The following is a 55,140-nucleotide window of genomic DNA, read 5'->3' as shown; positions in this document are numbered from 1 at the left end:
CTTCCCGCCCGTGCGGAAGCCGAGCCGGCTCTCGTAGCGGGCGCGAATCTCGCCGGAATAGCTTGAGCCGACCGTTCCTGGCGTGTGGCCGGCAACGACGGTCCGCACCGGACGCACATCGTCATGCTCGGGCTCGTGTGTGGGGGCGCACGCGCTGAGCAGGTGCGCCGAAATGATAGCCAAGGCTATCGTTCGATGGTTTATTTTCAATTTCAATTCTCCAGTCAAATTCTTTAAGCACCGACCCCTTGGCACTCGCGCAGCTAACGCGGGCAAGTCGCGATTCCGTTACGCCGAGTAGTGCCTTGTCTGGCATTCCGGCATCAGCGGGGCCAGCCGATTCGGGCCAACTTCCGTCTTACGAATCTGGAATATACCTCATATTGACTAAAATGTCATCATGACAAATGAGTTATTATTAAGCGATGAAACCTTGGGTACGGCTCGCGCTTCACCACTGGAGGGGGTTATGAACCTGGAAGGATTGACGCGTAGCCCACAGAGAGAAACCCTGGAAGCGCCCAGGGAGCTGCGGCGGCAACGACTGATACATCACCGAAATGCAGTGATGAGCGAGCCAGCCAGAGAGTTCAGTAGCCCAGGCCTATGGGTGATCGCACTTTTAAGCCTGGCATATAGATCGCCATGATGGATAAATCATTTTCAAGAAACACAATGCAAGACTCGCCAGACAACAAAACCAACTCACCTGCGATTGCGGATCACCGCTCACGGGTCGCCGCCCAACGGCGTGAGCGCATGCGCTCGCGATTGTTGCGCAGCGCCATGCGCCTGGTGTCGGAAAAGGGGCCTGCGTCGACCTCTATTGAAGACGTTATCTCGGCGGCACAGGTATCTCGCGGAACGTTCTACAAGTACTTCCCGTCGTCAGACGCGCTTGTCCGGGAGCTGGCGACGGAAATTGCCAATGAATTGATCCGTATTGCCGAGCCGATAGTGCGTAACCACGAGGACTCGGCAGAGCAGGTAGCACGGGGGATTCGGCTGGGGGCGCGGCTCGCCATTCACTATCCGGCCTTTGCGGGATTCCTCCTCCGGCTCGGGTGGCCAAGTGAGAAAGGTCCCAATATGCTGGAGTTCGTCCGCCGGGACATCGAGCAAGGATTCCGGCAAGGGCGCTTCAAGCGCATGCCGATGGCGCTAGCGCTCAACATCGTTGCCGGCGCTGTGCTGGGTGCGATACACGGAACGATGGAATCTGACCGCAAGGAAGACTTTTCCGGGCAAGCCGCAGCCGTCGCGTTGCGCGCCCTGGGTGTTGAGGCCGCGGCCGCCGAGATCATCTCCGGCACTCCGCTGGATGCGGACGAGAGTCAGTTCGTGAGTTTGCTCGCCAAAACGCTCATCGATGTGCGCCCCTAGTGCTTCATGGCGAAATTCGTTTCTCGCAATGCCTGCACGTCATGCACCGCGCCCGGGCAGCGGCTTCGGTTTTGAAATCCGCTCCAGGCTCACGGGCACCACGTCACCCAGCGGCTATTGTCTTCGCCTCAAGCCGCGCCTGCGCCTGTGCGAGCAAGGACTCCGGCGGGGCACTCAACTTGGGTAAAGGTGTCGCCGTCAAGCGGGCCGCCGTGGCGGTGGTGACGCCGAGCGAACGCAAGATGGCCTGGACTATCCTTTCCGGGTAGTCCTTGGCGATACGGCCATTGGCGATGCGATGGATTGCGGCCAACCCGGTGCCCCTGACCAGGTCCATCGCAATGTCGAGCGGCATCTCGTCGAAGCTCCCCCTCTTCTGGCCCTCCTTGAGATCCGGAGGCAGGTACTCGTATACGGAGCTTTTCTCTCCCCCCAGATGCAGGCCGGCGCTGGCAAGAAAACGAGCAACAACACGATAAGAGCGCGCCAGGTGCAGGTAAGACCGAATGGCTGTCGCGACACGTAAAGCCGGATCTTCGATCTCGCCAACGACGGACTCGATCAGTTGCACCATCTCATTGCTGAGTTCCTCGCCGACTGCTGCCAGCAGTTCCTCGTTGGTGGAAAAGTAGTTGTAAAACGAGCCTTGCGAGACCTCAGCTGCCGCAACGACATCCGGAATGACGCTGGCGCCAACGCCCTTTTGCGCAAACACGATCATTGCGCTTTCGATCAATCGTTTGCGCATGCGGAACCGGCGTTCGGCGGCAACCCGAGTGCGATGGTCTGTGGAAGCAACAGCAGCGGGCATCTTTAATCTTCGGCTATATGGAACCAAATGATGATATCAAGGGGGCATTGGAGTGCCTGGACCGTCATTCGACGGTCACGCTCTTTGCAAGATTGCGGGGTTTGTCCACATCCGTCCCCCGCGCACACGCCGTGTGATACGCCAGCAGCTGCAGCGGCACCACGTGCAGCAGCGGGCTGAGCGCGCCGTAGTGCTCGGGCATGCGGATGACGTGCAGGCCCTCACCGCTTTCGATGTGGCTGTCTGCATCGGCCAGCACATACAGCACGCCGCCACGGGCGCGGACTTCCTGCATGTTGCTCTTGAGCTTTTCCAGCAGGGCGTCGTTGGGTGCGACCGTGACCACGGGCATGGCGCTGGTCACCAGGGCCAGCGGGCCGTGCTTGAGTTCGCCGGCCGGGTAGGCCTCGGCGTGGATGTAGCTGATCTCTTTCAGCTTGAGCGCGCCTTCCAGCGCAATCGGGTAGTGCAGGCCACGGCCGAGAAACAGCGCGTTTTCCATCCTCGCGAAATCTTCTGACCAGCTGATGATCTGCGGCTCCAGTGCCAGCACCGCCTGCAGGGCGGCGGGCAGGTGGCGCATGGCCTTGAGGTGTGCCGCCTCTGCTTCGTCGCTCAGCCGGCCCTTGCTCTGGGCCAGCGCCAGCGTCAGCAGAAACAGGCCGGCGAGCTGGGTGGTGAAGGCCTTGGTGGAAGCCACGCCGATTTCAACACCGGCGCGCGTGATGTAGGCGAGCTTGCACTCGCGCACCATCGCCGAGGTGGCCACGTTGCAGATGGTCAGCGTGTGCTGCATGCCCAGGCTCTGCGCGTGGCGCAGCGCCGCCAGCGTGTCGGCGGTCTCGCCGCTTTGCGTGATGGTGACGACCAGCGACCTGGGGTTGGGCACCGAGGTGCGGTAACGGTACTCGCTGGCCACCTCCACCTGGGTGGGAATGCCGGCGATGGATTCGAGCCAGTACTTGGCCGCGCAGCCGCTGTAATAGCTGGTGCCGCACGCCAGAATCAGCACCGAGTCGATCTCCTTGAACACGCGGTAAGCCCCATCGCCAAAGAGCTCCGGAACAATGCCGTGCACGCCTTCGAGCGTGCCGGCAATGGCGCGCGGCTGCTCGAAAATCTCCTTCTGCATGTAGTGGCGATACGGCCCCAGCTCTGCGGCGCCACTGTGCGCCTGCACGGTTTTGACCTCTCGCTGCACGGCCTTGCCCTGGCGGTCGAACACCCAGTATTTGCCCAGCTGCATGTCGACCATGTCGCCCTCTTCCAGGTACACGATCTGATCGGTCACGCCGGCCAATGCCATCGCATCGCTGGCCAGGAAGTTTTCGGAGTTGCCCTTGCCGACGCCAAGAATCAGCGGCGAGCCCGCGCGCGCGCCCACCACGCGGTGCGGCTCGTCCTTGCAGAAGGCAGCAATCGCATAGGCGCCATGCAGCCGGGCCACGGTCGCCTTCAGCGCTTCAAAGAGGTCGCCGTCATACAGGCTGTCCAGCAGGTGCACGATGACTTCGGTATCGGTCTGGCTGTCGAACACGTAACCCTTGGCCTGCAGCGAGGCGCGCAGTTCGTCATGGTTTTCAATGATGCCGTTGTGCACCAGCGCCACCTTGCCGGGGCGGCCTGCGGGGTTGACGCCGTTGCCGTGGCTGAAATGGGGATGGGCGTTGTGCACCGCGGGCGCCCCGTGCGTGGCCCAGCGGGTGTGGGCAATGCCTGTGTTGCCTTCAAGGTGATCGTGGTCGACCTGGCTCTGCAGCTCGGCCACGCGCGAGGTGCTGCGCGCGCGCTTCAGGCCATCGGCATACACGGCGATGCCGCAGGAGTCATAACCCCGGTATTCCAGCCGCTGCAGGCCCTGCACCAGGATGGGAACAATATTTCTTGTCGAAACCGACGCAACGATGCCGCACATGGAAGTCTCCTGAAAACAATGTGTCGATGCTACGTGCTTGTTGTTTTCTTATGTGATTGATTTTTATCAAAAAATGGAATTTAATTTCTCAATAGTCATGCATTTAAATTTAATTTCATTTACATTAATTTAATGGAACAAATATCTATTGATGAAGTAGACCTGAAGCTACTGGAAAGCCTGCAAACCGATGCATCGCTGAGCAACCAGGCTTTGGCCGAACGCGTTCATATCTCGCCGCCCACCTGTTTGCGCCGCGTCAAGCGCTTGCGCGATGCGGGCCTGATCGAACGGGAAGTGGCCTTGCTCAGCGGCGACAAGCTTGCGGCCCTGCTGGGGCACGGCCTGACCGCCATTGTCGAGATCACGCTCGATCGGCAAGGCGCCGAGCATCTGGACGCATTTGAGTTGCGGGTCGCGCCCGATGCGGCCGTGCAGCAGTGCTACCGGGTGTCGCCGGGGCCGGACTTTGTGCTGATGGTGCATGTGGCCGACATGCCCAGCTACCTGGCACTGGCGCAGCGGCTTTTTACCAGCGACGCCAATGTGCGCAACGTGAAGGCCTTCTTCAGCACCAAGCGGGCCAAGTTCGAACCCAAAGTGCTGCTGGCCTGACAACAGCAGGCGAAACAGCCGTCAAAAGAACCATCCGATAGACAGCGAACGATAGCAAACGGGCACGGCCTCAAGCCTTGCTCTGCTCTTTGGCCAGGTCCCAAAATGCACGTGCCAGCGGCGACAGCCCGGCCACATCCAGACAGGCAAGCCCGACCGTACGCGGCTGCGCGGGCAGCAGGGGTCGGTAAACCACGCCTTTGGGTGCGTCAGGCAGCGCCAGGCGGGCCGCGACCGATACCGCCAGGCCTTGCTGCACAAACTGCAGGATGGAGATGACCTGCGTGAAGTGATACAGCACCTTGGGCAGTGCGATGTTTTTCTGGAGGATGGGCACGATGACCGGGCCGCAACCGGCTTCGGTCAGCACAAAGTCCAGCCCCGTGAGCGCGCTGATCGGCACCGCCTTGTGTTTGGCCAGCGGATGCCTTGCCGGCAGGATGGCGACGAATTCATCCTGCACCAGCGGCAGCACTTCAAAACGTTCGTCGGGCACCACAACAAAGCCCAGCTCCACGCGCTTTTGCAGCAGCCAGTCGTCCACCACCTCGTCGCTTTCTTCTTCGATGCGCACCTGCGCACCCGGGTGACGTTTTTTGAATGCCGCGAGCAGCGGCGGCAACAGGTTCACAGTGGAAGTCGGGCCAAACGAGCCGATGCGCAGTGTGCCGGTTTTCAGCTCCCGGGCGTCGCCCAGCTCCTGTGTCATGGTGGCCGCCAGGGCCGTCATTTCGCGGGCGCGCAGCAGCAGGCGCTCGCCGGCGTCCGTCATGGACACGCCGGAGGCGTCGCGCAGCGCCAGCTTCACGCCGAACTGCGTTTCCAGTGCGCGCAGGGCGTGGCTGACGGCCGATTGCGTCGTGCCCAGACGCATGGCCGCACGCGAGAAACTGCGGCATTCGTCCAGGGTGATCAGCACTTCGAGCTGGGCCAGGGTCATGATTTCATGATTTCATGATTTCATGATTTCATGATTTCATGATTTCATGATGAATAAATGCTCATTTGATAGTGAGCAATTTAACAATTAATCTCATGCATCAATTTACCCCATTTACCCTCTTCACCGCTTTCCACCAACAAAAACCACCATGACGACTGCCACCACGCCACCCACTGTGGCTTCCACCGCTGCCGCCATCGCGCAGCCGGCCGCCACATCCGGCGCGGTGCCTGCCGGCACCAAGCTGCTGGGCATTTACCTCCGTTTGACTTGCGTGCCCATCCTTTGGGGCGGTACTTTTATCGCCGGGCGCGTCATCTCGGCCCACCTGCCCCCGGCCACCGCGGGCTTCGTGCGTTTTGTGTTTGCCACCCTGGCGTTGCTGGTGGCGCTGCACTTCACCCAGGGCCTGCGCGCCATCACGCAGGTCACGCGCGGCCAGCTGCTGGGCACCCTGGCGCTCGGCGCCACCGGGATCTTCATCTACAACCTGCTGTTTTTCACTGCGCTGTCGGTGCTGCCGGCAGGCCGCACATCGCTCATCATTGCGCTCAACCCGGTGGTGACGCTGCTGCTCGCCGCTGCACTGTTGGGCGACCGGCTCTCGGCGGTGCGCTGGCTGGGTGTGGGCCTGGCGCTGCTGGGGGTGTGGGTGGTCGTCACACGGGGAGACCTCCCGCAAATCACGCAATCGTTGGGCAAGGGCGAGTTGTCGATGTTTGGCGCAGTGTGTGCCTGGGCTGTCTACACCTTGTTGGGCCGCAAGCTGCTGCAAGGCTTGTCGCCAGTGCTGGCCACGCTGTGGGCCGCCATCTGGGGCACGCTGCTGTTGGGGCTGCTGGCCTTGCGCGACATCTCCAGCGTGCATGCCGGGTCTTTCACCCCGGAGGTGTGGGCAGGCCTGGTCTTCCTCGGCGTGCTCGGCACGGCTGTGGCTTTTGTCTGGTACTACGAAGGCATACGCCAGCTGGGCGCGGCGCGCACCGTGGTGTTCAACAACCTGGTGCCGGTGTTTGGTGTGCTGCTGGGGTGGTTGATTTTGGGGGAGCCTTTGAGTGCCAGCCTGCTGGCCGGTGGGGGGTTGGCTATTTTTGGGGTGTTTTTGGTGAATCGGGTAAGGGAGTGAGTTTGTTGCTGGCTTTTGGTTTGCTCTGGTGAGTGTGGTCTTTGCTGAGGCTTGCTGGCCGGGGGTAGCCCGGCGGCTACTCACTTTTCTTTTGCTTCGCCAAAATAAAAGTAAGCAAAAGAAAAGGCGACCCTGCTGTCTGCGTCCCTCCGCTGCGCTACGGGCAACCTGCGGTGCTCGGACCAGGCGGGGTCTCGCTCAACTCGCCTGCGGCTCAGACAATCGCGATCCCTGATCCGCCTGGCCCTGTGCTCCTCGGCGCAGACAGAAGGGATGGGGCAAGGAATACCAAACCCGAATACCTGAAACCACGAGGACACGCCATGGCGTGTCCTTGTTTGTATTGGTTTGCTTTGGTATTTTTCTTTGAGTATTCGGTATTGCTATCTGCTCCCCACCCGTGTGGCTGGGCTGAGCAGCGCAGATGGAGGCGGGATCAGGGCCGCAGTTGTTTGAGCGAAGTGCAACGCAGCGAGTTCTGCGGACCCCCGCCGGAGTCGAGCAGCACAGGTTGCCCGTAGCGCAGCGAAGGGACCCAGACTGCGGGTCGCCTTCTCTTTGCTTACTTTTCTCTTGGCGACGCAAGAGAAAGTGAGTCGCCCGCCGGGGCGAGACCCGGCCAGCAACCCTCAGCAAAAACCACATTCACCAAAACAAAACAGCCTCGACAAGCCCAACCCGAACGGAGGAAGAGGAAGAGGAAAGAAGCCCTATCCCTTGCCAACCTTCACAGGCCGCTTCCAGTTGGGCAGGCTGACCTGCTTGCCGCGCGCCACGCTGAGCACGCCGGCCGGTGTGTCCTTGGTGATGGTGGAGCCGCCGCCAACCGTGCCGCCCTGCCCTATCGTCACCGGCGCCACCAGCACGCAATTGCTGCCGATATGCACATCGGCTTCGATCACGGTGCGGTGCTTGTTGGCGCCGTCGTAGTTGGCGGTGATGCTGCCCGCACCGTAGTTGACGCGCTCGCCCACGGTGGCATCGCCCAGGTAGGCCAGGTGGTTGGCCTTGGCGCCTTTGGCCAGGGTGGAATTTTTCACTTCGACGAAGTTGCCGATGTGTACTTCAGCGCCCAGTTGGGCACCCGGCCGCAGGCGGGCAAACGGGCCAATCAGCGCGCCCTCGCCGATCTGCACACCCAGCTTTTCGCCGTCGATGTGGGTGAACGGGTGAATGACCGCCCCGGCGGCAATCGTGGCGTTGGCAATCACGCAGTTGGCACCGATGCGCACGCCCACGCCCAGGCTGACCTGGCCCTGGAACAGGCAATTCACATCGATCTCGACATCCTGGCCGCATTGCAGCGTGCCGCGCACATCGAAGCGGGCCGGGTCGGCCAGCCGCACGCCCTGCTCCATCAGGGCCGTGGCCTGCCTGCGCTGGTAGACGCGCTCCAGCTCGGCCAGCTGCACGGGGCTGTTGACGCCGGCGACCTGCACCGCATCGGTGATCTGGTGCGCCACCACGGCCACGCCATCGGCCACGGCGAACTTCACGATGTCGGTCAGGTAGTACTCTTTTTGCACGTTCTGGTTGTCCAGCCGGCTGAGCCAGCCGCGCAGCAAACGGGTGGGCACGGCCATGATGCCGCTGTAGATTTCATGAATGCCGCGCTGGGCCTCGGTGGCATCCTTGTGCTCGACGATAGCCCGCACCTGGGCGGTGGCCTGCGCCCCGGCACGCACGATGCGCCCGTAACCGGTGGGGTCGGCCATGTTCAGCGTGAGCAGCGCCAGCCGCTGGCCGTCGCACTGGTCCAGCAGCGCCCGCAGCGTGTCGGGCTGCGTCAGCGGCACGTCACCCGACAGCACCAGCGTGACGCCGTCGTCAGCCAGCAGCGGCAGGGCCTGCTGCGCCGCGTGGCCGGTTCCGAGTTGCGGCTCCTGGCGGACAAAGCGCATATCCGGGCTGCCCGCAGCTTTGGCGGCGCCCATCAGGGCCGCCTCCACGCCCGCCGCGCCGTGCCCGGTGATCACCACCACATGACGCGCCTTCAAGCCGGCCGCCGTGTCAATCACGTGTTGCACCAGTGCACGGCCGCCTAATTGGTGTAACACTTTGGGCAAGGCGCTTTTCATCCGCGTGCCTTTGCCCGCGGCCATGATGACGACATCAACTGAGGTTGCCATGAAGTTTCCTGTTAATTTTGGGATGAGGGGGCATTCGGGCCCGGCGGCACAGACCGGGCTGAACCGTTTCATCCGGATTATCGGTGTGCTGGCACTGGCCTGCCTCTTGCCGGCCTGCAGCGCCCTGAAAATTTTCTACAACCAGGCGCCGGACGTTGCCTACTGGTACCTGGATGGTTATATCGACTTCACCGGCGCGCAAAGCCTGCAGGTCAAGGACGATCTCGGCAAACTCCAGGTCTGGCACCGTCAGACCCAGTTGCCGGCCTATATCGACACCCTTCGCAAGCTGCGGCAGCGCATGCCTGCGGACATGGACGCCGCCCAGGTCTGCGCGGTATTTGCCGATGTGCGCAGCAAGCTTGTCGCGGTTTCTCACCGGGCCGAACCGGTGGCTGTGGCACTCGTGGGCACGCTGCAAACCAGCCAGTTGACGCAACTGGAGCGCCAGTGGGCCAAGGGCAATGCAGATTACCGGGAGGCATTCCTGGAGGGCTCACCCAAAAAAGGCCGCGACAAGCGCTACAAGCAGGCGGTCAGCCGCGCCGAGAGGCTCTATGGAACCCTGGAGGAAAAACAGCTCGCCGTGATTGGCCAGCGGATGGACCAGTCGCGCTTTGACGCGGCCTTGTTTTATGCCGAAAAACTGCGGCGCCAGCAGGATGTCCTGCAAACCTTGCGCGCCCTGGTGGCGGAGCGGGCCAGTGTGGAAAAAACACGGCTGGCCGTACGCGGGCTGCTGGAGCGATGGCTCCACTCGCCCATCCCCGCACATCGCGACCATCTGGAAGGGTTGACGCAGGAGAGCTGCCAAACATTTGCGGCGCTGCATAACAGCACCACGCCGGCGCAACGCAACAAGGCGCTCGAGACCCTCGATGCTTATGAGCAGGACCTGAGGACGTTATCAAGCCCCCAGGGCGCCCAAAAATCCTGACTCAACCGGTGCCAGGCCGAGCGGCGCACCGCGCTTGCATCGCTGCTCATGTCGCCACGTCATCCACGCGGGCCCCCGGCTGCCGGCCCTCGCCTACATCGCCTACAACTACAGCAGCGGCACCTTGCCGGGTGGGGTGTCGTAGTAATCGGCAATGCGCTCCAGCGCCCGGGTGTTGAGCAGGCGAAGCCGCCCATTCTGCAGCTCATAAAGACCCAGCTTGCGCAGCCGCCGCAAGGTCCTGTTGGTGTGCACCAGGGACAAACCCAGTATGTCGGCAATGTGTTGCTGGTTGATGGGAAACTCCACCGAACCGTCTTCCGCCAGCCCGATGCGCTCCAGCCGGCGGTAAAGATGCATCAGCAGCATCGCAACGCGCTCGGTCGCATTGCGCCGGCCCGCAGTGAGCAGGTTGTCGTCCACCATGCCCTCCTCGCGCGCCGACAGCCAGGTGATGTCGTACCCCAGGCTGGGATTTTGCCGAAACAGCTCCCAGAGTCCGTCGCGCGGAAATACACACAAGGTCACATCCGTTACCGCCTCGATGCCGTGCATGGGCCCATCGGAAAACTTTTGCTGCAAACCAATGAGGTCGCCCGGCAAAAGAAAATTCAGGATCTGCCGACGGCCATCACTCAGGGTCTTGTAGCGAAATGCCCAACCGGAATAAAGCGTGAAGAGCTTGCCGATGGGCTTTTGCTCATACACGATGGTGCCCCCCGCAGGAACCGCAGATGTTCCGCTGCGAAAGTGCTCGATAAAACTCAACTCCTCCGCGGTGACGGGCGTGAAGGTCCCCGTCTGGCGAAGGCGGCAGGCGATGCAAGCCGGCGGACGGCTTGAAGGGGATAGAGGCGCGGTGGCCATAAGAAGAGGTGGATATCAGGCCAGAAAGTCAGGCAAGCCTGTGTCTTTTGACATTGTCCCTTTCGTTACTGCCCGCTACATTTTCCATCAATGATGCAAAAACTAGCACCCCTCCACGAAGTTCTGTTCGTCAGCACCATCGCGCCCGAAGCGCCCATCAGCATCGTTGCACAGATCGCGGGCAAAGCACGCATTGCCAACCAGGCGCGTGACATCACGGGGCTGCTCATTTTTGACGGCATGCGCTTTTGCGAGCAACTCGAAGGCCATGAAGCAGACATTCTGGCACTGCTGGAGCGGATTCGCCAGGACCCGCGGCACACCAGTGTCAAGTTGCTGCATCATGGCCCCCTGCCCGAGCGCAGATTCAAGTGCTTCAGCATGGGTTACGCGCCTGTGGAGGATGTCGAGATATTGAGCAAGCTTGAACAACTGCAAGGGCTGGCAGCCGTCGGCGCCTTCGTGGATATCCTCTCCACACTGGATCTGGATTCCTGAGCCGGCGCAACACCCGCAAGGCCTGCAAGATCGGCAAGACCTTCGAGCCTCAAGCGCTCAGCCTCGCGGCACAACCCGCCCCGCCGTGATCCATGAACGGCGGGCCAACCAGTGGGTCAGACAAGGAGCCTGGAACGCATCTGACGAGCGCTCCCAACGGCCACGTCAACGACTACCCGCACAACGACTACCGCAACGACCACCTCAGCGACCGCCTCACCCCTGCAACGCAGCCCACATCTCCTTGTCCCGCTCGGCCGTCCAGATGCGCGGGTTCTTGATGCCGCTGGCTTCGTCAAAGGCGCGGCTCACATCAAAAGGCAGGCAGTGTTCGTAGATGAATACGTGGCCAAACACCGGGTCCATGCTCTTGCGGGTGTGGTCCATCGCCGCTTTCAGGTCCATGCCCGCGGCGGCGGCTTCCTTGCCCGCCTGGTACAGGGTCTCGACCCAGCGCTTGGTGTAGTCCAGCGCCTTGTTGACGTTGGCGGCGCCCTTCATGGCCTCGCCGCGGCCCGGCACGATGGCCTCGGCTTGTAGCGCGCGCAGGGCCTCCAGCGTGGTGGGCCATTCCTCCAGCTGCGCATCGCCGGTGTACACGCCCGCTTCGTATTCAACCAGGTCGCCCGAGAACAGCACTTTTTCTTCTTCCACCCAGGCAATCGTGTCGCCGCGCGTGTGGCCCGGGCCCGGGTGCCAGATCTGCACCTTGACGCCGCCCAGGTCAAGCACCAGTTTGCCCGGAACCTCCCCTTTGGCGGGGTTGCCGCCGGCAATGACCATGGTGGGCCAGGTCAGGCCCGGCACGCTTTCGGCGTTGCGAAAGAGGCGCGGAAAGCGCTCCATCTCGCTTTGCATGTCCTGCGCGCCGCGCTCCGCAATCAACTCATAGGTGCCCTGGCTCGCGATGATTTCAGTCGCCCCTTCGGCCAGATAGGCGCTGGCGCCGAGCACGCGGACGGCGTGGTAGTGGGTCAGCAGCACGTACTTGATGGGCTTGTCGCTGACGGTGCGGATGCGCGCGATCAAATCCTGCGCCATCGCGGGCGTGGCCGTGGCGTCGCTCACCATGATGAATTTATCGCCGATGATCACGCCCGAGTTCGGGTCGCCCTCGGCGGTGTAGGCCCAGCAATGTGCGCTGAGCTGCTCAAACGTGATGGTTTTGTCCGTCAGGTCGGACTGCGAGGCGAAGGCTTTGGACATGGGATTCCTGTTTTCCGGAGTGGGGCCGCTCAGTGCACCTCAGTGCAGCTCAATGCCGCTCAGGGCGCTGGGCGCTGCGGTGGCGAATGCACGCCATTTTACTTAACCGTAACTGGTTACGCATTGTTAAACCACCACCCATGTGGCCGCATGGGAAAGCATCGAACGCTCACCCTTTCGTGAAGGTTTCGCCACGGTTGCGCCGGGCTTGCGCTAAGGTTGCGCCATGGCCACTCCCAAAAACGACTTTGCAATCTACTGCTGTGAACTGCTGTCCGGCGTCGGGCCGTGCGTCGCCAGGCGCATGTTTGGCGGCTACGGCATCAGCACCTCGGGCCTGACGCTGGCGCTGGTGGCCGATCTGGGGGGCGGGGAAAAGCTCTGGCTCAAGGCCGATGCAGATACCCGCGGCCGGTTTGAAGCCGCGGGCTGCGAACGCTTTACCTATGACATCACACGCAACGGCGAGCGCGTGGCGCACAGCCTGAACTATTACAGCGCCCCCGAGGAGGCGATGGAGTCCGCTCAGTTGATGCTGCAGTGGGCGCGCTTGTCGCTCGATTGCGCATTGAAGGCGCGCTCCGCCAAATTACCGCGTGCGCGGGTGGCCAAAAAAACCACCGCAAAACCGGTCAGCGCAACCTCGACCGCCGCCGCCACACCGCCGGCCAGGCCGCGAGCCAGCCGGCCCACCGCACCGCCCACCAGGCCGAGCGCCAGGCGCAAGTCAAGCAGGGGCTGAACCACGCCCGCGCGCCAGCCAGTGGCCTTTACCGGCACGGAATTGGCGGCTGCAGCGGGCTCCCAGTTAAAGTAGGCCGACGACGCATGGCCCATGCCAAAGGATTCCATCACCACCGTCTCGCCGGGCGACAGTGACAGGCTTTCGCCGCGGCTGAGGAAGTGATCACCGGCGCGCACGCGCAGGTCGTGGCCGGCGTTGTTGAAGGTCACCCATACCCGGCCATGCGCGATGCGCAGCACGCCGGCCTGGCGGGCATGCAGGGTCAGCGCCCGGTCCGCACCCAGCTTCCAGCAGCCGGGCAGTCCTTCAGCCCGGGCCGTGGCGGCATCGGTCGCCTGGGGCAGGTAGTGGTTGCCTGAGTGATGAGAAATTGCGTGGTCCATGGTGTTCTCCAAAAAAAGACCTGAATTCGTTGATGGGAGTGAATGATCTCGCGGGGGGGGCTTCCCCGTCCAATGAAATCGCGGTACGCTATTCATTCCATAAACGCATCAATCACTCCACCTCCCACCCTACCCCCACCCCACTCCGCATGCTGCATTCGCAAACCCACTTACGCTCCCGGCCGATTTCGGCTGGCCAGCTGCGCGCCTTCGAGGCGGTCGCTCGCCATCTCAATTTCCGCGCCGCTTCCGAAGAGCTGGCGCTCACACAGTCGGCCGTGAGCCGCCAGATCCAGGCGCTGGAAGAAGACGTCGGCGTCAGCCTGTTTCACCGTCACACCCGGGCGGTGGAGCTCACCGGCGCGGGCGGCACCTTGCTGCGGGCGGTCACGCCGTCGCTGGAGCGCATTGACGGCGCGGTGCGGCAGATCCGCCAGAGCGCCGGGCGCAAAAGCGTTGCGCTCACCACTTTTGCATCGTTCGCCTCGATGTGGCTGATTCCCCGGCTCGAGGTTTTTCAGCGGGAGAACCCGGACATCGACATCCGGATTGATGCGTCGGACGTTGCGGTGGACCTCGATGTTTCGGACCTGGACCTGGCCTTGCGCTATGCCCCGGCCAGCCACATGCCGCCGCACGCCATCCGCCTGTTTGGCGAGCAGATCACGCCGGTGATCAGCCCCTGGCTGCTCAAGAGCGGCCCGCGCCTGAAAAAGCCGGATGACCTGGCGCATTTCACCTTGATCGAAGCGGGCGACGCGCACCGCACGCACTTTGAATGGCTGACCTGGCGCCGCTGGATGGATCAACACGCCACACCCAAGCTGGAGGCCAAGCGCTGGCTTTACTTCAACTACGCCTACCAGATGGTGCAGGCGGCGCTGACGGGCCAGGGCGTGGTGCTGGCACGCCTGCCGCTGATTGCCGAAAGCCTGGCCTCGGGCGACCTGGTCGAGCCCCTGCCGCACCTGCGCCTGGAGTCCCCCATGGCGTACTGGCTGATCATCGGCCCGCGCAATGTGGCGCGCCCCGAGGTGCTGGCGTTCTGCGAGTGGCTCAAGGAGCAAGGCGCACAGACCCGGCACGCGATTGGCGATGTGCCCGACGCCGATACGGTAGACAACCTGGACTAGAAGTAGGGCCCCCACGCTCCCCACTTCGTGTGGTTCGCTGCCCCCCGAGGGGGCGCTGCGCCTGCGGCCCGGCAAAGCCGGTTCCGCGGCCCCGGCTGGTATGGGAGGTCCGTGCCGTAGGGCGCGGCGGCCCCACGCTTTTCGCTTCGTGTCATGCGCTGCCTCCCGAGGGGCGCTGCGCCTGCTGTCTGGCAAAGCCAGTCCCGCGGCCCCTGCTGGGGTGGGGAGCCCTTTATTGCGTGCAGGGTTCAGGGTTGCGTCGTATGGCGCTTCAACAGGCGGCCGGCGCGGGCTTGCACCTTGGCATTTGCCGCATCAGCGTTGCCGGCCGCATAGGCCAGTTCGCCATTGACGAAGACTTTCTCAATGCCTTCGGAAAGCGCGATCGGGTCCTCGTAGGTGGCCACGTCGCGCACCCGGGCCGGGTCCAGCACCACCACGTCGGCATGCCAGCCGGGCTGTAGCTGCCCGCGCTGGTGCAGCCGAAAATTGCGTGCCGACAGGCCGGTCATCTTGTAGATGGCGGTTTCCAGCGAAAACAGTTTCTCTTCGCGCCAGTAGCGCGCCAGCACGCGCGGAAACGCGCCCCACAAGCGCGGATGCGGATGCTGGTCATGCGGCAAACCGTCCGAGCCGATCATGGTCAGCGGGTGGGCCACGACGCGCCGCACGTCGTCTTCGTGCATCTGGAAATAGCAGGCGCCTCCGGGCTGCAGGCGGCGGCACACCGCCCTCTGGTCAACGCCCCACTCGGCCGCAATCGAGGCCAGGGTGCGGCCCGTCATTTCGGGGTGCGGCGTGGACCAGCTCACCAGCACGTCGATCACGCCGTCGACCAGGTCTTCACGCAGCACGGTGGAGCCGGCCACATAGGGGTAGACGTCCATGGCCACCGGCTGGCGGCGGGCGAGCGATTCAATCAGCGGCAGGGTCTGCTGCGTGCGGCCCCAGTTGGCGGGCCCGGCGCATTTGTGGTGCGACACGATCAGCGGCACGCCGGCGCTGAAGGCCGTGTCGCCCGCCTCGTGCAGCGCTTCCACGATGGTCGCCATTTCATCGCGCAGGTGGGTGCTGTACACCCCGCCAAAGCGCGACACCACCTGGGCCAGGCGCACCACTTCTTCCGCCGGTGCGGCAAAGGCCGGTTCGTAAAAAAGGCCTGATGACATGCCAGTCGCACCGCTCTCCATGCATTGCGCGAGGAGCGCGCACATGGCGTCGAGCTCGCTGGCGCTGGCCGCACGGGTCAGGTCGCCCATGCAGGCAAAGCGCAGGGTGGTGTGGCCGATCAGCACGGCGACATTCACCGCCGGCTGCGCCTGGGCGATGGCGCGCTCATAGCTCGGGATGGAGTCAAAGCGAAACGAATCGGCGCCGAGCAGATTCAGTGGCGGCTCGGGGTTGTCGACGATGAAAGGCAGCAGTGAAATGCCGCAGTTGCCGGTGATGACGGTGGTGATGCCCTGCGACACCTTGGGCAGCATGTCGGGCTGCTTGAGCACGATCGCATCGTCGTGCGTGTGCACATCGATGAAGCCGGGGGCAATGGCCAGACCGGTGCAATCGATAGGGGCCACCTCTTCCGGCGCAAGGCCTTCGGGCAGCCGGCCGCCCAGATTTTCGCCCAGCGCCGCAATGCGGCCGTCCACCAGCAGGACATCGCCGACCCATCCGCTGGCGCCTGTGCCGTCGATCACCAGGCCGTTCTGAAGCAAGGTTGCGCGCGTCATTTGAGTTTGCTTTCGTTGACGGCAGTGACCGTATCCCAGTCGAGCCGGGGATAGTGCCGCATGTCCACGCCGCGCGTGCTGAGCACGTCGCGCACGCCGCCCAGGCGCTTGACGGCCAGGTCGCCCAGGCGCTGCGCCACCAGCACGGTGACGATTTCAATCACGGTGAGGTGGACCAGGTAGGCCTCGGTGCCCACATGCATGACCGGGTCTTCCGGCACATGGATGCCCAGCACAATGTCGGCCCGCTCGGCCAGCGCGGTCCCCTGCTGGGTCAGGGCAATCACCGTGGCGCCTTGCGAGCGCGCCACGTCCACCGCTTCGAGCAGCGAGGGCATGCCGCCCACGTGCGAGATGGCAAACACCACGCCCAGCTTGCCGATGGTGGCCGCGGACACCAGCTGCAGATGAATGTCGAGGTAGGCGTTGGACACCAGCCCCAGCCGGAACAGCCGGGCCTGCATGTCGGAGGCCATGAAGCTGGAGGTCACGCCGACGCTGTAGCAATCCACCCGGCTGGCGCGCACGATGGCGTCGGCCGCCGCTTCCACCGCAGCCACGCTGAGCTGGGCCTGCACGCCGCTGACGGCCGTGGCCGCACCCTTGATGACCTTGGAGATGACCTCCGCGGCGTCGTCATGCAGCTGCACCCGGCGGTGCAGGGGCGAGCCGCTGATGGCCATTTCCTGCGCCAGCGCAAGCTTGAACTCGCGCAGGCCCGGGTAGCCCAGGTCGCGGCAGGTGCGCATGACCGTGGGCACCGAACTGCCGGCGCGCTGCGCCAGCTGCTCAAAACTTTCATCGAGCACCCGTTGCGGGTCTTGCAGGATCAGCGCCAGCACCTTGCGCCGGGAGGTGGGCGCGCTTGCGATGGCCTCGGCAATTTTGGCAAGCACTTTGGAGGTCATGGCGTGAGGTAGGAAAGGTAGGGGAACATCAAAAGCAGGGGAACATCAAAAAATCAGAAACAGGTCACAAGGGCATCGCACACGGTGTAGTTCTCATCCACCACGGGCATCCAGCGCCATTTGTCAAACGTGGTGCAGGGGTGCGAAATGCCCAGCGCCACCAGGTCGCCCACCTTGAGCGCCGCATGCTCGGGGCCGGTGCCGCGCAAATAGGCATGCTGGTCATTCAGGCCGCCGATCTTCCAGTCGGCGGGTGCACCGGTGACGCCGCGGTCGCCGGGTTTGCAAAAGCCCAGCGGCACGGGCAAATCCAGATCGTAGGAAATGTCGCGCTTGCCCACCGCAAGAATCGCCAGACCCGGCTCGGGGCAGGACTGCACCGCCGCCCAGACTTCCAGCGCGGCCTGCAGGCCATCGGCGCAGCCGAGGCGTGAATTGACCGTGCTCACCATGCGTTTGTAAAAACCGTGGTCATGCGTGACGTAGCAGCCCGAGCGCAGCAGGCCGCGCACCGGGCGCAAGAGTTCGGGCTTGAGCCGGTTGGCCACCAGATCAAAAATCGCCGAGCCACCCGCCGAGACCAGCACTTCCTCATTGTCGAAAAAATTCTGCTGGTCGCAGGCGATGGCAATGTCGCACACGCGCTGCATCAGCGCCCCCGCATAGGCCTCGTCCGGGGCGGACTGCCCAGTCGCGCCCAAGCCTTCGTAACACTCGATGCCGACCAGGCGGCAAGCCGGGCTGGCATGAATGCGTTGGGCCAACGTCAGGGCATCGTGCTGGTTGCGGCAGCCGGTGCGTCCGCCGTCCACGCCGATTTCCAGCAATACTTCAAAAGGCCGCGCCGGCGTCTGCGCATCCTGTTGCGACGCATACCAGGTCTCGATCAGCGCCAGCTGCGCCACCGAATCCACCAGAAAGGCAATGCGCAGGCCTGCGTACTCGCGCTGCATGTCCTGAATGCCGGCAAGGTCTGCGGCGGTGAAGACCTGGTTGGCAATCATGCAGCGGCGCGCGCCCGCCGAGACACCGACGCGCAACTGGGTGACGGTGGCAAAGGTCAGACCCCAGGCGCCCGCATCGAGCTGGCGCTTGAGCAATTGCGGCGACATGGTGGTCTTGCCATGCGGCGCCATGTCGATGCCCCGATCGGTGGCGAAGCGCTGCATCCAGGACAGGTTGTGCTGCAGGGCCTGCTGCTTGACCAGCGCCACGGGCAGCGGCAGGTCGCCGTCGAGCACGCGCCAGTGCTGGGCGGCAATCTGCGAACGGCGCAGCGCAGGGCTGGTGTGCGGAAATCCCTTGAAGGAGCGGTCGATCTGCGGATCGAGGATGTCTTGCAGTGTGGTCATGAATGAGTCTTTGATTATCAGGCGGCCATCAACGAGGTATTGATGACGATGTCGTCGCGGATGCAGGCCTTGAAGCGGCCCTGCCCCATGTCGCGCAACTCGGGGCGGGCGCCCGCGCAAGCCTCGATCGCGTGCGGGCAGCGGGTACGGAACACGCAGCCGGAAGGCGGATTCACGGGGCTGGGAATGTCGCCCTTGAGCGCAACGCGCTCGCTCTTGTGCTCCGGATCGGGCTTGGGCGAGGCGGCCAGCAGTGCCTGCGTGTAGGGATGCAGCGGCCGCGCAAACAGCTCGGCGGTGGGCGCCACCTCCATCACCCGGCCCAGGTACAGCACCACCACGCGGTCGCACAGGTACTCCACCACATCCAGGTCATGCGAGATGAACAGCATGGTCAGCGAGAGCCGGTCACGCAGGTCGCACAGCAGGTTGACCACCTGCGCCTGGATGGACACGTCCAGCGCGGACAGGGGCTCGTCGGCCACGATGAATTCAGGCTCGACGGCCAGGGCGCGCGCCACGCCGATACGCTGGCGCTGGCCGCCGGAAAACTCATGCGGGTAACGGTCGGCGTGTTCGGCGCGCAGGCCGACCAGGGCCAGCAACTCGGCAAGCCGCTGCCCGCGCGCCGCCTTGCCTTTGGCCAGGCCATGCACCTGCAGCGCCTCCCCGAGGATGTCCTTGACGCGCATCTTGGGGTTCAGGCTGGCGTAGGGGTCCTGAAAAATCATCTGCAGCTTGCTGCGCAGCGTGCGCATGCGGCTGCTGGAGGCGGCTCCGAGGTCTTCGCCCCGGTACAGCACCTGACCCGACGTGCTCTCGATCAGGCGCAGCAGGGTGCGGCCTATGGTGCTTTTGCCGGACCCGGACTCGCCGACCAACCCCAGCGTTTCACCGGGCTGGATGGTGAAGGACACGTCGTCCACCGCGCGCACGGGTTTGGCCGACGCACCGAAATAGCGGTGCAGGTTCTTGACTTCGATCAGCGGGGCACTCATGGGGTCTCCACAGGAAGAGCTGGAACAGTTGCGGTCTCGCGGACCAGGATGCAGCGTGCGCTGCGGTGCGGACCGGCACTTTCCAGCGCCGGCATGGCCTCGCGGCAGGCCGCCAGGGCATGGTCACAGCGGGGCTCGAACGCGCAGCCGGGCGGCGGCGCGAGCGGGCTGGAGACCTGGCCCCGGATGGCGTACAAGCGGCGCTTGGCACCCACTTCACCGGCGGCCAGTTCACGCTTGCGCTGCTGCGCCGGCAGGCAGGCCAACAGGCCCTGCGTGTAGGGATGGCGCGGCAAGGCAAACAGCTCGCGCACCGGCGCCGACTCGACAATGCGGCCCGCATACATCACCGCCACGTCATCGGCATGGTGCGCGACGACACCGAGGTTGTGCGTGATGAACAAAATGCTCATGCCGGTCTCGGCCTGCAGGCGGCGCATCAGCTCCAGGATCTGCGCCTGAATGGTCACATCCAGCGCCGTGGTCGGCTCGTCGGCAATCAGCAGCGTGGGGTTGCAGGCCATGGCCAGCGCAATCATCACGCGCTGGCGCATGCCACCCGACAGCTGGTGCGGGTACTCGTGCAGGCGCTGCGCGGCGGCCGGAATCTCCACCAGCTCCAGCATGCGCTGGGCATGGGCCAGCGCGGCGCTGCGGTCCAACCCCATGTGCAGGCGCACCGACTCGGCAATCTGCTCGCCCACCGTGAAGACGGGGTTCAGGCTGGTCATGGGCTCCTGGAAGATCATGGCGATTTCATTGCCGCGGATACGGCGCATGGCCGGCTCGGGCAGGGCCAGCAGGTCCAGCGTCTCGCCGGCACGGTTGGTGAAGAGCGCCTGGCCGCTGACCTGCGTGACGGCGGTGCGTGACAGCAGCCGCATCAGGGTCAGGCTGGTCACCGATTTGCCGGAGCCGGACTCGCCCACCAGCGCCGTGGTCTTGCCGGGGCGAATGCTGAAGCTGACATCGGCCACCGAACGGATCAGGCCCTCGTCGGTGTCGAAAAAGGTGCTCAGATGGCGGACATCGAGCCGCGGGGTGATCGACGCGGTAGACGGAGCAATGGGAGAGGTGAGGGGCGAATTCATGGGGTCTGGCCTCTGATTGTTCACAGCGACTTCTTGAGCCGCGGATCCAGCAGGTCGCGCACACCGTCGCCCAGCAACTGCAGCGACAGCGCGGTCAGGATGATGGCGAGGCCGGGAAATAAAACGATCCAGAGCGCTTCATGCGCATACTGCTGGCTGCCGGCCACCATGGTGCCCCAGGTCGGAATCTCGGGCGGCACACCCACACCGAGGAAGGACAGGGCGGCCTCCGCCAGGATGGCATAGGCGAAGATGAACGAAGCCTGCACCAGGATGGGCGACATCAGGTTGGGCAGGATGTGGCGCCACAAAATGCGGGGCGTCGATACACCCACGGCCCGCGCCGCTTCGACAAACAGCAGTTCACGCACCACCAGGGTCGAGGCGCGCACCACGCGGGCCACGCGCGGCGAGTACACCAGCACCAGAGCCAGCACCACATTGAGCATGGAGGGGCCCAAAATGGCCACCAAGGCAATGGCCAGCAGGATGTCGGGTAAAGACATCATGGCGTCCACGACCCGCATGATGGGCGCGTCCAGCCGCCGGAAAAACCCCGCCACCAGGCCAAACAGCGTGCCGAACACAATGGCGCCCATGGCGGTCAGCGCCGCAATCGTGAGCGAATAGCGGCCGCCAAAGGCAATGCGCGCAAACAGGTCGCGGCCCAGCTCGTCGGTGCCCATCAGATGGCTGACCGTCGGCACCGACAGGCGCTCGCGCACCGCGGTTTCATTGGGGTCGTAGCCGGTGATCACGTTGGCCAGCAGGGCGACCGCCACCACGACCAGCAGGCAGATGCCGGCGGCCAGCACGATGCGGCGGCGGAACAGTTTTTTCAGGGTGAGCGGAATTTTCATGGCGATCAATACGTCACGCGGGGGTCGACCACCATATAGAGCAGGTCGGTCAGGAAATTGATCACCACATAAATCATGGCAATCACCAGCAGCGCGCCCTGGATCACCGGGTAGTCGCGCCGCAGCACGGCGCTCACCACCAGGTTGCCGACGCCGGGCAGGCCGAACACGGTTTCAGTCACCACCGCGCCGCCGATCAGCAGCGCCACGGTCAGGCCCAACACCGTGACGATGGGCACCAGCGCGTTGCGCAGCGCATGCTTGAGCACGACGACTTTTTCAGACAGGCCCTTGGCGCGTGCGGTGCGCACATAGTCTTCACCCAGCACGTCGAGCATGGAAGCGCGCGTGAAGCGGATGATCAGCGCGGAGTTGAGCACGCCCAGCACCACCGAAGGCAGCACCAGGTAGTGGACGCGCGCCATCAAGGTGGCACCCGGGTCGCCGTAGCCGGACACCGGAAACCAGCCCATGGACACCGCAAAAATCTGCATCAGCACCAAGCCGAACCAGAAGCTGGGAATGCTGGCGCCCAGCATGGCAAAACCAGTGAGCAGCTGGTCGATGAACTTGCCGCGAAAGACCGCCGAGACAATGCCGCAAGGCACACCAATCGCCGCGGCAATGAAGAGGGACAGCAGCGCCAGCAGGGTCGTGGGTTCGGCCCGCTCCCACAGCGCCTGCGTGACCGGGCGCTGCAAAAAGATGGACTGGCCCAGGTTGCCCTGCGACAGCTCCTTGAGCCAGTAGCCGAACTGCACCGGCAGCGGTTTGTCCAGGCCATACTCTTTTTGTACGCGGGCAATGTCTTCGGCCGTGGCCTGGTCGCCCAGCAGCACCGTGACGGGGTCACCCGACGCGGCGCGCGTGAGCACAAACACGAGGACCGCCACGAGCGCCATGACGACCAGCATGCCCATCAGGCGTGACAACAAATAGCGTGTCATGACTTTGCTCTATCCAAAAGGGGTGAAAGCTTTTTATCCATTCGAAGGTGTCCCCGTCAACATCACTAAACCCGGCCCAAAACGAAGCGAAACAAAAGCCAGTCAAGCCGCGGAACCGGCCCTGCCGGGCCGCGGGCGGGCGGCCCCGAGGGGCTGGAGCCTGCGGCTCCAAAGCTGCTTGAGCAGCTTTGGACAGGCGACAGAGGCGAAGCGTCTCGCGAGCCGCGGCCTGCAAGGCCTCGCGCAGTACGCGAAGCGACAAGCGTGGGGGCTCAATTTTTCAGGCCGGTATTCCAGAAGAAGGGCCAGGTCGACGGCACATAGCCCTGCAGCGCTGGTGATCTGGCCGACAGGCTGTTGAACTTGCCGACGTTGATGTAAGGCACTTCGTCGTACACCACCTGCTGCACGGCACCCCACAAGGCGCCGCGCTTGGCGGGGTTGGTTTCCTGGTTCAGTGCGGCCAGCGCGGCCTGCTTGGCCGGCGACGACCACCAGCCCGGCGCACCGTCACCGAGTTGCGGCGGCGACAGCATGGGCTCGGGGAACTGGCCCGAATGGGTGATGTAGATGTCCCACAGCTTGGCGTCGTTGCGGCGCTGCACCAGCGTGGCCCAGTCGACCACGTTGAGCTCGGCCTTGAAGCCGGCGCGCTTGAGCTGCTCAGCCATGATCAGCGCCATGTTGTAGTGGAAGTCGTACTGGCGGCTGGTCAGGATGCGGATGGTTTCGCCCTTGTAGCCGGCCTGTGCGGCCTGGCCCTTGGCCTTGGCGGCATCCCGCTCGTTGTAGCTGGCCGAACCGGCGGCAGAATAAAACGGCGTGCCCTTGGGGAAATGGTTGGGTTCGGCCACAAAGAAACGCGTGTCACCAAAACCGGCGGCCAGCATTTCGCCTTCGCCGAAGCTGGTCTGCACGGCCTTGCGCACCGGCAGCGAGGCCATCACGCCTTCCTTGGTGTTGAACACAAAGTAAGGAAAGCCAAACGACGGCGTCAGGATGGGAACGGTCTTGCCGGCCGACTTCTCCAGGCGGTTCAGCGCCTCGGTGGGCAGCAGGTCGGCGAAGTGGTACTGGCCGGCCAGCGAGCCCTCTACACGCGTATTGGCATTGGGCACGGGAATGAAACGCAGCTCGTCGGCAATCGCGGTTTTCTTGCCACCGTAGCCGCTGGGCGCTTCCTTGCGCGCGCTGTACTGGTCAAAGCGCGTGAGCAACACATACTGGTCGGGACGGCGCTCCTTGAATTTGTAGGGGCCGGTGCCGACGAACTCCTTCAGCGGCGTGGCGATCGACTCCTTGGCCATGATGGCGGCCATGCCGGAGGGCAGCGCCAGCTGCGGCAACAGGGGGGCATACGGCGCCTTGAGGGTGATCTCGACACCGTGGCTGCCGTTGGCCGACAGGTCGGCAATTTCCTTGGACAGCGCCTTGCCGCGCGGCGACACGTCCATCCAGCGTTTCAGGCTGGCCACCACGTCGTCGGCATTGAGCTCGCGGCCATTGTGCAGCTGCACGCCCTTGCGCAGCGTGATGCTGTAACGCTTGCCGTCGGCCGACACCTTGGGCAGGCTCTCGGCGAGCATGGGCACCATTTTCCAGTTCGCATCAAAGGTGTAGAGCGGCTCGTAGACATGCTGCATGATGGTGCCCACCAGGTCGGCGGTGGAGGCCATCGGGTCCAGCGTCTGCGGCTCGGCAATCATCGCCAGGTTGAGGGCCGATTTTGAAAGCGCCTGCGCCTGGGCACCCATCGGCAACAAAGCCGAGCCACCCACCACCAGCGCCAAAGCCACCGCCTTGCGACGGCTGATCCAGAATTTTTGCAGCATGCCGATCTCCTTAAAAGTGAAAGTATTTTTCAATTCGCAAAGAATATGCCAGCAATAATTCGCAGAAAATCGGTAAAAACCCTAGGTTAAATCTATAAATATGAAAATATATTTCAGTTTTGGGTTTAAGCTGCATGACCTTGGGGCGCGGCGCCCTCCCCCTTCGCACCAGTCTGGTGTTTTCTGCTGTTTACCCCTATTCACCCCAACCAGGAGCTTTCCACATGTCCGCACTTGAATACTTTGGCAACCCCCCGATGGCCTCCGACCACCAGCCGCGTCCGTTCTCACCCGCCGTGCGCGCCGGGGACTTTGTCTATGTCTCGGGCCAGGTGCCGGCCGATGAAAAAGGCGAAATCGTGCAGGGCGGGATTGAGGTGCAGACGCGCCAGGTCATGAAAAACCTCTCTGCGGCCCTGGCGCTGGCCGGCTGCACGCTGGACGATGTCTGCAAGACCACGGTGTGGCTGCAGGATGCACGTGACTTTGGCAGCTTCAACCGTGTTTACATGGGCTACTTCGGCGATAAAAAGCCGGCGCGCTCTACGACCGAGGCGCGGTTGATGGTGGATGCGCGGGTGGAGATTGATGTGGTGGCTTACAAGCCGCGTGGGTAATCTGCATCACCCTTTTGCTTGTTCGCCCAATGAATACAGTAGCAGTCAGCTATTGAATTCATAGCGCGCTTTCTTTCTTGAGGGCTGCTGACCGGGGGTAGCCCGGCGGCTACTCACTTTTCTTTTGCTTCGCCAAAATAAAAGTAAGCAAAAGAAAAGGCGACCCTGCTGTCTGCGTCCCTCCGCTGCGCTACGGGCAACCTGCGGTGCTCGGACCAGGCGGGGTCTCGCTCAACTCGCCTGCGGCTCAGACAATCGCGATCCCTGATCCGCCTGGCCCTGCGCTCCTCGGCGCAGACAGAAGGGGCTGGGGCAAGCAATACCAAACAGCCAAATACCAGAACCCGAATACTTAAAACCACAAGGACACGCCGTGGCGTGTCCTTGTTTGTCTTGGTTTCTTGTGTATTTGGTTTTGGTATGTCTTCGGTACCCACTCCCCACCCGTGTGGCTGGGCCGAGCAGCGCAGATGGAGGCGGGATCAAGGCCGCAGTTGTTTGAGCGAAGCGAGTTCTGCGGACCCCCGCCGGAGTCGAGCAGCGCAGGTTGCCCGTAGCGCAGCGAAGGGACCCAGACTGCGGGTCGCCTTTCTTTTCCTTAGGTTTCTTTGGCGAAGCAAAGAAAAGTAAGTCGCCCGCCGGGGCGAGTCCCGGCCTGCAAGCCTCAGAAAGGCCAGAAAGCTATCAATTCAATAGCAGTTAAGCCGCCACCAACCCATTCAACCCGCCCAAACCACCCCTTCGTCATTAAGAATCGCATCCAGCGGAATGTCATGCGCCTCAGGCTCCATATCAGGCAGCCACCCGTTGGCATAGCCCAGCCCCACCGTCACGGGCCGGGGCTGCAGTGTCGCCAGCGTGCGGTCATAAAAGCCGCCGCCGTAACCCAGCCGGTAACCCCCCGGGCCGTAGCCCACGCAGGGCACAAACAGCAGTGTGGGCACGATCACTTCCGTGTCTTTGGGCTTGGGAATGCCGTAGGCGTCCTCTTCCATGGGGCAGCCCGGGTACCAGGCATGGAAGGTCAGGGTCTTGTGCAGCTTGTTGACGACCGGCAGGCCGATCTTGCGGGGCGAGCGGCTTGCGATGCTTTCCGTTGCAATCTGTGCCGGCTCCTCAAGGTCCGGGCCCTGGTTTGATTGGGAGTCCCGGCTCAGGATGGCGTCTTCCTGCCAGCGGTACAGCGCGGGCAGCGGATCGAATTCCCCCTTGATGGGCCAATAGGCGCCTATCACCTCATGGGGGGAGCCCACCAGCCAGATGCGCATCACCCGCTGCAGCAAATCGGCTCGCTGCAGGCGGTCGGGCATGTCGAGGCGGGCTTGCACCAGTGCTTTTCGTGTGCTTAATTTGTCCATAATGTCCCGATGCTATACAAAAAAAATTTCAACGCCGCGTTTTTTGCTGCGGCGTGTGCAACCCTCTCGCTCAGTTTGCTGGCCCCAGTCGCCGCCCAAAACACCTCCTCAAACGGTAACGGCAGCAATGGCGACAACCTGATTCTCGAAATGAACAAGGCCTTCAGGCGCGGCGACAAGGGCCGGCTGGCCCAGATGCTGCCCCAGGCCAGAGGCCATGCGCTGGAGCCCTGGGCGGCCTATTGGGAGCTGAAAGCGCGTCTTGGCGAGGCCAGCGCGCAGGAGGTGCAGGACTTTTTCGCCCGCTATGCCGGCACCTACCAGGAAGACCGCCTGCGCAATGACTGGCTGCTGCTGCTGGGCCAGCGCCGCGACTGGGCAGCCTTTGCCGCAGAGTACCCGAACTACCGCATGAACGACGACAAGGAAGTGCGTTGCTATGCCCTGCTGGTGGAACACCTGAAAAATCCGGCGCTGGATGCACGCCTGTCGGACGAGGTGCGGAAAAACTGGTACGCGCAGCGCGACGCCGACGATGGCTGCACCGCCGCCGCCGACCGGCTGGTGGGCGCCAAAAACCTCACGCCGCAGGATGTCTGGCAAAAAGCCCGCATTGCCACCGAGGCCAACCGGCCACGGGCCGCAGCGGGTGCGGTGCAGATCATTGCTCCGGAGGCGATGGACCTGCTGACCGAGCTGAACAGCAGCCCGATCAAATTTCTTGCCGGAAAACACCTGGCCCTGCGGAAGGTGCGCAAGGAAATCATCACGCTGGCACTGATCAAGATGGCCACCACCGACGTGGAAGGAGCCGCTTTCCAGCTGGAGAGCAAGTGGGCCATCCAGCTCAGCGCCGAGGAGCGCAACTGGGTCTGGGGCGTGATCGGCAAACAGGCGGCAACCCGCCTGGGCACGATGCCGGGCAGCGATGCGCTGCAGTACTTTGCCAGGGTCAGCAATGACAGCGACCTGACGGATGACATGCTGGCCTGGAAAGCCCGCGCAGCCCTGCGCGCGGGCACCCAGCCCCAATGGCCAGCCGCGCTGGCGGCCATCAACGCAATGAGCGAGGAGGCCCGCAAGGACCCGACCTGGAGCTACTGGAAAGCGCGTGCGCTGCTGGCCACGGCGCCACCCGACAGGCCCGTCGTGGCCAGCACGCCGCAGGGTGTGACCCAGACCATCAGCATTGCGCCCCAGCGCGCCGAGGCGCTGGCGCTGCTGCAGGCAACGGCATCGGTGCGCGGCTTTTATGAGCAGCTGGCGCTGGAGGAACTGGGCCAGAAGATCACGGTGCCGGTCCCGCCGGCGCCGCTCACAGCGGCTGAAAAGGAAAGCGCGCGGCTCAACCCCGGGCTGAACCGCGCCGCCTATGCCATCACGATAGGTTTGCGGGCGGAGGGCGTGCGCGAATGGAACTACAGCACCAACCTGCACAAGCGTAACGGCGAGGGCGAACGCGCCGGGATGGGCGACCGCGAACTGCTGGCAGCCGCCCAGTTTGCCTGCGACCGGCAGATCTGGGACCGCTGCATCAACACCAGCGAGCGCACCAGAACCGAGACCGATTTCGATCAGCGCTTCCCCGTGCCGTTCCGCGAGGCCGTCGTCAAACGCAGCCGCGACGTCGGCCTCGACCCGGCCTATGTCTATGGCCTGATACGCCAGGAAAGCCGTTTCATCATGGACGCCCGTTCCGGCCCGGGTGCCTCGGGCCTGATGCAGATCATGCCCGCCACTGCGCGCGAAACCGCACGCCGGATTGGGCTGACGGGTTTCACGCCCGACCAGATCAATGACCGCGACACCAACATCACGATTGGCACCGGCTACCTGAAGCTCGCGCTGGACGCCTTTGAGGGTTCGATGGCCATGGCTGCAGCGGCCTACAACGCCGGGCCGGGCCGGCCCCGCGTCTGGCGCGGACAACCCGGCAGCCCGGTGCTCGATGCCGCCATCTGGGCCGAGAACGTGCCCTTCGGCGAGACCCGCGACTATGTCAAGAAAGTGCTTTCGAACACCACCAACTACGCGGCCATCCTGACGGGGCAGCCACAGTCCCTGAAAGCACGGCTGGGCATGGTCGGGCCACGCGATGCGTCGCTGCCCGAGGTGAACAGGGATTTGCCCTGATCGGAAAGTAGGCAGTAGCCAGTAGCCAGTGGGAAGCGGGAAGTAGCAGGCAGGAATCAAGGCAAGGGGCCGCTGGCGGCCCGGGGCTTCAGGTCTCGTCCATGAAGCGGACCTTGACGCTCTTGCCCTTGACGCGGCCACTGGCGAGTTTTTGCTGCGCCTGGCTGGCGATGGCGCGGTCCACCGCCACATAGGTGGAGAACTCGTTGACGTTGATCTTGCCGACCTGTTCGCGGGTAAAACCCACATCCCCGGTCAATGCCCCCAGCACATCGCCGGCGCGGATTTTCTCCTTGCGCCCGCCGACGATCTGCAAAGTGACCATGGGCGGCAACAGCGGCTCCTGGCTGGCGGGCGTGAGTTCAGTCAGCTTGTGCCATTCGGACTCGGCTTTCTGCAACTGCTCGATTTTGCCGACCGAGCCCATCTCGTCCATGCTGGCCAGGCTGATGGCCCAACCCTCTTCATCGGCGCGGCCGGTGCGGCCGATGCGGTGAATGTGCACCTCGGCATCGGGCGTGACATCGACATTGATGACCATCTCCAGCTGCGAAATATCCAGGCCGCGCGCGGCCACGTCGGTGGCCACCAGCACCGAGCAGCTGCGGTTGGAAAACTGCACCAGCACCTGGTCGCGCTCACGCTGCTCGAGTTCGCCGTACAGCGCCAGCGCGCTGAAGCCCTTGCTTTTCAAATAGGCGACCAGCGCGCGGCACTGCGATTTGGTGTTGCAAAAAGCCAGCGTGCTGGCCGGGCGGTAATGGTTGAGCAGCAGCGCCACCGCGTTCAGGCGCGCTTCGTCGTGGTCGCTCTCCGGCACCTCATACCAGCGCTGGCGAATTTTGCTTTTTTCATGCTGAGCCTGCACGGTGATGGTTTGCGGCTCCTTCATGAACTGCTGGCTGAGCTTGGCGATGCCCTCGGGGTAGGTGGCCGAAAACAGCAGGGTTTGCCGCTCGTCGGGGCATTGTTTGGCCACGGTGGCGATGTCGTTGTAAAAGCCCATGTCCAGCATGCGGTCTGCTTCGTCCAGCACCAGGGTGTTCAGCGCATCGACGTCCAGTGTCTCCCGCTCCAGGTGGTCCATGATGCGGCCCGGCGTGCCCACCACGATGTGCGCGCCGTTCTGCAGGCTCGCCACCTGGTTGCGCAGCGGCACGCCGCCGCACAGCGTGACGACCTTGATGTTTTCCTCGGCGCGCGCCAGCCGGCGGATCTCCGTGGCCACCTGGTCGGCCAGCTCGCGCGTCGGGCACAGCACCATGGCCTGCACGGCGAAGCGGCGTGCATTGAGGTTGGCCAGCAGCGCGAGCCCAAACGCCGCGGTCTTGCCGCTGCCGGTTTTGGCCTGTGCAATCAGGTCTTTGCCGAGCAGCGCCACCGGCAGGCTGGCCGCCTGGATCGGCGTCATGCTGAGGTAGCCCAGCTGTTGCAGGTTGGTCAGCACATGGGCCGGAAGGGACAGGGAGCTGAAGTCGGAGGAAGAGGAAGTCATGCACCGATTATCGGCGCGAGGCCCGGCCGGCCGCTCAATAGCCCCACTATTGCCCCACTGTAACCCCACTGTGGCCCCACTGGCCTGCGGCCTCAGCGATGGCAAAACACCGGCTGGCGCTTCTCCACAAAGGCCGCCGTGCCCTCCTTCGCATCAGGCGAGGCCGCGGCGATCATGAACTGCGCGGCTTCGATCGCCAGGCCTTCGTCGATGGAGACGTTCAACCCGCGTGTGACTGCACGCAGCGAGGCCGTGACGGCCACGGCCGAATTGGCGGCGATCAGGTCCGCCATGCGCAGGCAGGCCGGCAACAGGTCGCTGGCCGGCACCACGTGGTTGATGAGCCCGATCAGCAATGCCTCTTCCGCGCTGATGGCCGCCCCCGTCAGGATCATTTCGTTGGCGCGCTTGCGGCCTATGTGGCGCGGCAGGCGTTGTGTTCCGCCGAACGGCGGCGGAAAGCCCAGCCGAATTTCAGGTTTTGCAAAAGTCGCATGTTCCGCCGCAATCGCCAGGCTGCAGGCCTCCATGGTTTCGCAGCCTCCGCCGAAAGCCATGCCATTCACGGCCGCGATGACGGGTTTGGGGTAGTTCTCGACGCGGCGCGTCATGGCCTGGCCGCGCGTGACGAAGCGGCGCGCGGCTGTTTCGGGCGATGCGGCAACATCCGGCGCAAAGCCTGCGATGTCGGCACCGGCGCTGAAGGCCTTGTGGCCCCGCCCGGTCAGCACCAGGCAGCGCACAGTGTCGTCGCGCTCCAGTGCATCGAGCCGGTCCATCAGTTCGTCGATGAGTTCGTAGCTCAGGGCGTTGAGTTTTTCGGGGCGGTTCAGCGTCAGCACCACGTGCTGGCCGCGGCGTTCGGTTTCCAATAGCATGCCGTTGTCTCTTTGAGGGTTTAGATTTGGTTTTAGGGTTGAGAAGCAAAGGCGATGCGGCTGCAGGCGCCGTGGCGCCGCAGCCCGCTCACGTAGTAGTCGGCGGCCCGTTGCGCCACGAAGGCCTGGCCGCGCTCCAGCACGACGTCGCCGGCTATGCCATCGCCGGTTATAGCGTCGCCGGTGATCCAGACGCCGCCCCGGGTGCAGGTCACGGCCTCGCCAGGGTGCAGGTGCAGGGTTTGGGGAATGAGCCCGACCTTCAGCGGGAATTGCGATGCGCTCATGATGATCTCCTTCAAAACTGTGATCTGATCTGTGATCTGATTCTTCTCTTGAACCGGTCTGAGCGGCCGGATGGTTTGTCATCCGGGGTATTCCAAACATTCATGCCATGCTCAACAGCTCTTCATCCCACTCCCTTCGCGCGATGTCACTCGACGCGATACGCGGCTTCGAGTCGGCAGCCCGCCACCTGAGCTTCACCGCTGCGGCCGAGGAGCTTTGCATCACGCAGTCGGCCGTGAGCAAGCAGGTGAAAAGCCTTGAAGACGCGCTTGGCATGGCGCTGTTCCTGCGCGGCGGCAAGGGGCTGAGCCTGACACCCGAGGGCCGGCAGCTCTATGAGGCGGCCCGTGCATCGCTGGCGCAACTGGCCTCGGCCATTGACCGCCTGCTGGCTATGGACCGGGTGTCGGTCTCGGTCACCACCACGCCGTCCTTTGCCGCGCTGTGGCTGGCGCCCAAGCTGGCGAAGTTTCAGGCGCTGGAGCCGGCCATCGATGTGCGCGTCGATGCCTCGGAGGCCAGGCTCAACCTTGAGCGCGAAGGCATGGACCTTGCGGTGCGGCTGAGTCCGCTGCAGGCCGGCGTGGATGGCCCGCCGCCCTTGCTGCAGGAACAGGTGATGCTCGTGGCGGCGCCGGCCATCGCGGCGCGCATCGCCTGCGCCGCGGACATCCTGCACGCGCCGCTGCTCGTCTACTACGACCCGGCGATGCGCTTTTCCTGGATGTCCTGGACTGCATGGTACGAACGCCTGGGCCTGCGGCAGTCGCCGCAGCAGCCCTGTCTGTATTTCTCGCAGTACGAACATGTGCTCAACGCCGCCGTGCAGGGCGCAGGCGTGGCCATGGGGCGCACGCCGCTGGTGCTGCCCCTGCTCAGGAGCGGCCACCTTCAAGTGGTCCTGCCCGGCCAGACGGTCGAGGGCATGGGTTACCGCATCGTCGTCTCGGCCCACAGCGCGGAGCGGCCGGCCGTGCAGAAATTCCGCGAGTGGCTTGAACGCGAACTCACGCTCGAGGTGATCGGCTGATCCCGTTCAGCGGCGGGTTCCTGGAGACTCACACCCAGGCGCCGGTGGCCTCCAGCACGGGTGACAACTCCGCCAGGCCCCAACGCAAGGGCAGCGAGGCCTCCACCCGCTTCATGGACTGCACCTTGAAACGCAGCAGGCGCTGGGCGCCTTCAAAGGCCGCAACTTCAGGGCCATCCCAGATGATGTCTGCCGTGACCGCCAGGTACAGCAGGTCACCGTTGTCAAAGTCAATGAACAGCAGGCCGGCACGCGGATTGACCGCAATATTGCCCAGCGTGTTGAAGAAGAAGTTGCCCATGAAATCCGGCACCGTGAGCGTGCCGTCGGCATCCACCCGCACAAAGCCGGGTTTGCCGCCGCGGTGCGACACATCCACGCCGCCGGCCCGCCCCGCGTCGTCACCGGCACCGTCACCCCTATAGGCCGTCGCGATGAAGAAGGTATCGGCCGCCGCGATCATGGCACGCGCCGCATCGTCGAGCCGGCCCGCCTGATGCACCACGGGTTGCGCACGCACACGGCCCAGGTCATACACCGGCTCGCGGGCCTGGATGTACTTGGGGCAGTTGCCAAAGCTCTGGCTCACCTGCACCGAAAAGCCCGCCGCGCCCAGGCCCTGCACCACGCCATTCATGCGGTTGCGCCGCCGCGTGTGCGGCTCCATGCCCAGCAGGCCGATGGCCACGCCTTCCGCCAGCGTGTCTTCCAGGGGGTCGGCCCGCAGGGGCTGCGCCTGCAGCACCAGCCGCTGTGGATCGGGCGAGTGAATGAAACCGGGTGGCGCCGCGAGCACCGAGGCCCAGGGCTGGCCGGATGCGTCTGCAGTGCCGGCAATCACCAAGGGCAGCTGCTCAAAAAACTCGCGGTGCTGATCGGGCATGAAGTCCCGGATGACGCGCGGGCCGAGCTGCGCCATCCGCTCCCGCACACCCACCCGGGCCTGCACCGCGCGCTCGCCCTCGTGAAACGCGGATTCGCTCATGCTGCCAGCCCGGCGGGCGTTTTGACCATGGGCACAAAGCGCGGCAGGGCTTCGATGCGGGCCAGCCAGGCGCGCAGCCTGGGGTAAGGCTCCAGCGAAACATTGCCCTCGGGCGCATGGGCGGTGTAGCTGTAGTTGGCAATATCGGCCAGCGTGGGCCTGTTGCCGGCGAGAAACGTGGACTGCCCGAGCTGCTGCTCCATCACGGCAAACAGGGCATGCGCGCGGTCTATGGCGGCGTCCGGGCTGTCGGGCCGCTTGAACAGCTGGATGACGCGTGCCGCGGCAGGCCCGAACGCCAGCTGACCGGCGGCGACCGACAACCAGCGCTGCACGGCGGCCGCAGCCACGGGCTCGATCGGCATCCAGGCGTCTGCGTCCTGCGCATAGCGCCGGGCGAGGTACACCAGGATGGCGTTGGAGTCGGCCAGGGTCACGTCGCCATCCTGAATCACGGGTACCTGACCGAAGGCATTCATGGCCAGGAATTCAGGTGTTTTATGGGCCTTGGCCGCCAGGTCAATCTCCACCCGCTCAAATGGCAGGCACAGCAGCGACAGGAACAGCTCCACCCGGTGGGCGTGGCCGGAAATGGCAACGCGGTAAAGCCTGATGGGCTGCGCCGGGAGCGCCTTGAGGCTTGCGTTGGGGGTGGAGGCGGCAACTGCGTTCATGCGGGTCTTTCAAGGGGTTGATGAAATGGAACAAGGAACAAGGGAACTGTGGATTCGAATACGATGGATTCTGTTTGATCCGTTAATTTGAATAAATAGCTCATATAGGATTTAACTAATCCCTAAATCGGATTAATTTCAAGCACGGGGTTACCATGGCGCCATGGACAAGCTCAGGGCCATGCAGGCCTTCATTCATATTGCCGAAGAAGGCAGCCTGACCGCTGCGGCCCGCGTCATGGAGTCGTCGCTGCCGGCCATGGTGCGCACGCTGGCCGGCTTCGAAGCGCAACTGGGCGTGCGCCTGTTCAACCGGACCACGCGACGCATTTCGCTGACCGAGGAAGGCCGGCGGCACCTGGAGAGTTGCCGGCAATTGCTGGCCGCGCTGGATGATGCGGAAGCAGCGCTCACGGCGGAGGCAGGCGAACCGACGGGCCACCTGACCATCACCGCGCCCGTGCTGTTCGGGCAAATGCATGTTGCCCCTGCCGTGACGCGCTTTGTGCAGCAATACGAAAAGATGCGCTGCTCCATGGTGTTGCTGGACCGCGTGGTCAACCTGCTGGAAGAAGGCATTGACGTGGGCATACGCATTGGCGAGCCCGAAGACTCCACGCTGGTCGCGCAGACTGTCGGCCACATCCGGCGCCTGGTGGTAGCCAGCCCCGCCTGGCTGCAGCGCCACGGCGTACCCCGGCATCCCAAAGACCTCCTGAAGGCCAACTGCGTGCGCGTGACCGAGCATGCCCTCACATGGGGGCCGTTCAATGACCAGGGCCGGCCACTGCGCCTGGCCGTCAGTGGTAATCTGGAGTTCAACCAGAATGCGCCGGCCGTTGCGGCTTGCGTGGCCGGCGCGGGCCTGGGCATGTTTCTGTCCTACCAGGTGGCGCCGTTTCTGCAAAGCAAACAACTGTGCACCGTGCTGGAGGATTTTGAGCCGGCGGTTCGCCCGATCAACGTGGTCTACCCACACGCCCGGCTGCTGCCCATGCGCACCCGGGTGTTCATCGAGTGGATCAAGAAGGAACTCAAGGACTTCCAGTCCTGAAGACAGAAAAAGGAAAAAGCGCATGCAAACTTTTGATTTTGACCTTTTCGTCATCGGCGGCGGCAGCGGCGGCGTGCGCTGCGCGCGCATGTCCGCGCAGCGCGGTGCCCGCGTAGCGCTGGCCGAAGTCGCCGCCATGGGCGGCACCTGCGTCAACGTCGGCTGTATCCCGAAAAAACTCTACAGCTACGCCGCCCATTACGGCGACAGTTTTGAAGAGTCGCTCGGGTTTGGCTGGGTCGGCGAGGCCCCCACCTTCGACTGGGACCTCCTCAAGGCCAACCGCGCCCGCGAGATTTCACGGCTCAACGGCGTCTATGTGCAGCTGCTCACGAGCGCCGACGTGACCATCATCGAGGGCTGGGCCCGCCTGCTGGATGCGCACACGGTGGAAGTCGACGGCAGGCGGTTCACGGCCAAAAACATCCTGGTCTCGACCGGCGGCACCCCCACCGTGCCCACAATCCCCGGCCGCGAGCATGTGGTGACATCCGACCAGATGTTCGACCTGAGCCCCTTCCCCAAGCGCCTGCTGGTGGTGGGCGGTGGCTACATCGCCTGCGAGTTTGCATCGATCTTCAACGGCCTGGGATCCCAGGTCACCCAGGTCCACCGCCGTGACAAGCTTCTGACGGGCTTTGACGACGACGTGCGCCGCTTCATTGCCGGGGAAATGAGCAAGACAGGCATCAACCTGCAACTGGGCACGCAAATAAGCACCATCACCAAAACTGACGACGGGCTGCAGGTTGAGGTGAAAGACCTGCAGGACAAGCCAGCCAGTTTCCTGGTGGACAGCGTGCTGTATGCCACCGGCCGCGCGCCCAATGCCAGCGGGATCGGGCTGGAGGCCGTGGGTGTGGCGGTGAACGAGGTGGGCGCGATCCAGGTGAATGCACACTACCAGACCTCGGTGCCCTCGATCTATGCGCTGGGGGACGTGACGGCGCGCCTGCAGCTGACGCCCGTGGCACTGGGCGAGGCGATGGTGGTGGTGGACCACCTGTTCGGCCCCACCGCCGGCAACACGCCGCGCAGCATGAGCTACAACTTCGTGCCCACCGCCGTGTTCACCCATCCCAATATCGGGACGGTCGGGTATTCGGAAGCCGACGCCCGCGAACAATTTGGTGCCATCCGGGTGTACCGCACCGACTTCAAGGCGCTCAGGCACACCCTGAGCGGCAGCACGGAGCGCACGCTGATGAAGCTGCTGGTCGACGACGCCACGGACCGCGTGGTGGGCCTGCACATGGTGGGACCGGACGCGGGCGAGATCGTGCAGGGCTTCGCCGTGGCCATGAAGGCGGGGGCCACCAAGGCCGTGTTTGACAGCACCATTGGCATCCACCCCACGGCCGCCGAAGAGTTTGTGACCATGCGGGAGCCGGTCAAGGCCTGAGAACAGGCTCTGAAGGCGCCCGCTCTGCGGGCGATAGCTCTATGATGGAATGAAATCAAGAATCCCCCGCCATGCCCTACCTGCCTCCCTTCATTGCCCCGACCCGCTACTCCGACCCCGCTGCCGCGCTGGCGCAGGTGTGTGCCATCTACGACCAGCAGATTGCGCACCTGCGCGATGCCATGCAGCGCTATGTCGCCGGAGAAACCCTGCCCGGCCATGTGCGCGCCTGCTACCCCTTTGTGCGCATACACACCGACACGGTGGCGCGCGCCATTCTGGAGACGCCGGACATCGCCCAGCTGAGCTATGGCTTTGTGGCCGGGCCCGGCCGCTTTGAAACCACGCTGACGCGGCCCGACCTCTATGGCGACTACTACCTCGAGCAGTTTCGCCTGCTGATGCAGAACCATTCGGTCGAGCTCGAAGTGGGCACCAGCACCCAGCCCATCCCGGTGCATTTTTCGTTTGCCGAGCATGACCACATCGAGGGCCACCTGAGCGTGAAGCGCCGCATGCTGATGCGCGACGTCTTCGACCTGCCCGACCTGAGCGCCATGGACGACGGCATTGCCAACGGCACCCACGAGCCGCGGCCGGGCGAGCCGCAGCCGCTCTCGCTCTTCACCGCCGCGCGCGTCGACTATTCGCTGCAGCGCCTGCGCCACTACACCGGCACTTCGCCCGAGTGGTTCCAGAACTTTGTGCTGTTCACCAACTACCAGTTCTACATCGACGAATTCGTGCGCCTGGGCCACGAAGCCATGGCCGACCCGGACAGCGAGTACATCGCGTTTATCGAACCCGGCAATGTGGTCACGCGGCGCGCCGGCATGCCGCCCATCACGGGCGACGAGCTGGGCATGGCGCCGCCGCGGCTGCCGCAAATGCCGGCGTACCACCTGCTGCGCGCCGACCGCACCGGCATCACCATGGTCAACATCGGCGTCGGCCCGGCCAACGCCAAGAACATCACCGACCACATCGCCGTGCTGCGGCCCCACGCCTGGATCATGCTCGGCCATTGCGCAGGCCTGCGCAACAGCCAGCAGCTGGGCGACTATGTGCTGGCGCACGGCTATGTGCGCGAAGACCATGTGCTCGACGAAGAGTTGCCGCTGTGGGTGCCTATCCCGGCGCTGGCCGAAATCCAGAAGGCCCTCGAGCAGGCCGTGGAACACGTGACCCACCTGCAGGGCCCGGACCTCAAACGCATCATGCGCACCGGCACGGTGGCCTCCACCGACAACCGCAACTGGGAACTGCTGCCCGGCAACCAGCCGCAGCGCCGCTTCAGCCAGAGCCGGGCCATTGCGCTCGACATGGAAAGCGCCACGATTGCCGCGAACGGTTTCCGCTTTCGCGTCCCCTATGGCACCCTGCTGTGCGTGAGCGACAAGCCGCTGCACGGCGAGATCAAGCTACCCGGCATGGCCAACCACTTTTACCGCGAGCGGGTTGACCAGCACCTGCGCATCGGCATCCGCGCGGTGGAGTTGCTGCGCCGCGAAGGCATCGACCAGCTGCACAGCCGCAAGCTCAGGAGCTTTGCCGAGGTGGCGTTTCAGTAAGCGGCTCAGGACGGCTGGCGGCGCAACAGGGGGCGCATGGCCAGCAGGCCCAGCACCGGCCCGACGCCCAGCCAGGGCAGCAGCGACGCCAGCGCATGGCGCTGTGTCAGACTGGTGAACAGCTCGATGCTAACGATGGAAATCGCAAAGCCTATGCTGTTGGTCAGCGTCAACACGCTGCCCACCGCCTGGCGCGGCGCATTGCTGGCGGTGAGCGCGGAAAACTGGGGCGAGTCGCCGGCCACGGTGATGCCCCATATCAGCAGCCACAGCGCGAACCATACGGCCGACGCGCCAATAAGCCAGGGCGCCAGCAGGCAGCACAGGCCGCTGACCGCCAGTTGCCCGCACGCGACCCGCGCACTGCCGATTTTTTGCGCAACCCATCCGCCACCCATGCAACCGATGGCACCGGCACCCACGACGCCAAACGCAGCCAGCGACAGCGCCGCGCCGTTGAGCCGGCTGGCCAGAATCAGGGGCACCAGCACCCACATGGTGTAGAGCTCCCACATGTGGCCGAAATAGCCCAGGACCGAGGATCGCACGCGCCAGTCGGTCCACAGCGTGGCCAACGCGCGCCATTCCAGCGTGCTGCGCCGCACCGGACCCGCAGGGGGCTCGGGCAACAGGCCGTACAACAGCACACCGCCGGTAGCGGCCAATGCGGCGACACCCAGCATGACGCTGGGCCAAGGCAATTCACCGCTCAGCCCACGCAGCGCATGGGCGCTGGCGGAGCCGAGCACCAGCGCGCCAATGAGCAGGCCCAGCGCCCCACCCAGACCCCGGGTGTACCACTGCGCGGCGATCTTCATCCCCACCGGATAAATGCCCGCCAGAAAAAACCCGGTCGCCGTTCGCCAGACCAGCAGGGCTGTGAACTCGCGCACCATCCACCAGGCACCCACGGTGCACAGGGCACCGGACAGTGAGCACACCAGAAAGACCCGCCGGGCCGGAAAGCGGTCGGCGACGGCCAGCACGGCAAAAACCAGCGTCCCCACAATAAAACCAAGTTGCAGCGACGAGGTCAGCGTGCCGACGGCGGATGCCGGCCATCCGAGTTCACGCTGCAGGTCCGGCATCACCGCATTGACGGCAAACCACAGCGAGGTTCCGGCAAACTGCGCCAGCACCAGCACGGGCAGCACATGACGGGGAACGGCATCGCTCATGGGCTGGACTATATCCCGCATCCCCCGTCCATCCAAACTGCTGCTTCGTTGACGGGCGCTCAGTCTTCGCTGAGCCGCAGCCCGGTCGGCAGGCGTTTTTCCGTCGTCCACTTCAGCAGGGCGGCGCAGCGGTACACCCCATGCGCAAATTTTCCGTACGGCAGGGTGGCAAACAGGGCCATCACCGCGCCGAGATGAACCGCCAGCAGCAGGGCCATGGCCGATGTATCGCGCCAGGCCAGCAAGGCCAGGCCGGTCAGGCTGGTCAGAAACAGCAGGGCGATGAAACCGCGGTCCATCGGTTTCTGCGCCGCATCGCCGTGCTGCGGGTGGCGCCGCAGGTTGAGCCACAACAAACCCGCCGGGCCCAGGAGCAGGCCCACGCCTCCCACCGTCCCCAGCAATACCGGCAGGCTGTTCAGCGCATAAGGCGCCTGCAGGCCCAGCAGGTAGTGGTAAAGCGTGGCCACGCAGGTGGCGGCAAAGCACAACATGAAACCGTAAAACGTGAGGTGGTGAAAGCGCCGGCGCCACAGCGTCCACGCGTCGCTGTCGTTGTTGCAGCCCTCGCCATGTCCGCCGTCGAGGTATTTCAGGCGCAGCGCATCCACGGTGGCCTCGACCGCGGCTTCCCCCGATGCGTCGCCTGGCGACACATCGCGCCAGAACTTGCGCACCCCCAAGCCCAGCGCCAGCGCAGCAAACAGGAAAATCGGCGCGAACATGGAGACCAGCAAGTTGTGCGGGAAGATCGCATAGAAATTTCCCGCCAACGGTGCGTGCAACAACGTGCCCTGCATCATCACGGCCAGCACCAGGAACAGCGCCAGTCCGGCGGCCAGCGCCAGGGCCAGCGTCAGGCCGTTGCGCTTGTACAGCGCGCCCAAGGCGGGCGGCCAGGCGTAGTCGGCATAGGTCTGGCCGCGCACCTGCGCCATGGCCTGCGGCACGTTGACGGCAAACTCGTGCGGCGGCGCGTACTGGCAGGCATGCAGGCAGGCGCCGCAGTTGTGGCAGAGGTTGGCCAGGTAATGGATGTCCGCCTTGCCAAACTCGAGCCGGCGCGTCATCGCCGGGAACACGGCGCAAAAACCTTCGCAGTAGCGGCAGGCATTGCAGATCTGCATTTGCCGGCCGACTTCGGCCTCAAAAGGGGTCAATAGCAGGTCACCGACCGCCAGCGCGCGCGCTTCGCGGGTCAGGGCTTCAAGCTGCTGCATGTTGCGCTCCGTGGTTCAGGGCCGCCCGGGCGGCCTGGGTGCCGGCAATCCGGCCAAACGCCGTACCGATGGTCATGCCGACGCCGGCGGTGTAGCCCTTGCCCAGCACGTTGCCCGCCATGATTTCACCCGCGGCAAACAGGTTGGGACTGGGCTGGCCGCCAAAATGCACGGCAGCCTGGTCATTGACCTTCATGCCCAGGTAGGTGAAGGTGATGCCGGGCTTGAGCGCATAGCCGTAAAACGGGGCCGTATCCAGGGGCCGGGCCCAATGGGTCTTGGCCGGGGACAAGCCTTCGGTATGGCAATCGTCGAGCACGGCATGATCGAAGCTGCCGACGCGGCAGGCCGTGTTGTAGTCATTCACCGTGCGCAAAAACGCCTGCACCTCCAGGCCCAGCTGGCGCGCCAGCTGCTCCAGCGAATCGGCTTTTTCGCCGGGGAACACCGGCGGCATGAAGCGGCCCACGGCCTTGGCATCGATCACCGAATAGGCCAGCTGCCCGGGCTGCATCGCCACCAGCCGGCCCCAGATGGCGTAGCGCTTGGGCCAGAAGTCCTCGCCCTCGTCGTAAAAACGCTGGGCGTGTTTGTTGACCACCACCCCCAGCGAAACACAGTCGACGCGGGTGCAAATGCCGCCGTCGTACAGCGGTGCACGCGCGTCAATGGCGACCGAGTGGCTTTGCGTCGGATCGCCAATGGTGTCCGCCCCCTGGGCCATCAGGTCGCGCAACAGCACGCCCTGGTTAAAGCGTGTGCCGCGGATGGCAAAGTTGTCGGCCGGCCACTCGCCCGCTTCATTCTGGCCCCAGGCTTCGCGCAGCCACTCGCGGTTGGACTCGAAGCCGCCGCTGGCCACCACGCAGGCCCGGGCCTCAATCCGCTCGGCGCCGCAGTGCGCGGCCACGAAGCGGCCATCACGCAGTTCCAGGCGATCGACGGGCGCGTCATAGCGGACCTGCACACCGAGGCGTTCGGCACTGCGGTAATAGGCGTTTATCAGCGCCTTGCCGCCGCCCATGAAAAAAGCATTGGTGCGCGACAGGTGCAGCGTGCCCGACAACGAAGGCTGAAAGCGCACCCCGTGCCGGCGCATCCAGTCGCGGCAGCGCGACGATTCGCGTATCGCCAGGCGCGCCAGCTGCTCATTGGTCTGCCCGCCCGTGACCTTGAGCAGGTCCTGCCAATACTCTTCTTCCGGGTAGGCGTCCGTCAGCACGTCCTGCGGCGACTCATGCATGCAGCGCAGGTTGCGCGTGTGGCTGGAATTGCCGCCACGCCACTCGCGCGGCGCCGACTCCAGCACCAGCACGCTGGCGCCGGCCTCCCGCGCCATCAAGGCGGCACACAGCGCGGCATTGCCACCGCCAATCACCAGGACATCCAGCATCTCTTGCGACTCCCTTTGACGTTTAATCGGCGTGGATGCCGGCGCGCTTGACGATGTCGCTCCAGATCTTCTGCTCGCTCGCGATAAACGCGGCAAATTCGCTGGACGGCCCGCCGCCGCCGACCGCATTGTCCGTGGCGAAGCGGGCGGTGACGGCCGAGGACTTGAGGGCCTTCAGCGACTCTTCCTGCAGATGCTTGACGACGTCCGCGGGCGTGCCGGCCGGCGCCAGGATGCCGTACCACTGCGAGGTCTCAAAGTTCTTGAAGCCCATCTCGGCCACGGTGGGCACATCGGGCAGCCCGGAAATGCGCTGCGCGGTGCCCACCGCGATGGCGCGCAACTTGCCGCTCTTGATGTGCGCGCTCAGGGCCGGCAGGCCGGCTGACGAAGCCTGGGTACGACCCGAAAGCAGATCGGTCAGCTGCGGGCCGGTGCCGCGGTAAGGAATGTGCGTGATGAACATGCCGGTGACCAGCTTCAGATACTCCATGGCCAGATGCCCGGCGCTGGCATTGCCGGCCGAGCCGTAGTTGAGCTGACCCGGGTTTTTCTTCACATAGGCGACAAATTCCTGGAAGTTTTTGGCCGGCACGTCCGGATGGATCACAAAGACATTGGGCACCTTGGCCAGCAGGGTCACCGGGATGAAATCCTTGTTCACGTCATAGGGCTGGTTTTTCAGCATGTAGGGGTTGACGGCGAGCGTGCCCACATGCCCGAGGATGATGGTGTGCCCGTCGGCCGGGGATTTGGCCACCTCCTGCATCGCCACCGTGCCCGCCCCGCCCGGCTTGTTTTCCACGTAGACGCTTTGCCCCAGCTGCTTGCTGAGCTCGGCGGCCACCGAGCGCGCGACGATTTCAGAAGTGCCTCCCGGCGCAAACGGCACCACAAAGCGAACCGGCCGGGACGGCCATGCCGACTGTCCCAGCGCATACGGCAAGGCCAGCGCCGAGGCGCCAAGGCCAGCGGCCTGCAACAGCGCACGCCGGGAAATGGAAGGGCTCATCATGACGGTCTCCTTGTAGTAATTGAAAGCTGAGCTGAAGCGCGGCGAACGGCGCCAGGAAATGACACCTGTGACACTCGATACATCTGAGGCACCCATGACGCCGGGAAGCCGGCGTTGATCACTCGACCGGTTTGTCAGCCACGCTGGAATTTAGCCCCAAAACATCGGCACGCCTAGCGGGTCGGCGGCATGGGGGTATCACCAATCGTGATGGCAATAACCTGAGATGGCCTCAGGCGGCCACCAGCCGGGCACCCAGCCAGCGGCCGGAGCGCACGGCCTCGATCGCGCAATCGGCCAACACCACACGCGCCGCCAGGGCGGCGGGCGACAGTTCGTCGTCCGACAGGCTGCACAGTGAATTGACGCGGCGCGCCAGGGGGTCGGAGATTTGCGCCAGATGAAAGCGCTGCGCCGCATCGGTGAACCGGCTCACCGCGGCCCAGGGCTGCAGCGTGCAGCCGAGGCCGCTGTCAACCGCATCCATCAGCATGGCCAATGAGTCGATTTCGGCCACCAGCGTGGGCTTGCATTTGGCCCGGGCAAAGGCGCTTTCGATCGTGCTGCGCAGGCCATGCGGACCGGTGGGCAATATCAGCGGCAAGCCCGCCAGCTGCGCCACACGGATGCGGTCGGCGGGTTGGCCCGCCAGCGTGCGGCGTGACCGGATCAGGAACAGCTTTTCCTCGAGCAGGGGCATCACGCTCCAGCGGCGCCCCGCCTGGGTGTTGAACAGCATGGCCAGGTCCAGCTGGCGGGCATTGAGCATGGCCGTCAGATGGCCCGACAGGCTTTCCACCATGTGCAGGCGCACATCGGGGTAGCGTTCACGCATGGCCCGGATCAGCGGCAGGCCCAGCACGGCTGCCGTGGTGGGGGCCATGCCCACGCTGACACTGCCCGACAGGCGCGACTGCTGCGCCGCACGCGCCGCCTGCTCGGCGTGGCGCAGCACCAGTTGCGCCTCGCGGAAAAACGCCATGCCGGCCTCGGTCGGGGTCACGCCCTTTGGGCTGCGCTGGAGCAAGCGGGTGGACAGCTCGCTCTCCAGCCGGCTGATCTGCTGGCTCAATGCCGATTGCACGAGGTCCATATCCAGCGCGGCGCGGCTGATGCTGCCCAGCTCGATCACCCGGACCAGGTAACGCAGTTGGCGCAGTTCCATGCAAAATCCTCCGGAGGGTTCAACCTAGAAACGGCAGTTGGATGCGTCTGAGTGCGCCGTGATCGGCGTGCCAGGCAAGGCGTGACAACGCAGTGGGCTACTGCCCACAAGGCGGAGCAACGCCGCATGGTGCGTCGAGCATGGTGCAATCGGACGCATAGCGCTGTCACCCAGAAGGTGAACGCGATCGAAGAGGGGAAAGTCAATGGGCATGCGGCTTTCCTGAAGTTTGTGAGCGGTCAACTGCTGTTTCTAGGTTCAACCATCACCTTTCGTGATGCCCATGATCATCGCACGCGCACCCTGCCTGCCCGCGTTGCCTGACTGCCTTGGGCTGCGGGCCCGCAGGCCTTGGCTCAGCTGGCCAGCCCGCCCGTCGCGTTCTGCCCGGGCTGCGGCGCTTGCGCCAACTCGGCCCGCATGCGGGGCAGGTATTGCGGGTACTCGCGCTGCATGAAATCCACCAGCGCCTCGCGCACCTTGCAGCGCAAATCCCAGTTCAGGCTGGAGTTGGCCGACGTGACCAGCAAGCGCAACTGCATGCTGTGCTCCCCCGCCTCCACCACCTGCAGCAGGCACAGCCGCTTGTCCCATTCAGGGGCCGCTTCGCAGGCCTGCAGTGCGGCGTGACGCAGCGGCTCCATCGGCATGCGGTAATCCACCCACAGCAGCACGGTGCCGATGATTTGCGCGCTGTTGCGCGTCCAGTTCTGGAAGGGATTTTCAATAAACCATTGCAGCGGAACGATCATGCGCCGCTCATCCCAGATCTTCAGCACCACATAGGCGCCGGTGATTTCTTCGACCCGCCCCCACTCGCCCTGGACGATGAGGACGTCGTCGATGCGGATGGGCTGCGCCAGCGCAATCTGCAAACCGGCAATCAGATTGCTGAAGACGGGGCGCGCGGCAATGCCGACCACCAGCCCCGCCACACCGGCCGAAGCCAGCAGGCTGGCCCCAAACTGGCGGGCACCGGGAAAGGTCATCAACATCAGGGCCAGCCCGGCCATCAGCACGACGAACATGAGGGTGCGCGCCAGCATGCGGGTTTGCGTGTGGATGCGGCGGGCGTTGAGGTTGTCAGCCACATCGACGGGGTGCAGGCCGATCACACCCAGCGCTGCCCCGCGTGCCGCGCGCATGCCCGCCCAGGTCAGGGTGGCCAGCAGCAACAGGCCATTGGCATGGCGTATTCCGCCAATCAGCGGGAAGGCATCGGGTGCGCTGTGCCACACGACCTGCAAGGCCATCAATGGCAGCAGGAACTGTGCAGGGGACCGGCATTGCTCCGCCACCTTGGCCAGCACCGGCATGGAACGCGTCACGCGCAGCACGATGGCGGCACCGATGCGGGCCGCCACCAGGGCCAGCACAACGCTGACACCGGCTGCCAACACGATGCGCAGCGACGAGTCGTCCATCCAGGCGACGAGCTCAGACAGGTTCATACCGCAGCCTCATACCGCAGCCCTGTCAACATGCATCAGCCCTTCGCCACCCGGGGCTTGACCCGGGACGCGGCCAGCTTGGCGTTGGCACGTGCCACCTCGACATCGACATCAAAGGCCAGCGCCACGCCCATGCGGCGCTTGACGAAACTCTCGGGCTTGCCGAACAGGCGGATGTCGGTGTTGGGTACACGCAGCGCTTCGGCCACGCCGTCAAACACAATGCCTTGGGCGTCCACGCCGCCGTAAATCACCGCGCTGGCGCCGGGACTCTTGAGCGCGGTGTTGACCGGCAGGCCCAGGATGGCGCGCGCATGCAACTCGAACTCGTTTTGCCATTGCGTGGCCATGGTGACCATGCCGGTGTCGTGGGGGCGCGGGCTGACTTCGCTGAACCACACCTCGTCGCCCTTGACGAACAGCTCGACGCCAAAGAGACCCTGACCGCCCAGGTTGTCGGTGATGGCTTTGGCGATGGCCCGGCTTTTTTGCAGGGCGGCCTCACGCATGGGGTGCGGCTGCCAGCTTTCCACATAGTCGCCACTGACCTGGATGTGGCCAATCGGTTCGCAAAAATGCGTTTCCACCTGGCCGTCAGCGCCGAGGGCGCGCACGGTGAGCTGCGTGATCTCGTAGTCAAAGTCGATGAAGCCCTCGACGATCACCCGGCCGTGGCTGACGCGGCCACCGGCCATGGCGTAGTCCCAGGCGGTTTTCACGTCAGTGGGGCCGGCGATTTTGCTCTGGCCCTTGCCCGAGGAGCTCATGACCGGCTTGACGATGCAGGGGTAGCCGATTTTGCTGTCGATGGCAGCCTGCAGCTCCTGCAGCGAATCGCAAAAGACATAGGGGCTGGTCGGCAGGCCCAGGGTCTCGGCGGCCAGCCGGCGTATGCCTTCGCGGTCCATGGTCAGGCGGGCGGCGCGGGCTGTCGGGATCACGCGCACCGTGCCGGCGGCTTCGAGTTCTTCGAGCATGGCCGTGGCGATGGCCTCGATCTCGGGCACGACCAGGTCGGGCTTTTCCTTTTCAATCAGCGCCTTGAGCTGAGCCGGGTCGCTCATGGTGATGGTGCGCGCATGGTGGGCAACCTGCTGGCCCGGCGCGTTCTCGTAACGGTCGGTGGCAATCGTTTCCACGCCCAGGCGCTGCAAGGCAATCAGCACCTCCTTGCCCAGCTCGCCCGAGCCGAGCAGCATGACTTTGGTGGCATGGGGGGACAAAGGGGTTCCGAAAGTGGTCATAAGCGCTGAAGGTAGAAGTGGGAGAAATGGGAGAAAAGGGGAACGGCGGCCGCAAGGCTGGGCGCCTGGGCACCGCTTGCGCTTACTTTACTGCACAAGCCATGCGGCCCCGGGTAGGACGCCGGCCCGCTTTGCCCCTGCAAAGCACCGGTCATTGCAATCAGATGATAATTATTCTCAATTGGAGCGTTTCTCCGTTTCTCCCTCAAGCAGCGCACGATGCGCCGCTCCTCTGAAAGACACATGTCCACCACACCCACTTCACCCTCCACCCCCGCCGCCGCCCCTGTATCCGAGGCCGCGCCGCGCAAGCGCCGGCCACCGCGCCGCGTGCAGGTCACCCGCGTGCAGACCCTGAGCCCGCTGATGCGCCGCATCACCTTGCAAGGCGCGGAGCTTGAAGGCTTTGAGATGGGCGACCCGGCCAGCTACATGAAGCTGATTTTTCCCGAGCCTGGGCAGACCGAGCCGGAGCGCCCACTGCCCGACGGCCCGAAGCCGAAGTCCATGCGCACTTACACGCCGCTGGCCGTGCGTGCGGACGTGCACGAAGTCGACGTGGACTTTGTGCTGCACGGCGACGGCCCCGCGTCCACCTGGGTCGCGCAGGCGCAGACGGGCCAGGTGCTGTTTTTGATGGGGCCCGGCCCCGGCTACAAACTCGCGCTGGACGCGCCCGTGCACGTGCTGATAGGCGATGACAGCGCCCTGCCCGCGTTTGAAACCATTCTGGCGAGCTTGCCCGCAAGCGCTCAGGCGAAGGTGCTGGTCGAAGTGGTCGATGCCGCCGAAGAGCGCCCGCTGCAGAGCGCCGCGAAAGTGGACGCACGCTGGGTGGCGCGCGGCGCCGACAACACCCAGGCCGGCCAGGCGCTGGAAGCCGCCTTGCGCAAAGCCGGCGCGCCCGCCGCGGATGCCCGCATCTACCTGGCCTGCGAAGCCGCCGCCATGCGCCGCATACGCCAGTTGCTCATCGAAGAACTTGGCGTGGAACGCAGCCGCATCGTGGGCCGCGGCTACTGGAAGCTGGGCACGGTCAATCACCCGGACCACGACTACGGCGAAGATTGAGCCCCCACGCTCCCCCACTTCGTGTGGGTCGCTGCCCCCCGAGGGGGCCGCCCGCCTGCGGTCTGGCAAAGCCAGTCCCGCGGCTCATGCTTGGTTCAAGAGTTCAGTGGCGTAACCCAGTAGGGTATTTCACCAGTGGGGGCCGCGGGTCCGGCTTTGCCGGCCCCAGGCGCCGCCCCCTTGAGGGGGGAACAGGCTACACGCAGTGAGCCTGGACGGGGGTGTGGTTATAGAGTGGGCACAATGGCCGCATGAGCAAGCCCCTGTTTGAAGTCGCCGGCCTGAGCAAGCATTACGGCGACACCATCGTCGTCAACCAGCTGTCTTTCAGCATCGCACCGGGCGAATGCCTGGGGGTCATAGGCCCCAACGGCGCCGGAAAGACCACCACCATACGCATGTGCCTGGGGCTGACCGCCCCCGATGCTGGCAGTGTTTCCTATTATTCCAATGGTCATGCGGCAGGCACGCTGCAGATGCCGCAGGACGCGCTGGCCATCAAGGCGCGCCTGGGCATCGTCAGCCAGTTCGACAGCCTGGACCCGGATTTCAGCTGCGCGGAAAACCTGCTGGTGTTCGGACGCTACTTCGGCCTCAAGGACGCGGTGATCCGGGAGCGGATTCCGCGGCTGCTGGAGTTTGCAGCGCTGACGCACAAGGCCAATGCCAAGCTCAGTGAACTCTCGGGCGGCATGAAGCGGCGCCTGAGCCTGGCGCGCGCGCTGGTCAATGACCCGCAGTTGCTGATGCTCGACGAGCCCACCACCGGCCTGGACCCGCAGGCCCGGCATTTGATGTGGGAGCGCCTGCAGCGGCTGGTTCAGCAGGGCAAATCAATTTTGCTGACGACCCACTTCATGGACGAAGCCGAACGCCTGTGCAACCGCCTGCTGGTGCTGGACCGCGGCAAGAAAATGACCGAAGGCACGCCGCGCGAACTGATTGCACAGAACCTGGAGCCCGACGTGGTGGAGGTCTACGGGGCAGGCGCGCTGGCGCTGGCCGATTCGCCCCTCAAAGCGCTGGCCGCGCGCACCGAAGTCAGCGGGGAGACGGTGTTCTTTTACACGCTGGATGCCAAGCGCCTGCTGAACGCGCTGACGGACTTTCCGCAGTTGCGCACGCTGCACCGCCCGGCCAATCTTGAGGACCTGTTCCTGAAGCTCACCGGCCGGCAAATCAGGGAGGAAGGCTGATGTCCGCGATTCCAAACACCCCAACGAAGGGACAGGCGCTGTTCAGGCCACCGCAAATCGGCCTGCGCTGGCTGCCCGTCTTCAGGCGCAACCTGCTGGTCTGGCGCAAGCTGGCCATTCCCAGCCTCGTCGGCAACATCGCCGAGCCGCTGATCACGCTGGTGGCCTTCGGCTACGGGCTGGGCGCGCTGGTCGGGCAGGTGCAGCTCAACGGCACGGCCATACCCTACATCCTGTTCCTGGCCAGCGGTTCGATTTGCATGAGTGCAATGAACGCCGCGTCGTTTGAGGCGCTGTATTCGGCGTTTTCGCGCATGCAGGTGCAGCGCACCTGGGACGGCATCATGAATGCACCGGTGCGGCTCGATGACGTGGTGTTTGCCGAAATGCTGTGGGCGGCCTTCAAGTCGCTGTTCACCACCACCATCATTCTGGTGGTGATGCTGGCGCTGGGCATCAGCCACAGCCCCATGCTGCTGCTGGCCTGGCCGCTACTCGGGCTGGTGGGCATTACCTTCTCCAGCATTGCGCTGATCTTCAACGCACTGGCCAAGGGCTATGACTTTTTCACCTACTACTTCACGCTGTTTCTCACGCCGACGATGTTCCTGAGCGGCGTGTTTTTTCCGCGCGACCAGTTGCCGGGCGTGATGCGGGTGATCTCGGACTGGCTGCCTTTGACGGCGGCGGTGGAGCTGGTGCGCCCGCTGTTTCTGGGCCAGTGGCCGGCGCAGGGACTGCAGCATCTGGCGCTGCTGGTGTTTTATGCGGCGGCGGGCTTCTGGATTGCGTTGGTGCTGACGCGCAAGCGGTTCCGGAATTAAGAGCCTGTTCACCAGGCCGCCTTGATGCCTACACCCTCGCCCTGGCCTCACGCCAGGTCGCCGCCAACAAACCCATCCCCAAGGCGCCCACGGCGACTGATGCAACCCGATTGGCCGTCATGCGCGTACGTGCATAGGCCGCCCGGACGCGAGGCCGCGAGAACAGGTAGGCCAGCAGCGTGTGCCAGCAAAGCGCATTGACCACAATCATCACCACGGCGCAAACCTGCAACAGTACGCTTGGCGCGGCGGGGAAAGACGCCGCAAACACGCTGCCGAAGAACAGCGCCGACTTGGGATTGGTGATGTTCGTGAGCAGCCCCAGACGAAATGCCGCAACCCGCGACACCGATGAAGCCCGCCCGTTCAGCTCTGGCCCCCGCGCACGCCACAACCGGCTGGCCACGTAGAGCAGATACAGCCCGCCGGCAATTTGAAGCGCAAGACGAAAACCCGGCCACGCCTGAAAGACAGCATTGATGCCCAGCACCGCGAAAGTCGCCCACGCACCCGCGCCCAACGTCACGCCCAGGGCGGCAAATGCCGCACTTCGGGTCCGGTCACCGGCCGCCAACTGGGACACCAGCAGCACATTGGCGCCGGGGCTGATCATGGCAGCCACATGAAGGAACCAGACGGTCATGAGGGTTGAAAGCATGGGTGAGCCTTTAAATGCGGGGTGGACTGGACGCATGTGATTATTGCCGGATCAGGCGTCCCGGGTTGGGCGAGGCATCCCCACAAGACCGTTCCGGCGCCGGTGTGTTGGACGGTGCGCTGGAAACTGAAGACGGGGAAGCAGAGCGAAAAGAACGAAAACCGCGTTCACCTCGTTTTTCCGGCTGACGCTGGTGCATGCCATGCCGGCGGAATACGTGGCCATTTTCACGTCGCGCTACAGAACCAGGACTTCTACAATCTGGCCCATGACCGCCGCCACGACCGACACCCCGGCACCGAAGCTGCCGACGGAGCTCCTCGCCATGATGGGCAAGGGCGTGTCCGTCATCGTGAGCGCCTGCGGCCTCGACATGCGACCCAGCATCATGCGCGCGGTGGGCTGCACGATTGCGCCCGGGGGGCAGAGCATCACGGTGTATTTGTCGCGGCAGCAGTCGCGGCAATTGATCCAGGACATTGCCAGCACCGGACGCATCGCCGTGGTGTTTTCCGAGCCGAGTTCGCACCGCACGGTCCAGGTCAAGGCCGCGGGTCCGCGCATCCGCTGCGCCGAAGCCTCGGACGAGCCGGCGCTGGAGTGCTATGTGGCGTCCATGGAAAGCGAAATCCAGCGGGTCGGTTACGCGCCGGTGTTCACCCGGGCCATGCTGGCGCGCCGGCTGGATGACCTGGTGGCCATCAGCTTTGAGCCGGCGCAGGCGTTTGACCAGACACCCGGCCCCCAAGCCGGTGCGCCGCTGCCCCATGGGCCCGGGAGCCCGCCATGAATGCGGCGCAACCAGCGCAGTTGTCACAGTTGACCCCGGAACCCTGCCTGGCGGACATACGCCCCTGCCTGGAGGGCGCCATCCCGGCCGTCATGGCCACCTGCGCGCTGGACGGCACGCCCAATGTGGCCTATATCTCGCAGGTGTTTTATGTGAGCGAGCGCCACGTGGCGCTGTCTTTCCAGTTTTTCAACAAGACGCGCAAAAACATCCTGGCCAATCCGTACGCCACGGTGCTGGTGTTGCACCCGGTCACGGCGGCGTTTTTCCGCATGCACATCCGCTACCTGCACACCGAAACCGAAGGTCCGGTATTTGAAGGCATGAAGGCCCAGCTGGCCGGCATCGCGTCGCACAGCGGCATGGCGGGCGTGTTCAGGCTGCAGGGCTCGGACATCTACGAAGTGCAGGCGATCGAGTGCATTGCCGGCGAGCCCCTGCCCGCCGCCCCACCGCGCGCCAGCATGCTGACGGGGCTGCGCCGCGGCAGCGAGCGGCTGTCGCGCTGCACCGGGCTGGGGGAGCTGCTCAATGCCGCGCTGGCGACACTGACCGACTTTGTGGGCATTCAGCATGCGATGGTGCTAATGCTGGACGCGACCACCCAGCGGCTCTACACCGTGGCCAGCTGCGGCTATGCCACATCGGGTGTGGGCTCGGAAATTGAAATGGGCCAGGGCGTGATTGGCGTGGCCGCGCGCGAGCGCACCCCGGTTCGCATCGTGCACATGAGCAACGCTTACGCCTACAACCGGGCCATCAAAACCAGCCTGGGCGCCAGCGCGCCCGAGCTGATGCTGGAGACCGACATTCCCTACCCGGGCCTGGCCGAGCCGCACAGCCAGGTGGCGGTGCCCATCGTCTCTGTCGGCCGGCTGCTGGGCGTGCTGTTTGCCGAGAGCCCGAACGACCTGCAGTTTGGCTTTGAGGAGGAAGACGCGCTGGTCGCGCTGGCCGGCCATCTGGGGGCGGCCATCGACCTGATGCAGGCCGGCCCGGAGGCCGCCGAGTTGGCGGACGCCGCGCCGCCAGCGGCAGCAGCGAACAGGCAGGCTGAAGGCCCCGGCGCCCAAGCGGGTGGCGCGGCCCTGCAGCTGCGGCGCTTCCAGAGCAACGACAGCGTGTTTGTGAACGACAGCTACCTGATCAAGGGCGTGGCGGGCGCGATCTTCTGGAAGCTGGTGACCGACCATGTCCGGCAAGGCCGGACCGAGTTTTCCAACCGCGAGTTGCGGCTGGACCCGGCCATTCACCTGCCCGACGTGACCGACAACCTCGAAGCGCGCCTGTTGCTGCTGCAGCGCCGCCTGGCGGAGCACGGCCCGCACATCCGCATCGAGAAAACCGGGCGCGGCCGCTTCAGGCTGGCGGTGCAGCGCCCGCTGGTGCTGGCAGAGGTGGCGGCCTGAGCCTGCCGCCCTCTCCCCATCCTGCAGCCCTTTCGCCAGCGCTTCAGGGCCGCCTTCAGGCCTGAACCAGCCCCGGCACGGCCGGCAGGCCGAGGCCGCGGGTGAGCTTGGCCCACTCCCGGTCGCTCAGGTGCGGCCTGACGGTGTCCAGTGCCGCGGCAAAAGCCGGCGCCGGGGCGTGCGCCCGCATGTCGGCCATCATGGCGATGCGCTCGGCCGGATTCATGAAGGGCACCAGCCAGCGCACGACGTACATCATTTCCTGCGGCGGGATGGAGGCGACCAGGGCGGCGTGAAGCTCTGCCAGCTCGGCGTCGGTGTAGCGCGACCAGAGCACGGCGTTATGGGCCGTTTCCTCCACATGCATGTGCTGGAAGTTGCTGGCAATGAACAGCGCCAGTTGCCGGTACAGCTCCAGCGTCGCGCTGGCGCGCTGCTTCGCCTCCAACTTGAGCAGGGCGCAGGCCAGGCCGCTCAGCTCGCCAATGTGCCGTTCATGCTCCTCGTGCTCATGGGCGATGGCCTCGCTGGCACCGGGGGCGCGCGCCTCCATGGCCGCGTGAATGAAGTCGTTCTCGTGCTGGAGGTGCGAGGCGCAAAAATCCAGCAGTTCCATCACGCGCTGGCTGGCCTGGGCCAGCTCCAGCGCATCGTCGGTGTCCGTGCGGCCCAGCGCCAGCAGGGTGTCGGCCATCAGTGCGCGCAAGGCCTTGTGAATGCCGGCATACAGGTCCAGGCGCGGCGCATCCTGCGCGGAGACCTGTTGCATTTCCTGGGGGGTGATGTTCATGGGGCTTTTCTTTCTCAGGCGACCGCCTGCTTGGAGGCTCCCCGGCGTAGCGCCACGCGCCAGCAGTACCGAAAAACCATGCCAAAGTCTAGAAAGATGCGCCTGCGGGTATTGCTAAAAAATGCCTACGGCAACCCTAAAAAAACCTTAAGCCGCCTCAGGTAAAGGCAGATGCAGAGGCAGAGGCAGCAGGGGCGGCGCTGCGCTCGCCAGTGTTCCCGTTGGCTCCCGCCGCCAGCCGCGTCCCGGCACCGCCCTTTCAAAACGCTCCGTCAAAGATCGAAGAACACCGTTTCCTTCTCACCCTGCATGTGGATGTCAAAGCGGTACACCGGCCCGGCGCCGGTCATCTCGCGCCGGGCAATCAGCGTGGCGCGCCGCTCGGCGGGCACGCTATTCAACACGGCGTCCTGGCTGTTGGCGGCGGCTTCATCGTCAAAATAAATGCGGCTGAAGGTGTGCACCAGCAGGCCGCGCATGGTGACGCAGACGTTGATGAACGGCGCCTGCCCGGCGGCGGCAGCACCGGGCTTCACGGTGTCAAAGGCAAAGTGGTTGTCCGGCAGGGTGCCGGTGCCGCAGCGGCCAAAACCGGTGAAGCCTTTGGCCTGGGCATCGGCCACTGACGTGACGGGCTGGCCGCTGGCGTCGGGCTGGCTGATTTCGACCATGGCGTCGAGGACGCTCTGGCCTGCGCCGTCGAAGACCTGGCCGGTGATGCGGATGTGTTCGCCCTGCGCGTTTGGCTGGGCCAGCACCGGGGTGAACAGGCTTTTGAGGTCGTAACCGTATTGCGTGGGCGTGAGGCCGTAGGCAAAGAAGGGGCCGACGGTTTGCGAGGGGGTTTGTTTGAGTTGGCTCATGTCGTGTTCCTGCTGTTCCTGCTGTACCTGCTTATTCGAAACGGGTGGCCCGGGGGCCGCGCAGCACGATGTCAAACACATAGCCCAGCGCAAAGTCGGGCTGGGTGACGTCGAGACTGAATTTGGCCACCATCAGTTCGCGCGAGTCGGCCGGCACGCCCTGGTACATCGGGTCGTAGGCAAACAGCGGGTCGCCCGGAAAATACATCTGCGTCACCAGGCGGCTGGCGAAGTAGTCGCCGAACAGCGAGAAGTGGATGTGTTGCGGCCGCCAGGCGTTGGGGTGGTTGCCCCAGGGGTAGGCGCCGGGCTTGATGGTCATGAAGGTGTAGCGGCCGTCGCCGTCGGTCATGCAGCGGCCGGCACCCAGGAAGTTGGGGTCCAGCGGCGCGTTGTGCTGGTCCACCTTGTGCACGTAGCGGCCGGCGGCATTGGCCTGCCAGACTTCGACCAGCGTGTTGCGCACGGGGCGGCCGTCTTCGTCCATGACGCGGCCGGTGACAATGATGCGTTCACCCAGCGGCTCGCCGTTTTTCACCGCATTTTTGGTCAGGTCATGGTCGAGCGGGCCGAGCTGATCGCTGCCGTAGACCGGCGCATTGAGCTGGGCCAGCGCCTGCTTGATGGGCACCAGCGGCTGCTTCGGGCCGCGCAGCAGGGTTGATTTGTAGTACGGGTAAATATGGGATGGGTGGGCGGCCCAGTCGCGCGGGGCGAGATAGCTGGTTTGAAGGTCGCTGCTCATGGGGTCTCCTTATATCTTTCAAATAGTTCAAACTTCAGTGGTCAGGACATGGTTGAGAGTCTTGATTGCTGAACCGGTTGACTCACCGCTGTGCAGCCTGTGTCTCCTGCGAGCCCGAGCTCGAATGACAGCCCAGGGCGCACGGTGGTGGTCTCTTTGTTCTGCTGCATCCCGAATGGTTGACCGAACACATTTCGTATTCATAAGGCTGGGAGCCGGAGAACTGCTATGCTA

51 protein-coding genes and 1 pseudogene (1 of these 52 only partly in view) are annotated in these 55,140 nt (G+C 64.5%); 19 read left to right on the top strand and 33 right to left on the bottom strand.

The features are described 5' to 3' along the window. On the bottom strand, positions 1–183 hold the beginning of the coding sequence (locus AC1DUB_RS23135; RefSeq protein ID WP_477731512.1) for an efflux RND transporter periplasmic adaptor subunit. It extends 903 nt beyond the left edge of the window; only the first 183 of its 1,086 coding nucleotides appear in the window; its start codon is at positions 181–183; the stop codon falls past the left edge of the window. Positions 184–645: 462 nt separating this feature from the next. On the opposite strand from AC1DUB_RS23135, the gene AC1DUB_RS23130 reads away from it, so the two are divergent. Continuing rightward, complete coding sequence (locus AC1DUB_RS23130; protein WP_477731511.1) at positions 646–1,383, top strand: TetR/AcrR family transcriptional regulator; 738 nt, start codon at positions 646–648, stop codon at positions 1,381–1,383. Positions 1,384–1,486: 103 nt separating this feature from the next. On the opposite strand, the gene AC1DUB_RS23125 is transcribed toward AC1DUB_RS23130, so the two are convergent. Further along, entirely contained in the window at positions 1,487–2,194 is a 708-nt protein-coding gene (locus AC1DUB_RS23125) for a TetR/AcrR family transcriptional regulator (protein ID WP_477731510.1), read from the bottom strand. A gap of 64 nt (positions 2,195–2,258) precedes the next feature. Further along, positions 2,259–4,109, bottom strand: coding sequence for a glutamine--fructose-6-phosphate transaminase (isomerizing) (gene glmS / locus AC1DUB_RS23120; RefSeq protein ID WP_477731509.1), 1,851 nt, complete (start codon positions 4,107–4,109; stop codon positions 2,259–2,261). 132 nt (positions 4,110–4,241) lie between these two features. On the opposite strand from glmS, the gene AC1DUB_RS23115 reads away from it, so the two are divergent. After that, positions 4,242–4,724 carry an Lrp/AsnC family transcriptional regulator gene (locus tag AC1DUB_RS23115; protein ID WP_477731508.1) on the top strand — a complete coding sequence of 161 codons (483 nt, stop codon included), beginning with the start codon at positions 4,242–4,244 and terminating at the stop codon, positions 4,722–4,724. A gap of 70 nt (positions 4,725–4,794) precedes the next feature. On the opposite strand, the gene AC1DUB_RS23110 is transcribed toward AC1DUB_RS23115, so the two are convergent. Continuing rightward, on the bottom strand, positions 4,795–5,664 hold the full coding sequence (locus tag AC1DUB_RS23110) for a LysR family transcriptional regulator (protein WP_477731507.1): 870 nt from the start codon (positions 5,662–5,664) through the stop codon (positions 4,795–4,797). Between the two features lie 151 nt (positions 5,665–5,815). Between AC1DUB_RS23110 and AC1DUB_RS23105 the strand changes: the two genes are divergently transcribed. Beyond that, positions 5,816–6,793 (top strand): DMT family transporter, encoded by a 978-nt coding sequence (locus tag AC1DUB_RS23105; RefSeq protein WP_477731506.1) that lies wholly within the window; start codon positions 5,816–5,818, stop codon positions 6,791–6,793. Positions 6,794–7,503: 710 nt separating this feature from the next. Here the strand turns inward: AC1DUB_RS23105 and glmU are convergent. Continuing rightward, a complete protein-coding gene (gene glmU / locus AC1DUB_RS23100; protein ID WP_477731505.1) occupies positions 7,504–8,922 on the bottom strand; it encodes a bifunctional UDP-N-acetylglucosamine diphosphorylase/glucosamine-1-phosphate N-acetyltransferase GlmU in 1,419 nt (472 codons plus the stop codon). Between glmU and AC1DUB_RS23095 the strand changes: the two genes are divergently transcribed. After that, positions 8,921–9,859 (top strand): DUF6279 family lipoprotein, encoded by a 939-nt coding sequence (locus AC1DUB_RS23095; protein ID WP_477731504.1) that lies wholly within the window; start codon positions 8,921–8,923, stop codon positions 9,857–9,859. The two genes, glmU and AC1DUB_RS23095, sit on opposite strands and share 2 nt — an antisense overlap. A 108-nt stretch (positions 9,860–9,967) precedes the next feature. Here the strand turns inward: AC1DUB_RS23095 and AC1DUB_RS23090 are convergent, their stop codons facing one another. After that, complete coding sequence (locus AC1DUB_RS23090) at positions 9,968–10,726, bottom strand: Crp/Fnr family transcriptional regulator (protein WP_477731503.1); 759 nt, start codon at positions 10,724–10,726, stop codon at positions 9,968–9,970. 90 nt (positions 10,727–10,816) lie between these two features. On the opposite strand from AC1DUB_RS23090, the gene AC1DUB_RS23085 reads away from it, so the two are divergent. Next, positions 10,817–11,224, top strand: a complete 408-nt coding sequence (locus AC1DUB_RS23085; RefSeq protein WP_477731502.1) for a BLUF domain-containing protein — start codon at positions 10,817–10,819, stop codon at positions 11,222–11,224. A 216-nt stretch (positions 11,225–11,440) separates the two neighbouring features. Here AC1DUB_RS23085 and AC1DUB_RS23080 read toward each other — a convergent pair whose 3' ends face one another. After that, entirely contained in the window at positions 11,441–12,430 is a 990-nt protein-coding gene (locus AC1DUB_RS23080; RefSeq protein WP_477731501.1) for an MBL fold metallo-hydrolase, read from the bottom strand. 226 nt (positions 12,431–12,656) lie between these two features. Between AC1DUB_RS23080 and AC1DUB_RS23075 the strand changes: the two are divergent. Further along, positions 12,657–12,938 (top strand): annotated as a pseudogene (locus tag AC1DUB_RS23075) (TfoX/Sxy family protein); the annotation flags it as partial. A gap of 17 nt (positions 12,939–12,955) precedes the next feature. Here the strand turns inward: AC1DUB_RS23075 and AC1DUB_RS23070 are convergent. Continuing rightward, positions 12,956–13,558, bottom strand: a complete 603-nt coding sequence (locus tag AC1DUB_RS23070; protein WP_477731500.1) for a DUF2917 domain-containing protein — start codon at positions 13,556–13,558, stop codon at positions 12,956–12,958. 149 nt (positions 13,559–13,707) lie between these two features. On the opposite strand from AC1DUB_RS23070, the gene AC1DUB_RS23065 reads away from it, so the two are divergent. Continuing rightward, positions 13,708–14,691, top strand: a complete 984-nt coding sequence (locus AC1DUB_RS23065; RefSeq protein WP_477731499.1) for a LysR substrate-binding domain-containing protein — start codon at positions 13,708–13,710, stop codon at positions 14,689–14,691. A 248-nt stretch (positions 14,692–14,939) separates the two neighbouring features. Here the strand turns inward: AC1DUB_RS23065 and AC1DUB_RS23060 are convergent, their stop codons facing one another. The 8 genes from AC1DUB_RS23060 to AC1DUB_RS23025 all read right to left on the bottom strand — a co-directional run bounded on the left by AC1DUB_RS23060 (position 14,940) and on the right by AC1DUB_RS23025 (position 24,409). Next, positions 14,940–16,421, bottom strand: a complete 1,482-nt coding sequence (locus AC1DUB_RS23060; RefSeq protein WP_477731498.1) for an N-acyl-D-amino-acid deacylase family protein — start codon at positions 16,419–16,421, stop codon at positions 14,940–14,942. After that, on the bottom strand, positions 16,418–17,329 hold the full coding sequence (locus AC1DUB_RS23055; protein WP_477731497.1) for a MurR/RpiR family transcriptional regulator: 912 nt from the start codon (positions 17,327–17,329) through the stop codon (positions 16,418–16,420). Before AC1DUB_RS23055 ends, AC1DUB_RS23060 begins: the two co-directional genes overlap by 4 nt. A 53-nt stretch (positions 17,330–17,382) precedes the next feature. Continuing rightward, positions 17,383–18,681 (bottom strand): amino acid deaminase, encoded by a 1,299-nt coding sequence (locus tag AC1DUB_RS23050; RefSeq protein WP_477731496.1) that lies wholly within the window; start codon positions 18,679–18,681, stop codon positions 17,383–17,385. Between the two features lie 17 nt (positions 18,682–18,698). Continuing rightward, positions 18,699–19,679: an ABC transporter ATP-binding protein gene (locus AC1DUB_RS23045; RefSeq protein ID WP_477731495.1), complete on the bottom strand. Its 981-nt coding sequence runs from the start codon at positions 19,677–19,679 to the stop codon at positions 18,699–18,701. After that, a complete protein-coding gene (locus tag AC1DUB_RS23040) occupies positions 19,676–20,770 on the bottom strand; it encodes an ABC transporter ATP-binding protein (RefSeq protein WP_477731494.1) in 1,095 nt (364 codons plus the stop codon). Before AC1DUB_RS23040 ends, AC1DUB_RS23045 begins: the two co-directional genes overlap by 4 nt. Before the next feature lie 20 nt (positions 20,771–20,790). Next, positions 20,791–21,630, bottom strand: a complete 840-nt coding sequence (locus AC1DUB_RS23035) for an ABC transporter permease (RefSeq protein WP_011481620.1) — start codon at positions 21,628–21,630, stop codon at positions 20,791–20,793. Positions 21,631–21,635: 5 nt separating this feature from the next. Continuing rightward, complete coding sequence (locus AC1DUB_RS23030; RefSeq protein WP_477731493.1) at positions 21,636–22,577, bottom strand: ABC transporter permease; 942 nt, start codon at positions 22,575–22,577, stop codon at positions 21,636–21,638. Between the two features lie 272 nt (positions 22,578–22,849). Continuing rightward, positions 22,850–24,409 (bottom strand): ABC transporter substrate-binding protein, encoded by a 1,560-nt coding sequence (locus AC1DUB_RS23025; RefSeq protein WP_477731492.1) that lies wholly within the window; start codon positions 24,407–24,409, stop codon positions 22,850–22,852. A 224-nt stretch (positions 24,410–24,633) separates the two neighbouring features. Between AC1DUB_RS23025 and AC1DUB_RS23020 the strand changes: the two genes are divergently transcribed. Then, entirely contained in the window at positions 24,634–25,026 is a 393-nt protein-coding gene (locus AC1DUB_RS23020) for a RidA family protein (protein WP_477731491.1), read from the top strand. A 719-nt stretch (positions 25,027–25,745) separates the two neighbouring features. On the opposite strand, the gene AC1DUB_RS23015 is transcribed toward AC1DUB_RS23020, so the two are convergent. Then, positions 25,746–26,384, bottom strand: a complete 639-nt coding sequence (locus AC1DUB_RS23015; protein ID WP_477731490.1) for a 5-formyltetrahydrofolate cyclo-ligase — start codon at positions 26,382–26,384, stop codon at positions 25,746–25,748. A gap of 9 nt (positions 26,385–26,393) precedes the next feature. Here AC1DUB_RS23015 and AC1DUB_RS23010 point away from each other — a divergent pair, with 9 nt between their 5' ends. Beyond that, positions 26,394–28,517, top strand: coding sequence for a lytic transglycosylase domain-containing protein (locus tag AC1DUB_RS23010; RefSeq protein WP_477731489.1), 2,124 nt, complete (start codon positions 26,394–26,396; stop codon positions 28,515–28,517). 88 nt (positions 28,518–28,605) lie between these two features. Here the strand turns inward: AC1DUB_RS23010 and dbpA are convergent, their stop codons facing one another. The 3 genes from dbpA to AC1DUB_RS22995 all read right to left on the bottom strand — a co-directional run bounded on the left by dbpA (position 28,606) and on the right by AC1DUB_RS22995 (position 31,177). Next, positions 28,606–30,012 (bottom strand): ATP-dependent RNA helicase DbpA, encoded by a 1,407-nt coding sequence (gene dbpA / locus AC1DUB_RS23005; RefSeq protein WP_477731488.1) that lies wholly within the window; start codon positions 30,010–30,012, stop codon positions 28,606–28,608. A gap of 92 nt (positions 30,013–30,104) precedes the next feature. Continuing rightward, the gene (locus AC1DUB_RS23000; RefSeq protein WP_477731487.1) at positions 30,105–30,890 is read right to left on the bottom strand and encodes a crotonase/enoyl-CoA hydratase family protein; all 786 of its coding nucleotides are present in this window, start codon (positions 30,888–30,890) and stop codon (positions 30,105–30,107) included. A 32-nt stretch (positions 30,891–30,922) separates the two neighbouring features. Further along, on the bottom strand, positions 30,923–31,177 hold the full coding sequence (locus AC1DUB_RS22995) for a DUF2917 domain-containing protein (protein WP_477731486.1): 255 nt from the start codon (positions 31,175–31,177) through the stop codon (positions 30,923–30,925). Positions 31,178–31,284: 107 nt separating this feature from the next. Here AC1DUB_RS22995 and AC1DUB_RS22990 point away from each other — a divergent pair, with 107 nt between their 5' ends. Further along, the gene (locus AC1DUB_RS22990) at positions 31,285–32,208 is read left to right on the top strand and encodes a LysR substrate-binding domain-containing protein (protein WP_477731485.1); all 924 of its coding nucleotides are present in this window, start codon (positions 31,285–31,287) and stop codon (positions 32,206–32,208) included. 28 nt (positions 32,209–32,236) lie between these two features. Here AC1DUB_RS22990 and AC1DUB_RS22985 read toward each other — a convergent pair whose 3' ends face one another. After that, positions 32,237–33,193 carry a pyridoxamine 5'-phosphate oxidase family protein gene (locus tag AC1DUB_RS22985; RefSeq protein WP_477731484.1) on the bottom strand — a complete coding sequence of 319 codons (957 nt, stop codon included), beginning with the start codon at positions 33,191–33,193 and terminating at the stop codon, positions 32,237–32,239. Next, the gene (locus AC1DUB_RS22980) at positions 33,190–33,867 is read right to left on the bottom strand and encodes a glutathione S-transferase family protein (RefSeq protein WP_477731483.1); all 678 of its coding nucleotides are present in this window, start codon (positions 33,865–33,867) and stop codon (positions 33,190–33,192) included. The genes AC1DUB_RS22985 and AC1DUB_RS22980 overlap by 4 nt, the downstream gene beginning before the upstream one ends. A 163-nt stretch (positions 33,868–34,030) precedes the next feature. On the opposite strand from AC1DUB_RS22980, the gene AC1DUB_RS22975 reads away from it, so the two are divergent. The 3 genes from AC1DUB_RS22975 (at position 34,031) to AC1DUB_RS22965 (ending at position 37,894) form a co-directional block, all read left to right on the top strand. After that, positions 34,031–34,921 (top strand): LysR family transcriptional regulator, encoded by an 891-nt coding sequence (locus tag AC1DUB_RS22975; RefSeq protein WP_477731482.1) that lies wholly within the window; start codon positions 34,031–34,033, stop codon positions 34,919–34,921. Positions 34,922–34,943: 22 nt separating this feature from the next. After that, positions 34,944–36,323, top strand: a complete 1,380-nt coding sequence (gene gorA / locus AC1DUB_RS22970; RefSeq protein ID WP_477731481.1) for a glutathione-disulfide reductase — start codon at positions 34,944–34,946, stop codon at positions 36,321–36,323. 71 nt (positions 36,324–36,394) lie between these two features. Continuing rightward, complete coding sequence (locus AC1DUB_RS22965) at positions 36,395–37,894, top strand: AMP nucleosidase (protein WP_477731480.1); 1,500 nt, start codon at positions 36,395–36,397, stop codon at positions 37,892–37,894. 5 nt (positions 37,895–37,899) lie between these two features. Here the strand turns inward: AC1DUB_RS22965 and AC1DUB_RS22960 are convergent, their stop codons facing one another. The 5 genes from AC1DUB_RS22960 to AC1DUB_RS22940 all read right to left on the bottom strand — a co-directional run bounded on the left by AC1DUB_RS22960 (position 37,900) and on the right by AC1DUB_RS22940 (position 43,865). Further along, on the bottom strand, positions 37,900–39,093 hold the full coding sequence (locus AC1DUB_RS22960; RefSeq protein ID WP_477731479.1) for an MFS transporter: 1,194 nt from the start codon (positions 39,091–39,093) through the stop codon (positions 37,900–37,902). Positions 39,094–39,131: 38 nt separating this feature from the next. Beyond that, entirely contained in the window at positions 39,132–40,292 is a 1,161-nt protein-coding gene (gene tcuB / locus AC1DUB_RS22955; protein WP_477731478.1) for a tricarballylate utilization 4Fe-4S protein TcuB, read from the bottom strand. Continuing rightward, positions 40,279–41,685, bottom strand: a complete 1,407-nt coding sequence (gene tcuA / locus AC1DUB_RS22950; RefSeq protein ID WP_477731477.1) for an FAD-dependent tricarballylate dehydrogenase TcuA — start codon at positions 41,683–41,685, stop codon at positions 40,279–40,281. The genes tcuB and tcuA overlap by 14 nt, the downstream gene beginning before the upstream one ends. A gap of 22 nt (positions 41,686–41,707) precedes the next feature. Then, a complete protein-coding gene (locus AC1DUB_RS22945) occupies positions 41,708–42,700 on the bottom strand; it encodes a Bug family tripartite tricarboxylate transporter substrate binding protein (RefSeq protein WP_477731476.1) in 993 nt (330 codons plus the stop codon). Positions 42,701–42,932: 232 nt separating this feature from the next. Further along, positions 42,933–43,865, bottom strand: coding sequence for a LysR family transcriptional regulator (locus AC1DUB_RS22940; RefSeq protein ID WP_477731475.1), 933 nt, complete (start codon positions 43,863–43,865; stop codon positions 42,933–42,935). Positions 43,866–43,991: 126 nt separating this feature from the next. Here AC1DUB_RS22940 and AC1DUB_RS22935 point away from each other — a divergent pair, with 126 nt between their 5' ends. Next, positions 43,992–44,189, top strand: coding sequence for a hypothetical protein (locus tag AC1DUB_RS22935; RefSeq protein WP_477731474.1), 198 nt, complete (start codon positions 43,992–43,994; stop codon positions 44,187–44,189). 32 nt (positions 44,190–44,221) lie between these two features. Here the strand turns inward: AC1DUB_RS22935 and AC1DUB_RS22930 are convergent, their stop codons facing one another. Together AC1DUB_RS22930 and purT are read right to left on the bottom strand one after the other, a co-directional pair. Then, on the bottom strand, positions 44,222–45,316 hold the full coding sequence (locus tag AC1DUB_RS22930) for a mechanosensitive ion channel family protein (RefSeq protein WP_477731473.1): 1,095 nt from the start codon (positions 45,314–45,316) through the stop codon (positions 44,222–44,224). Between the two features lie 35 nt (positions 45,317–45,351). Beyond that, a complete protein-coding gene (gene purT, locus AC1DUB_RS22925; RefSeq protein WP_477731472.1) occupies positions 45,352–46,560 on the bottom strand; it encodes a formate-dependent phosphoribosylglycinamide formyltransferase in 1,209 nt (402 codons plus the stop codon). 243 nt (positions 46,561–46,803) lie between these two features. Here purT and AC1DUB_RS22920 point away from each other — a divergent pair, with 243 nt between their 5' ends. From AC1DUB_RS22920 to AC1DUB_RS22910, 3 genes are all read left to right on the top strand, one after another. After that, positions 46,804–47,631 (top strand): siderophore-interacting protein, encoded by an 828-nt coding sequence (locus tag AC1DUB_RS22920; RefSeq protein WP_477731471.1) that lies wholly within the window; start codon positions 46,804–46,806, stop codon positions 47,629–47,631. A 251-nt stretch (positions 47,632–47,882) separates the two neighbouring features. Next, entirely contained in the window at positions 47,883–48,827 is a 945-nt protein-coding gene (locus tag AC1DUB_RS22915; protein WP_477731470.1) for an ATP-binding cassette domain-containing protein, read from the top strand. Then, a complete protein-coding gene (locus tag AC1DUB_RS22910) occupies positions 48,827–49,651 on the top strand; it encodes an ABC transporter permease (RefSeq protein WP_477731469.1) in 825 nt (274 codons plus the stop codon). The genes AC1DUB_RS22915 and AC1DUB_RS22910 overlap by 1 nt, the downstream gene beginning before the upstream one ends. Positions 49,652–49,679: 28 nt before the next feature. Here AC1DUB_RS22910 and AC1DUB_RS22905 read toward each other — a convergent pair whose 3' ends face one another. Beyond that, positions 49,680–50,309, bottom strand: a complete 630-nt coding sequence (locus AC1DUB_RS22905) for a LysE family translocator (RefSeq protein ID WP_477731468.1) — start codon at positions 50,307–50,309, stop codon at positions 49,680–49,682. A gap of 268 nt (positions 50,310–50,577) precedes the next feature. Here AC1DUB_RS22905 and AC1DUB_RS22900 point away from each other — a divergent pair, with 268 nt between their 5' ends. Both AC1DUB_RS22900 and AC1DUB_RS22895 read left to right on the top strand, forming a co-directional pair. Next, complete coding sequence (locus tag AC1DUB_RS22900; RefSeq protein ID WP_477731467.1) at positions 50,578–51,099, top strand: hypothetical protein; 522 nt, start codon at positions 50,578–50,580, stop codon at positions 51,097–51,099. Then, complete coding sequence (locus tag AC1DUB_RS22895; protein WP_477731466.1) at positions 51,096–52,508, top strand: GAF domain-containing protein; 1,413 nt, start codon at positions 51,096–51,098, stop codon at positions 52,506–52,508. Before AC1DUB_RS22900 ends, AC1DUB_RS22895 begins: the two co-directional genes overlap by 4 nt. A 55-nt stretch (positions 52,509–52,563) precedes the next feature. Here AC1DUB_RS22895 and AC1DUB_RS22890 read toward each other — a convergent pair whose 3' ends face one another. The 3 genes from AC1DUB_RS22890 to pcaH all read right to left on the bottom strand — a co-directional run bounded on the left by AC1DUB_RS22890 (position 52,564) and on the right by pcaH (position 54,906). After that, the gene (locus AC1DUB_RS22890) at positions 52,564–53,298 is read right to left on the bottom strand and encodes a hemerythrin domain-containing protein (RefSeq protein ID WP_477731465.1); all 735 of its coding nucleotides are present in this window, start codon (positions 53,296–53,298) and stop codon (positions 52,564–52,566) included. A gap of 272 nt (positions 53,299–53,570) precedes the next feature. Then, positions 53,571–54,161 carry a protocatechuate 3,4-dioxygenase subunit alpha gene (pcaG, locus tag AC1DUB_RS22885; protein WP_477731464.1) on the bottom strand — a complete coding sequence of 197 codons (591 nt, stop codon included), beginning with the start codon at positions 54,159–54,161 and terminating at the stop codon, positions 53,571–53,573. 31 nt (positions 54,162–54,192) lie between these two features. Continuing rightward, a complete protein-coding gene (pcaH, locus tag AC1DUB_RS22880; RefSeq protein ID WP_477731463.1) occupies positions 54,193–54,906 on the bottom strand; it encodes a protocatechuate 3,4-dioxygenase subunit beta in 714 nt (237 codons plus the stop codon). Between the last annotated feature and the right edge of the window lie 234 nt (positions 54,907–55,140).

The organism is Polaromonas sp. P4_F9 (genome assembly GCF_056401235.1).
Note: the sequence above shows the minus strand (reverse complement) of the source record. Positions and strands in the feature narration are given on the sequence as shown.

What these genes read in the sequence shown, in the direction of transcription:
- AC1DUB_RS23040 (WP_477731494.1), bottom strand. Translation starts at nt 20,770, where the DNA reads ATGAATTCGCCCCTCACCTCTCCCATTGCTCCGTCTACCGCGTCGATC.
- pcaH (WP_477731463.1), bottom strand. Translation starts at nt 54,906, where the DNA reads ATGAGCAGCGACCTTCAAACCAGCTATCTCGCCCCGCGCGACTGGGCC.
- AC1DUB_RS23065 (WP_477731499.1), top strand. Translation starts at nt 13,708, where the DNA reads ATGCTGCATTCGCAAACCCACTTACGCTCCCGGCCGATTTCGGCTGGC.
- AC1DUB_RS23105 (WP_477731506.1), top strand. Translation starts at nt 5,816, where the DNA reads ATGACGACTGCCACCACGCCACCCACTGTGGCTTCCACCGCTGCCGCC.
- AC1DUB_RS23035 (WP_011481620.1), bottom strand. Translation starts at nt 21,630, where the DNA reads ATGAAAATTCCGCTCACCCTGAAAAAACTGTTCCGCCGCCGCATCGTG.
- AC1DUB_RS23000 (WP_477731487.1), bottom strand. Translation starts at nt 30,890, where the DNA reads ATGCTATTGGAAACCGAACGCCGCGGCCAGCACGTGGTGCTGACGCTG.
- AC1DUB_RS22980 (WP_477731483.1), bottom strand. Translation starts at nt 33,867, where the DNA reads ATGAACGCAGTTGCCGCCTCCACCCCCAACGCAAGCCTCAAGGCGCTC.
- AC1DUB_RS23080 (WP_477731501.1), bottom strand. Translation starts at nt 12,430, where the DNA reads ATGTCCAAAGCCTTCGCCTCGCAGTCCGACCTGACGGACAAAACCATC.
- tcuB (WP_477731478.1), bottom strand. Translation starts at nt 40,292, where the DNA reads ATGCAGCAGCTTGAAGCCCTGACCCGCGAAGCGCGCGCGCTGGCGGTC.
- AC1DUB_RS22895 (WP_477731466.1), top strand. Translation starts at nt 51,096, where the DNA reads ATGAATGCGGCGCAACCAGCGCAGTTGTCACAGTTGACCCCGGAACCC.
- AC1DUB_RS22995 (WP_477731486.1), bottom strand. Translation starts at nt 31,177, where the DNA reads ATGAGCGCATCGCAATTCCCGCTGAAGGTCGGGCTCATTCCCCAAACC.
- AC1DUB_RS23010 (WP_477731489.1), top strand. Translation starts at nt 26,394, where the DNA reads ATGCTATACAAAAAAAATTTCAACGCCGCGTTTTTTGCTGCGGCGTGT.
- AC1DUB_RS23015 (WP_477731490.1), bottom strand. Translation starts at nt 26,384, where the DNA reads ATGGACAAATTAAGCACACGAAAAGCACTGGTGCAAGCCCGCCTCGAC.
- glmU (WP_477731505.1), bottom strand. Translation starts at nt 8,922, where the DNA reads ATGGCAACCTCAGTTGATGTCGTCATCATGGCCGCGGGCAAAGGCACG.
- AC1DUB_RS22960 (WP_477731479.1), bottom strand. Translation starts at nt 39,093, where the DNA reads ATGCGGGATATAGTCCAGCCCATGAGCGATGCCGTTCCCCGTCATGTG.
- AC1DUB_RS23020 (WP_477731491.1), top strand. Translation starts at nt 24,634, where the DNA reads ATGTCCGCACTTGAATACTTTGGCAACCCCCCGATGGCCTCCGACCAC.
- AC1DUB_RS23110 (WP_477731507.1), bottom strand. Translation starts at nt 5,664, where the DNA reads ATGACCCTGGCCCAGCTCGAAGTGCTGATCACCCTGGACGAATGCCGC.
- AC1DUB_RS22915 (WP_477731470.1), top strand. Translation starts at nt 47,883, where the DNA reads ATGAGCAAGCCCCTGTTTGAAGTCGCCGGCCTGAGCAAGCATTACGGC.
- AC1DUB_RS23025 (WP_477731492.1), bottom strand. Translation starts at nt 24,409, where the DNA reads ATGCTGCAAAAATTCTGGATCAGCCGTCGCAAGGCGGTGGCTTTGGCG.
- AC1DUB_RS23070 (WP_477731500.1), bottom strand. Translation starts at nt 13,558, where the DNA reads ATGGACCACGCAATTTCTCATCACTCAGGCAACCACTACCTGCCCCAG.
- dbpA (WP_477731488.1), bottom strand. Translation starts at nt 30,012, where the DNA reads ATGACTTCCTCTTCCTCCGACTTCAGCTCCCTGTCCCTTCCGGCCCAT.
- pcaG (WP_477731464.1), bottom strand. Translation starts at nt 54,161, where the DNA reads ATGAGCCAACTCAAACAAACCCCCTCGCAAACCGTCGGCCCCTTCTTT.
- AC1DUB_RS23115 (WP_477731508.1), top strand. Translation starts at nt 4,242, where the DNA reads ATGGAACAAATATCTATTGATGAAGTAGACCTGAAGCTACTGGAAAGC.
- glmS (WP_477731509.1), bottom strand. Translation starts at nt 4,109, where the DNA reads ATGTGCGGCATCGTTGCGTCGGTTTCGACAAGAAATATTGTTCCCATC.
- AC1DUB_RS22990 (WP_477731485.1), top strand. Translation starts at nt 31,285, where the DNA reads ATGCTCAACAGCTCTTCATCCCACTCCCTTCGCGCGATGTCACTCGAC.
- AC1DUB_RS23090 (WP_477731503.1), bottom strand. Translation starts at nt 10,726, where the DNA reads ATGGCCACCGCGCCTCTATCCCCTTCAAGCCGTCCGCCGGCTTGCATC.
- AC1DUB_RS22920 (WP_477731471.1), top strand. Translation starts at nt 46,804, where the DNA reads ATGTCCACCACACCCACTTCACCCTCCACCCCCGCCGCCGCCCCTGTA.
- AC1DUB_RS22945 (WP_477731476.1), bottom strand. Translation starts at nt 42,700, where the DNA reads ATGATGAGCCCTTCCATTTCCCGGCGTGCGCTGTTGCAGGCCGCTGGC.
- AC1DUB_RS23050 (WP_477731496.1), bottom strand. Translation starts at nt 18,681, where the DNA reads ATGACCACACTGCAAGACATCCTCGATCCGCAGATCGACCGCTCCTTC.
- AC1DUB_RS23125 (WP_477731510.1), bottom strand. Translation starts at nt 2,194, where the DNA reads ATGCCCGCTGCTGTTGCTTCCACAGACCATCGCACTCGGGTTGCCGCC.
- AC1DUB_RS23085 (WP_477731502.1), top strand. Translation starts at nt 10,817, where the DNA reads ATGATGCAAAAACTAGCACCCCTCCACGAAGTTCTGTTCGTCAGCACC.
- AC1DUB_RS22900 (WP_477731467.1), top strand. Translation starts at nt 50,578, where the DNA reads ATGACCGCCGCCACGACCGACACCCCGGCACCGAAGCTGCCGACGGAG.
- AC1DUB_RS22975 (WP_477731482.1), top strand. Translation starts at nt 34,031, where the DNA reads ATGGACAAGCTCAGGGCCATGCAGGCCTTCATTCATATTGCCGAAGAA.
- tcuA (WP_477731477.1), bottom strand. Translation starts at nt 41,685, where the DNA reads ATGCTGGATGTCCTGGTGATTGGCGGTGGCAATGCCGCGCTGTGTGCC.
- AC1DUB_RS23095 (WP_477731504.1), top strand. Translation starts at nt 8,921, where the DNA reads ATGAAGTTTCCTGTTAATTTTGGGATGAGGGGGCATTCGGGCCCGGCG.
- AC1DUB_RS22890 (WP_477731465.1), bottom strand. Translation starts at nt 53,298, where the DNA reads ATGAACATCACCCCCCAGGAAATGCAACAGGTCTCCGCGCAGGATGCG.
- AC1DUB_RS23030 (WP_477731493.1), bottom strand. Translation starts at nt 22,577, where the DNA reads ATGACACGCTATTTGTTGTCACGCCTGATGGGCATGCTGGTCGTCATG.
- AC1DUB_RS22930 (WP_477731473.1), bottom strand. Translation starts at nt 45,316, where the DNA reads ATGAACCTGTCTGAGCTCGTCGCCTGGATGGACGACTCGTCGCTGCGC.
- AC1DUB_RS22910 (WP_477731469.1), top strand. Translation starts at nt 48,827, where the DNA reads ATGTCCGCGATTCCAAACACCCCAACGAAGGGACAGGCGCTGTTCAGG.
- AC1DUB_RS22965 (WP_477731480.1), top strand. Translation starts at nt 36,395, where the DNA reads ATGCCCTACCTGCCTCCCTTCATTGCCCCGACCCGCTACTCCGACCCC.
- AC1DUB_RS22985 (WP_477731484.1), bottom strand. Translation starts at nt 33,193, where the DNA reads ATGAGCGAATCCGCGTTTCACGAGGGCGAGCGCGCGGTGCAGGCCCGG.
- gorA (WP_477731481.1), top strand. Translation starts at nt 34,944, where the DNA reads ATGCAAACTTTTGATTTTGACCTTTTCGTCATCGGCGGCGGCAGCGGC.
- AC1DUB_RS22905 (WP_477731468.1), bottom strand. Translation starts at nt 50,309, where the DNA reads ATGCTTTCAACCCTCATGACCGTCTGGTTCCTTCATGTGGCTGCCATG.
- AC1DUB_RS23055 (WP_477731497.1), bottom strand. Translation starts at nt 17,329, where the DNA reads ATGACCTCCAAAGTGCTTGCCAAAATTGCCGAGGCCATCGCAAGCGCG.
- purT (WP_477731472.1), bottom strand. Translation starts at nt 46,560, where the DNA reads ATGACCACTTTCGGAACCCCTTTGTCCCCCCATGCCACCAAAGTCATG.
- AC1DUB_RS23130 (WP_477731511.1), top strand. Translation starts at nt 646, where the DNA reads ATGATGGATAAATCATTTTCAAGAAACACAATGCAAGACTCGCCAGAC.
- AC1DUB_RS23060 (WP_477731498.1), bottom strand. Translation starts at nt 16,421, where the DNA reads ATGACGCGCGCAACCTTGCTTCAGAACGGCCTGGTGATCGACGGCACA.
- AC1DUB_RS22935 (WP_477731474.1), top strand. Translation starts at nt 43,992, where the DNA reads ATGGTGCGTCGAGCATGGTGCAATCGGACGCATAGCGCTGTCACCCAG.
- AC1DUB_RS23045 (WP_477731495.1), bottom strand. Translation starts at nt 19,679, where the DNA reads ATGAGTGCCCCGCTGATCGAAGTCAAGAACCTGCACCGCTATTTCGGT.
- AC1DUB_RS22940 (WP_477731475.1), bottom strand. Translation starts at nt 43,865, where the DNA reads ATGGAACTGCGCCAACTGCGTTACCTGGTCCGGGTGATCGAGCTGGGC.